The organism is Legionella drancourtii LLAP12 (assembly GCF_000162755.2).
GTDB classification, from domain to species: domain Bacteria; phylum Pseudomonadota; class Gammaproteobacteria; order Legionellales; family Legionellaceae; genus Legionella; species Legionella drancourtii.
The window spans coordinates 176,698-231,697 of sequence record NZ_JH413843.1 but is presented as its reverse complement, the minus strand read 5'-3'; the positions used below and the strand labels follow the sequence as shown (position 1 = coordinate 231,697).

The following is a 55,000-nucleotide window of genomic DNA, read 5'->3' as shown; positions in this document are numbered from 1 at the left end:
CTTGTACACACCGCCCGTCACACCATGGGAGTGGGCTGCACCAGAAGTAGATAGTCTAACCGCAAGGGGGACGTTTACCACGGTGTGGTTCATGACTGGGGTGAAGTCGTAACAAGGTAGCCGTAGGGGAACCTGCGGCTGGATCACCTCCTTAATATAGGTGCTCAAGCGACTCAAAGCGCCCACACAGTTTGTTTTCAGTAAAGAAATGAAGAACCTTAAAGCTAAGATTCTTGAAAAGCTGCGAGTGCGAAGCACGAGCAAGCATCAAAGTGAATCGAAGCATTTTTGCGAGGATTTTTGTTTATAATCGAGACGCAGGCGCAAACGAACGAAGGAGCATACGTCAGTATGTGACTGAGAGAGCGTGCATGCAACGAAGAGTAAAACGAAAAGCCGAAGTAAAAATTGGGGTCGTAGCTCAGCTGGGAGAGCACCTGCCTTGCACGCAGGGGGTCAGGAGTTCGATCCTCCTCGGCTCCACCAATATATGGGTCTTCATTGGATTTATTCAGATTAAAGTGTTTTTGAAGTTAAAGAATGTTTTAATCTGAGCTAATCAGACGTTCATTAAAAAAATGGTAAATAAAGAGGTAACACAAGCAACTTAGTATTGAAGTAAACATGTAATCTGAGGAGACTGAGATTATATGGTCAAGAAGAGAAGCGCAAACGGTGGATGCCTTGGCAGTAAGAGGCGATGAAGGACGTGGAATCCTGCGAAAAGCTTTGGTGAGCTGGAAACGAGCGATTAACCAAAGATGTCCGAATGGGGGAACCCGGCTGTACGTGAGTGCAGTCATCTATAGCTGAATACATAGGTTATAGAAGCGAACTCGGGGAACTGAAACATCTAAGTACCCGAAGGAAAAGAAATCAATTGAGATTCTCCTAGTAGCGGCGAGCGAACGGGGAAGAGCCTGGTGTGATTTATAGTGCAATGAAGTAGAACAGTTTGGGAAGGCTGACGAGAGAGGGTGAAAGTCCCGTATACGTCAATTGCATTAAGAACTAAGCACGCGAACAAGTAGGCCGGAACACGAGAAATTCTGGTTGAATATGGGTGGACCATCATCCAAGGCTAAATACTCCTTACTGACCGATAGTGAACTAGTACCGTGAGGGAAAGGCGAAAAGAACCCCGGAGAGGGGAGTGAAATAGAACCTGAAACCGTTTGCGTACAAGCAGTGGGAGCTTGTACTATTTATAGTATAGAGTGACTGCGTACCTTTTGTATAATGGGTCAGCGAGTTACTTTCAGTGGCGAGGTTAACTGAATAAGGAAGCCGTAGAGAAATCGAGTCTGAATAGGGCGCGAGTCGCTGTGAGTAGACCCGAAACCGGGCGATCTAGCCATGTGCAGGATGAAGGTTGGGTAACACCAACTGGAGGTCCGAACCGGGTAATGTTGAAAAATTATCGGATGACGTGTGGCTAGGAGTGAAAGGCTAATCAAGCCCGGAGATAGCTGGTTCTCCCCGAAAGCTATTTAGGTAGCGCCTCGTGAATGATTGCTGGGGGTAGAGCACTGTTTCGGCTAGGGGGCTGTCATGGCTTACCAAACCGATGCAAACTCCGAATACCGGTTAATTGAATCACGGGAGACACACGGCGGGTGCTAACGTCCGTCGTGAAGAGGGAAACAACCCAGACCGCCAGCTAAGGTCCCAAAGTACTAGTTAAGTGGGAAACGATGTGGGAAGGCATAGACAGCCAGGAGGTTGGCTTAGAAGCAGCCACCCTTTAAAGAAAGCGTAATAGCTCACTGGTCGAGTCGGCCTGCGCGGAAGATGTAACGGGGCTAAAACTAGTCACCGAAGCTGCGGATGTGCACTAAGTGCACGTGGTAGGGGAGCGTTCTGTAAGCTGATGAAGGTGGATTGAGAAGTCTGCTGGAGGTATCAGAAGTGCGAATGCTGACATGAGTAACGATAATGTGGGTGAAAAGCCCACACGCCGGAAGTCCCAGGTTTCCTGCACGACGTTAATCGGAGCAGGGTGAGTCGGCCCCTAAGGCGAGGCTGAAGAGCGTAGTCGATGGGAACCAGGTTAATATTCCTGGACTTTTTATAAGTGGTGACGTGGGGACGGAGAAGGCTAGATGAGCCAGGCGTTGGTTGTCCTGGTATGTGCATGTAGGGGTGTAGACTTGGCAAATCCGGTTTACTATTAACTCTGAGGTGCGACATGGTGCTGACACTTCGGTGTACAGCGAAGTCATTAATGCCCGGCTCCCAGGAAAAGCTGCTAGCCATAACTTATAGAGAACCGTACCGCAAACCGACACAGGTGGACAGGTAGAGAATACTAAGGCGCTTGAGAGAACTCGGGTGAAGGAACTAGGCAAAATGGTACCGTAACTTCGGGAGAAGGTACGCCCTTGCTGGTTAGTTTACTTGCTAAACGAAGCTGGTGAGGGCCGCAGAGACCAGGTGGCTGCGACTGTTTATTAAAAACACAGCACTCTGCAAATTCGTAAGAAGACGTATAGGGTGTGACGCCTGCCCGGTGCCGGAAGGTTAATTGATGGGGTTATCTTCGGAGAAGCTCTTGATCGAAGCCCCGGTAAACGGCGGCCGTAACTATAACGGTCCTAAGGTAGCGAAATTCCTTGTCGGGTAAGTTCCGACCTGCACGAATGGCGTAACGATGGCCACACTGTCTCCACCCGAGACTCAGTGAAATTGAAATCGCTGTGAAGATGCAGTGTACCCGCGGCTAGACGGAAAGACCCCGTGAACCTTTACTATAGTTTTGCACTGGACTTTGATAATAACTGTGTAGGATAGGTGGGAGGCTATGAAGTGATGACGCTAGTTGTCATGGAGCCGACCTTGAAATACCACCCTGTTGTTGTTGAGGTTCTAACTTGGTCCAGTAATCCTGGATGAGGACAGTGTATGATGGGTAGTTTGACTGGGGCGGTCTCCTCCCAAAGAGTAACGGAGGAGCACAAAGGTACCCTCGGTACGGTCGGACATCGTACCAAGAGTGTAAAGGCATAAGGGTGCTTGACTGCGAGAGTGACGGCTCGAGCAGGTACGAAAGTAGGTCTTAGTGATCCGGTGGTTCTGTATGGAAGGGCCATCGCTCAACGGATAAAAGGTACTCCGGGGATAACAGGCTGATACCGCCCAAGAGTTCATATCGACGGCGGTGTTTGGCACCTCGATGTCGGCTCATCACATCCTGGGGCTGAAGCAGGTCCCAAGGGTATGGCTGTTCGCCATTTAAAGTGGTACGCGAGCTGGGTTTAGAACGTCGTGAGACAGTTCGGTCCCTATCTGCCGTGGGCGTAGGAAAATTGAGAGGAGCTGCTCCTAGTACGAGAGGACCGGAGTGGACGAACCTCTGGTGTACCGGTTGTCACGCCAGTGGCATAGCCGGGTAGCTAAGTTCGGACGGGATAACCGCTGAAAGCATCTAAGCGGGAAGCCTCCCTCAAGATGAGTTTTCCCATGAAGCCCGTTGAAGACTACGACGTTGATAGGCAAGGTGTGGAAGCGCAGTAATGTGTGAAGCTAACTTGTACTAATTGGCTGATTGTCTTGACCATATAATCTGAGTTGCTTTGGATTAGATACGAATCAATACAAAATTTGTGTACTCTTTATTTACCGGCTGTGTGGTTTGGGGATTTTTTCCCATTAACTCATCACAGCAACCAGTTTTCCTGGCGACAATAGCGGTTGGAACTGGAACCACCTGAATCCATCTCGAACTCAGAAGTGAAACGAACATGCGCCAATGATAGTGTGAGGTTTCCTCATGTGAAAGTAGGTCATCGCCAGGGTTTTATTTAAAAAGAAAAGCGGCTAACGGCCGCTTTTTTTGTTCCTGAAATCTCTTCTATGCACCGTTTGAATACCTCTAAGCTTGGCTGTAATGCCCTGAACAACCTAATCTAACAAATTGATGCATTGATATTTAACGCCAGCTAAGATAGGAGCCTTTCCGTTCTGTTTGCTATTAATTTGATAAGATATATCCCCTCAAAGCCATTAAACAACGAATTGAATAAGTTGTTTATTCCTTATCAAAACACACTAGCAACTTTAATCGTTGTCCGTTGAGGTGATACTTGAGATTTCATTATGCCAATGTTAGTGTTAATGTTAGCGCTCATATTTTCAGAGAACTAAAAATTTTTTATTAAAAATTAGCAATATTAATTGATGTGTGTGATGATATTTTCACACAAAAGAGTGGTTGTTTTTTAGCCTACCTAGCTATTTTATATTGATTTTTAATGATTTTTCGTTTAATTTATTAGTATTATTTAGGATTGGTTGTAATATCTATGTTAGTCCAAAAAATTGTGGATTTTTATACAGAGCTCGGTAAGGAACACGTGCTTATCAATTGTGATACAGGACTGCTTAAATCTATTATCGAGCGTTTTTCGGGCAAGAAAACTACGGATGTGCTTGGCAAAGATGATTTGCAGTTTTTATGCAAATGTTATAATACACGTTGGCAAAAGGTTAAAAGAAACATCGAAGATTATACGCTTAGTGCTTCGAGTGTTAATCAAAAATGGGTTAACCTGGCCAAAGTGATTGCGGCTGAATTAGATATTTCATATTTATCAATACTTTTCTATGATGTAACCAATACCCATGATCCTGCTGATGGTTCATTACTCACAGAAACAACAAAATTGACCAATTTTTATCTTAATGATGCGAATCAGTTATGTAGAAAGCGTGTCTTATATGACCGTATGAAGGAACAGGGATACATGTTATGTTCAACCGACCTTACCGGTACGACATTAAAAATTGTCACTATTGCTGAATTACATCATTTAAAACGCTGTAAACAGGAAAGCGGAAAGTTTACCATTGTCTATCCATCAAAAACAGAAGACAACGAGGACTTTGTTAGTTTTTGGGATTTTTTAACTAAAAAGTCATTTCCGCAGTTAAGATCTCGTGGTCGCATGCCTATCGAATTATTGCCGCATTTAATTGATATGATTGAAGATTATTTCCGGTTAAAAGCTATGGATGCTAGTTTTCATCTGTTTAAAGATGTTTTCCAACGCTTTGTTGCACGCTTGTACCAGCATCCTTTATCAAATGTAAACTACTTGTATGGGCAACCAGTACGCTATAAAGAGCAAGCTCAATATTTACTGGATGTTTTTATTGTCATTTTTCAAGCCAATACTTTTACTATTGATGAGGAAATAAAGGCATTAGGCACTTGTTTATTCAAATATGCGCCAATTTTAAAAGCCAATAGCCATGAGTTACGCGAGCTGTATACCAACTTGATCACTCCTGATGATAATATTGAGGTGAGGAGACGTATCGCTTATGAGCGCTGTTGTAGTATATATATATCTTTGTTTGCCACCGAGTTTAAAATGTGGACTCATGGTCAATCGATAAGCTGTTGGGATATTGTTAATATGATCCCTAGCGAGTTGGGCGATATTTATAAGTTGTTGCATGCTTTGTTTAATAAGGCGGAGCCTGATTTTATTGCGACTTATGATGAGATCATTAATGAATATGTTGTTCCAAAGTCCAATAGTAATGGCTTTTTCTCACAGTGTATGACCCTAATAACGCGAAATAAAGCAACGGCTAAATGGCTAGACTTAGTGGAACATAAGCATTTGGCACAATTGGGCAGTTATTGGTTTGAGCCGCCTATAATTTTATATGCGCTTTTAGCATATAGTACAACCGTAAATGAAAATCAAGAGCTTATAGATGATTTTTTAGACGAATTAATACACACCTATTCTCAAGATAAACCCGCTTTTGCAAAAGCACTAAGAGTAAATATTTTGTTTTCAAAGTTTCTTTCTTCTTTGGAAGAATATACGCGCAGACATTTAATCATATGGTTAACTCTTACTGAGCCAGATACGGAGGCAGAAGCGGCAAAAATACGTTTTATCGAGCATTGTACCTCATACATCCTACGACGAATAACCCCCTTGGGGTATAAGCCACCATCAGAGACTGTTGCTCGCTATATGGGGGGCGTAGATAAGGATAGTGTTACCGACGTATACAATAAACTTAACCTGAGTCATCTGGAATCAAGTGTACAAGAACGCATCCAGAATTATTTCTCTGATTTACATCATCTAATTTTAACAGCAGAACAGAAATGGCAGCTTGAGGATGAGGTGCGAGTTACTGTCGATCCGATTGGTGCGTATACCTAAATCTAGAAAAAAGTTATGCTTCAGAGTTTTGTTATATGCATTCTAGGGTCGATTATGAGTTTTGCATATATTGAGCACAGAGCTTTATAAAATTTTCATATCTTTTGGGCGAAATGATCCCCTCATCTACCGCGTTTATTATGGCGCAATTAGGCGTGTCTTTGTGAGTACAATTTCTAAATTTACATTGTGATAAATAGTGCCGAAATTCAGTGTAACCACGGGCAATCTCTGCTGCACTAATATGTCCTAAACTGAATTCTCTGACGCCAGGCGAATCAATTAATGCACCCCCACTGGGCAAATGGTAATATTTCGAATTACTGGTAGTATGTTTACCCAACTCTGAAATTTCGGAAAGTGCGCCCGTAGCGATGTCGTGCTCATGCGGCAAGATGCCTGAAATCAATGAAGATTTACCTACGCCAGATTGACCTACAAAAACACTAACCTGATGATTTAATAATTCTTTTAGTTTCTCAATGCCCTCAGGAGAATCTTTGTTTACTAAAATGATGGGATAATTTAGATTTTGATAATCAGTCGTTAATTGCTTTTTCAGTGACACACAAGGTAAATCGGTTTTATTTAATAAGATTACTGCATGTAAATGCAGTATTTCAGCCATTACTAAATAACTATCAAGAAGTGGCCAGGATATTTCTGGTTTAGGTGCAATAACGATAATCAGTTGTGTGATGTTTGCTGCCACAGGCTTGCTCAGTCCCGTATGCGTTGGTTTGGCCAAAATGCTGGTACGTGGATAAAGGCTTACGACGACTCCTTGATTAGTACCTTCGTTTTGCCAGATAACCCGATCGCCAGCAACCAGGGTTTCTAGGTTGGGTCTTATTGAACAACGAATAAGTTTTCCTTGTTTGTCTTCAAGTGCAACATGGCGGCTAAACCGCGTGATAATCAAGCCATCGGCGAGATCTTCGTGATGCTCTTTATTTTGTTGATAGGTTTGCTGAATTTTTTCAATACGGGCAGATTGTTGCTTATTAATACGTCTTTTACTCATGATGGCGATCTATAATATAATTGATTGAGTCCAAATGGACAAAACTCTAATCCTACAGTATGAAGGTAAATTACATTTAATGAAAGTCTACTTAGTTGGTGGGGCGGTTCGTGATCAATTACTGAATCTTCCTGTAAAGGAACGCGATTGGGTCGTTGTTGGGGCAAGCCCAGAACAATTATTAAAACAAAAATTTCGTCAAGTCGGGCGTGATTTTCCAGTATTTTTACATCCACAGACTAATGAAGAATATGCGTTGGCAAGAACTGAACGCAAATCAGCTCCGGGTTATTATGGTTTTGCTTGTGATTTTAATCGTTCAGTCACCTTAGAAGAAGATCTTGCCCGGCGTGATTTGACGATTAACGCCATGGCTATGGATGAGCAAGGCGTGCTTATTGATCCTTATCAAGGGCAACGCGATTTAGCAAATAGGGTATTGCGTCATATTTCACCTGCTTTTGCAGAGGATCCTGTGCGCGTATTACGTCTTGCACGCTTTGCTGCACGTTTTCATTATTTAGGGTTTACAGTAGCCGAAGAAACACGCTCATTAATGTATTCGATGGTCACGCAAGGTGAGTTGGCGCATTTGGTTGCCGAGCGCGTCTGGCAAGAATGGCAGCGTAGTTTAGAAGAAAAAAATCCAGAACAATTTATTATCACCTTACGTTCTTGCGATGCCTTACGTGTTATTTTACCTGAATTACAGGCATTATTTGGTGTCCCTAATCCTTACCGTTATCATCATGAAATAGATAGTGGTGTGCATACTTTACTGGTATTACAAAGCGCGGCTGCATTAACGACGGATCCTATCATTCGTTTTGCTGCATTAACTCATGACTTAGGTAAAGCAACATCCCCCATGTCCAATTGGCCGAGTCATTATGGACATGAAGCGCGTGGTGTTCCCATAATTGAATCATTATGCTTGCGTTTGCGTATTCCAAATGAATATCGTACATTGGCGACGGTGGTTTCGCGCTTTCATTTAATGATTCATCGTTTATTAGAATTACGGGCCGATACCATCGTAAGGCTTTTAGAGCAGGCGTATGCATTTCGACGACCGCAGCTTTTTTATAATATGCTGATTGCCTGTCAGGCCGACGCAGAAGGTTGTGGCCGTGAAATTGATTACCAACAAAGTGCTTTGTGGCACCATCTTTTAGCAGAGTGTGCTAAAGTAAATGTACAAACAATAATCACACAAGGTTATACTGGCGGGGCGATTAAACATGCGTTACATCAACATCGAGTCGCTTGTGTGGAACTGATATTAAACTCCTGGAAGACGAATGAAAAATAATCATAATTTAATTTGGATCGATTTGGAAATGACAGGCCTTGATCCTGAAGAAAACCGAATTATTGAAATTGCAACGGTAGTGACAGATCCGCATTTAAATATTATTGGTGAAGGTCCTGTGTTTGCGATAGCGCAAGCTAAAGAACATTTAGATGCTATGGATGCATGGAATACCAAACAACATGGGCAATCTGGATTAGTAAAACGGGTTTTAGACAGCAAAGTGAGTGAGGCAGATGCTGAGCAACAAACAATTAATTTTTTAAAGTACTATGTGGATAAAGGCAAATCACCGATGTGTGGTAATAGTGTGTGCCAGGATCGACGTTTTTTGTATAAATACATGCCTGAATTAGCGGCTTTTTTTCATTATCGTAATTTAGATGTAAGTACACTTAAAGAGCTAGCTATTCGCTGGAAGCCGACATTGTTAAATGGCTTTACCAAATCATCAAAACACTTGGCTTTAGAGGATATTAAAGACTCGATTGCAGAATTGGTTTATTATCGTCAACATTTTATAAATTTGCCGGAAGTAGGATAATGATAGAAAGAGAACGATTGGAATTACCTAATGGTGCCGACAAATTATTACTGCATTCATGCTGCGCACCTTGTTCTGGTGAGGTCATGGAAGCTCTGATCAGTTCGGAAATTAACTTTGCTATATTTTTTTATAATCCGAATATACATCCGGTGCAAGAATATGAAATCCGCAAACAGGAAAATATTAAGTTTGCGGAAAAGCATCATATACCGTTTATTGATGCCGACTATGACAAAGATAACTGGTTTGAGCGTGCTAAAGGCTTAGAATGGGAGCCTGAGCGTGGTAAGCGTTGTTCCATGTGTTTTGACATGCGCTTTGAGCGCACGGCCTTATATGCCTATGAACATGGATTTCCTGTGATTAGCAGTTCTTTGGGAATTTCGCGTTGGAAAGACATGAATCAAATTAACGACAGTGGTTTACGTGCTGCCAGCCATTATCCAGCGATTGAATATTGGACTTATAACTGGCGGAAAAATGGTGGTTCTGAACGGATGTATGAAATTGCTAAGCGTGAGCAATTTTATAAACAAGAATATTGTGGCTGTGTTTATTCTTTACGTGATACAAATGCTTGGCGAAAACAAAAAGAACGGAATCGAATTAAAATTGGTATTAATTACTATGCCGATGGTTCTCAAAGTGAAGAGGGCGTATGACTAATCATTCTCATGAAGGCGCACATAATCATCATGGACATAACCATGGTGAGCCCACGTACGATCGGGCTTTTTTAATTGCTATTGTTGCTAATGGGCTGTTCGTTATTTTGCAGATTATTTTTGCTTATGTATCGAACTCAACTAGCTTGTTGGCCGATGCTTTTCATAATCTCGGTGATGTCTTGGGATTAGTTTTGGCATGGATTGCAATGGGCTTAATGAAACGTGCGCCAACGATGAAAGCAACCTACGGCTTGAAGAAAACGTCCATTTTGTCTGCCTTAGCTAATGGGATTTTGCTGGTCTTTACCTGTGGCATTATTGCTACAGAAGCCATGTATAAATTATTCTCGCCAACGGAAATTCAAGCGGTATCCGTCATGGTTGTGGCGGGTATTGGTATTGTTGTTAACTCAACTACAGCGCTTTTATTTATGCGGGGTTCTAATGATTTAAATATCAAAGGAGCTTATCTGCATTTATTTTATGATGCCTTGGTTTCTGTTGGGGTGGTGATCTCTGCAGCTTTATTGTATTGGACTGGTTGGTTGTGGATTGATCCCGTAGTTGGTTTATTGATTGCTATTATCATACTTAAAGGCACTTGGTCTTTATTTATTAATAGTTTTAGGTTAATTATTGATGGGGTGCCTGATAGTATTTCCTGGTCTGCTGTGAGCGAGTTTTTGTTAGCCAAACCAGGCGTCGAGAGTTTCCATGATTTACATATTTGGGCATTGAGTACGCAAGAAAATGCAATGTCAGTCCATTTATATATGCCTGAAACACCGTTAACCGATCAATTACGTATGGAATGGGTTGGGCAGTTGCGTCATGAATTTAGTATTCAACACGTGACCATTCAGGTAGAAAAAACAGAAAAAGATTGTAATGATGCGTGTCATGGCCTTGGATTTTTATAGTCTGTACATCAAGTTTTCAATACTTTGTTGCGGTATCCTTACGAGTTACCTTGCTTTGAAGCAGTAGTAACCACTGTCTTGAATTTTTAATTCAAGACAGTGGTTACTAGGTTATGCTTTCATTCAACGTCTTATCATGATTCTTTTTTTGTTGCAAAATCCAGTCCGCGTTTATAGCTTGCACTGGCCAGTACGGGGTCACCTAGTTTTTCATGGAGCTTGCCTAGCGTTAGATAGGCCAGTGGTGATGGTTCCAGTTCATTGGATTGCTCAAGATAATGCTTTGCTTTTCCCCATAATTGTTGTTTGATGCATAATTGACCTAAGCATAAATAAAGTGCGGCAGAATGTGAGTGCTTCTTGAGTAGGCTTTCTGCAAAAACCAATTGTTTTTCATCACTGGGTAAACGGCCATAAAGCGCGATTAATTGTGGATGAAAATCCTTACGCAGGCTGCGGCGGAGTAAATCTTTTGCAGTAGTGTTGTCATTATTTTTCAATAAAAAGCGCGCGTATTCGGCAACAATATTGGGATCAGTTGCTAAGGATTTCGGCAGTGAATGGAACAGTGTGGTGACGGCTCCAGATTGATTTTGCTTTACAAGATCAGTCAGCGCTTGCAAATAGGCATTGTGTTGTAGCGATTCAAATTCCGCATGATCCATCACATTATATTTTTTTAAATCAGGTAGCAGTGCAATTAGTTGCGGCCAGTCTCTTACTTCTTGATAGAGTTGCATCAATAATTTTAATACATAGGGATGACGTGGAGCAATGTCATGCAAGTGCCTTAATGTCGCTAAAGCCTGCTCCCATTGATGATTGGCTAATTGCAATTGCGCTTGCGTTAATTCAACGGCAATTTTGGCTTCGGGCATGGATTGTTGTGCTTCACGCAAAAAGTCATCACGTAATTGGCTATCGCCCATTTTTTGTGCGGCGCGTGCGGCAGTTAAATAATTCAGCAAGGGGGTATCGGTATTGGGGAGTGCCTGCACCAAATGATTTTTTGCTTTATTCCAGTACCCTTCACTGTATTCGATCAACCCCTTGCGCGTAATGACTTGTGCTTTTTGTGCCAAGCGCTTTGAATGCCAACGACTGATGGCTCGGGGGGTATGCGAAATTTTATGACATAAGCGCAGAAAAAGATACAACAGCAAAAATATTAGAATTAAGCCCAGGATCATGACCCAAAGAGTGGTTTCCACCGTCCAATGATTCATTGCAATCAAGACATAGCCCGGATCTTTATTGAGCTGCACGCCCAGAATTATAGCCCCCAGTAAGACAACAAAAGCAAAGAGAAGACGTATCATGGGGTATTTCCTCCTTGTTCCGTTGTGCTTGGCTGGTTGGCATCGGGTTCTTTGGTGTTAATTAATTGATTTAGTAGCGGCAGCGCTGCACCAATTTCTGGTTTTACTTGTGTTAATTGAACTTGTTGTAATTTTGTCAATGTTTTTATGAGCGCTCCAGTATTTGGTGCCCCTACATTGAAGTTCTTTTTAAGGGTAGTTAGGGCTTGAGTCAGTACCAGCTGATAGACTTGCGGATTGCGATTGAGAACCGCCCATTGTGCTTCTTGTAGGTTCAGATGAATATTTTCTTTCAGTATGGCTTCGAATGCGGGTGAGAGAAGTGGTTTTATGTCTTCATCATTGCGACGGATTACCACCAGTTTGCTGAGTAAATTCATGCTGTCTTGTAAACGTAAGCGCCAAACAGAAAGGTTGCCTTGTGTCGCTTCAGGGCTTATTATTTCTGCTTTGCTTTCGCCAAGAATAGTAAGATTATTAAGACTGTTTTGTGCCGCATCTAATTGGCTTAATAAACCTGCAATGTCAATTTTGGGTAGTGCTTGTAATTGGGCAATGTCTTTGACTATTGCTTGTCTGATGTCAAAAATTTTCGGATCGTTTACTTGCTGTAACAATTGATCTGCCTGTTGGAGCATCGCTATCGTTGCGCCAAAACTTTTACTCCAGTGGGCATTTATTTGGGCTAATTCAAGATAATAGCGTGCTTTTAGAAGTTGCCAATTTTGAGTTTGGTAGAGTCGTTGATTCATCGCATTTTGTAACTGTTTATTTAACGCATCAAATTTTGCCTCTAATGCAAGGCGTGTTTCTTCTATAGTATTTGTTTTGGCGGCAATTTTCTTATCAATCTGGTTTTGGCTATTTTCTTGTTTTTGGTCTAATTTTTCTAATTGTGTTGTTAATTGATGGTCTTTATCAGTTAATTGATTTTGTAATTGCTGATTAAGCGATAGGGTATATATTGATGTTGCTAAGGCGCCAAGCGCAATAATCGCAGCACCTACCGCCATAAATGATTTAGGCTTCGCGGCGGAGTTCACTTTCACTTCTGGTTTTATTTCCGCAGTTTTTTTCGTTTCTTCATTGCTATTGGCCATAAATTAATCCTTGATAACATAGTCAAACAACGCATTCATCATTCCATCGGGATGACTACGAATAATAGTGCTCATCCCCAAAGATGAGGCAATTTGAGCCAGGCGTTCACTGATAACCAGGCAGGTTTTCTGGCGCAGCCAATGATGAGCATCTTTTTCAAATAGTTTAAAAAGATGGTGCATGGACTGCTCACTAGTTAACAGTATAATATCCACTAAATCATCGCGCCATATTGATTTTACAAATTGATGGTTTATTTTGGGCATCACGCGCTGGTATACGTTTAGAGCGAGCAAATTAACTCCTTTATTCAAGAGTGTCTCTTCAATAAGTGCTCTGCCTCCTGCTCCTTTAAATATAAGGATGTTTTGCTTTTGCGGTTGCAGCAAGCTGGAGAGTGTCAATAAATGTTCACTATCTGCTATTTCTGGCATGGCATGAATCGGGATATTAAATTTCTTGAGTGCAGCAGCACACCCTTGGCCTATGGCAATCACCCTAATTGTTGCCGGCCAGCGAAAGCCTGCTTGTTGGAGTTGTGTAAAGCACTGTTCTACTGCATTGGCACTAACAAAAATGGCTTGATCTACTTTTTTTAAATCAGGCAAAGTACTGAGCCAATCAGGCGTTGCCTCGATAGCTAAGGTTGGTAACTCAAGGACAACACCATCTGCTGCGCGGATAGCATTACTTAAGAGCTCGGCTTGTCCTTGGGGGCGCGTATTTAAAACACGTAGCCCGTGCAGTGAGCGACTCATTTAGGTATTGCTGCAAGAAGGGTGGCGGCTCCCTGTGTCAGCAGCGATTGCGCGCAGTTATATGCTAAAACCGTCGCCTTGTCCAGAGCCCCGGTTTGTTGGTTTTGAATGATTTTCGAGCCATCCTGATTTAGTATTTTTGCTTGCAAAAACAATTGATTAGATGTGGTTGGCGCACAAAAAACAGCTAAGGGGACATGACAATTTCCACCTAATAGAGCATTGACTTGACGTTCAGTATGCACGCAAACAGCCGAAAGTGGATCGTTTAAGCCGGCGAGTAGTTCGTGTATTTCTTGATCCTCAGTTCGGCATTCGATTGCTAAGGCTCCTTGGGCGCAGGCAGGTAACATGATTTGTTCCGATAATTGTTCGCTGATTGCGTGATTAAATCCCATGCGCTCAAGACCGGCGGCGGCGAGGATAATGGCTTGGTATTCACCTGACTCAAGTTTAGCAAGACGCGTATTAATATTGCCACGTAATGGTTTAATGCATAAATCTGGTCGGTAGGCGAGTAATTGGGATTGGCGTCTAAGGCTTCCTGTCCCTACAATCGCTTGTTGCGGAAGATCCACGAGCTTGGCATAGTGCTTGCTGACCAATACATCAAAAGGGTTATCGCGTTTGCAAATTGCCGCCAAGCCTAATCCGGCCGGAAATTCAGCGGGCATATCTTTGGCTGAATGCACGGCAATGTCTGCTCGGTTGTCCAGTAAGGCTTCTTCTAATTCTTTTACAAATAAACCTTTGCCACCAACGGCAAGCAGTTTATCTTTAAGGAATTTATCACCAGATGTTGTCATGGGTAAGAGTTCAACTTGAAGCATTGGCCATTGTTTGAGCAGCAGACCACGAACATGATTAGCTTGCCACAAAGCAAGGGGGCTTTGGCGGGTGGCAATATGGATTATTCTTGAGTTCATAGGGTTACAGGCATTTATTTAATGATGCCTTATCATAGCATTTTATTTAAAGAATGTGTGCTCGCAAAGTTAACCCGGGTGTCCCCGGGTTATATTATTTTATTTGGCTGCGCGCAGTGCGATTGCCATAAAAATATAAGTCCAACCACTGACGATCATGTCAATCGCAATAAACATTCCAATCACCCATAGCCCGCTCATTGGCCATTGTATGAGAATTAATATACCCAGGATTAGTGAGGTGATTCCTGCGAACAATATCCAGCCCCAACCTTTGCTGTCTCTTAAAGAGATGGCCATGGAAATTCGGGTAACTCCAATGATAATTAACGTCCATGCTAGTAAGGCGGTAATTATGGTTGATGCAAGCAGAGGATCATACAAGACAATGCTTGCTGCAATTAGGTACAGAATCGCAATCAGGATTTGCCAAACCGCCCCTTTCCATTTTTTATATTTAAATGCATCGGCAAAGTGCGATAGTCCAGAAATCATTAATAAGACGGCAAAAAAATACATACTGACAATGGTCAGCGCAATTTCCATGCCAAAACCGATACAACCCAAGAGCAACAGCACGATCCCTAAACCTAAAAGCCATCCCCAATGACGCTGTAAGTTTTCTGTACCAGAAATATCGATAACACTATTTGTATTCGCCATATCAGTTCCTTTTAATGGTTGTAACTTTAATATAGCCTATTTTTGCCCATTGGCACGTAAACCATTAGAATAAACATTATTTTATGCAAATTTTTTTGGATTATTTGTAATTTTAAAAATATGCTGCTTAATTGGCGGAATTTTCTTAAATTAAATCACAAGTTAGCTCTTGCAGGCTGGAAAAAAAGTTCACTTATCGGTATGATTTTTAAATGGTGTTAAAAAGGTGTGCGGATATGAAATGGTTCGTTGTCGTGTTATTGTCGTGTTGTTCGCTTGTCCTTTATGCAAGTGACGATGCTGAGCGTCAAGAAACGCAATTAAGAATTCAACATGTAGGTCAAGTCTCGCTCCAAAGCCAGCCGGACTCTGAAATTAAAATGCCTGCTCCGAAGGCAAAAAAAGAACCGGGGCAGGCAACCTATGAGCAGTATTGTTCAGTGTGCCATAAAGATGGTTTAGCGGGGGCGCCTAAATTTAGAAATGAACAAGACTGGAAACCGCGTTTAGGCGGTAGAACGTTAGAAGATTTGGTTGCTTCGTCAATAAAAGGTTTAAATGCTATGCCCGCAAAAGGAACTTGCCTTAAATGCAGTGATGACGATTTAAAGGCTGCAATATCTTATATGTTGCCTAAATCATGACAAAATTAATGTATAAACGCATACAAACATTTAATGCAACCATTACTTTATTGGTATTATTTGCCTCTTTTTATTTTCAGTACATCATTGGCTTAACCCCTTGTCCTTTATGTATTATGCAGCGTGTTTGTGTCTTTTTATTATTGGCGGTCATGGGCTTTCGTTTCAGTACCTTAAAACGGGCACATTGTATTAGCTTCTGGCAAATAATCTTTGCGGGCGCAGGCTTGTTTTTTGCCGCGCGTCAATTATGGTTGCAATCTTTGCCTGCATCACAAGTACCTGCCTGCATGCCAGGCCTTGATGTTTTAATCCGTTATTTTCCCTGGAAAACGGTAGCGCAAACTTTATTGTGGGGAACTGGTGATTGTGCTGAGGTCACTTGGCGTCTTTGGGGGATTTCCATGCCAGGTTGGTGCGCGATGTACTTTATCTTTATGATCATTATGGGCTGCTTCTTGTTCTGGTGTACGCGACCATCACGCAATTTTGGCAATTATTAATTAACTTCGATACTCATCCGCAGTAGCGTGGCGAAACCGGGAATTTGCTGATGCTGTGCCCGGATGCCAATCTGCTGGAGCATGAACTTTTTAGCTTGAACGGGCGTTAATGAACTTCTCTTGGCGGCAATTAAATCGATACTGTGGTATTGAGACTATCATGTGTACCTGATGTTCCTGTAGCGCTTTCTCGCATGTCTTGCCCATAAAAGGCTTGGGGCGAGTATGTTGGCACTTTATTTTTTGAAAAATGAAGCATCTGATTTTTAAAGGCCGCGATACGTTCTTTAGATTCGGCTGTTTGTTCTATGTTTAGCGTTTGTATTAATTCCAGTAATAACTCGCGTGGTTGATGACAGATGATTAACATATCACACCCAGCAGCCAGTGCTTTTTCAGCTCTGGTGGTTAAATTACCAATGTCCGCTCCTTTCATACTTAAACAATCACTTAAAACTAGGCCTTTAAAGCCTAATTGAGTACGTAAAATATCCTGCAACCATATTTTGGAAAAGCCGGCGGGGTTTTCCTTATCGATGGCCGCGTAAGTTACATGTGCGGGCATTAGTGCGGTTAATAAGCCCTTGTTTATGAGCTCAACGAATGGTTTTAAATCGTTTGCTGCTAATTCGGTCATTGATGCTTGAGAAACTGGCATCGCAATATGGGAGTCAGAAACAACAGAGCCATGTCCTGGAAAATGCTTGCCCACCGCGGGCATGCCGGCGGTATTCATACCTTTAATAAATGCCCCTGCTAAATCGATAATTGCATCGGCATCTTTATGAAAAGCGCGGTTTAAACCGGCAATAACCTGGCTTTTGTCATGCACATCAAGAACCGGAGCAATGCTCAAATCAACACCACAGGCCAGTAATTCTTTGGCCATGATTTCACCATATTCTTGAGTATAGGCGATGCCGATTTCGTGATTTTTATCATAGGCACGACCATACGCCCGCGCGGCAGGCAGGGCGCTAAATCCTTGGCGTTGGAAGCGTTGTACATTTCCACCCTCATGATCAACGGCGATAAATAGCTCAGGGTTGATTTCGTCAATGTCACAGATGAGCTTGGCTAATTGTTCTGGATTCGTGAAATTACGCGTGAATAGAATGACTGCGCCTACATTAGGCTGTTTTAAAATCGTGTGCTCTAGTGCAGAAAGCTCTGTCCCTTCAATATCAACCATGAATTGCGATGACATAATTGTTATCCTCATTTAACTTAGCGCTTTATTTTATCATAGGTTGATCAATGTTTAACATTCCTAAATACTGGTAATCTGAGTTTGAGTTAGCTATTATCCCTTTTTTCGAATTATTGTTAATATTAATGAAAACCTTTTCCTGCGAAGTGCTGTACAGGCACTCAGCCACTAATGCACGCGTGACGCGTGTTACTACTGCACATGGTGAATTTATAACGCCTGTATTTATGCCAGTTGGCACCCGTGCAGGCGTTAATAATATGACCCCTAATGAACTGCATGCCGCACACAGCCAAATTATTCTAGGTGGTAATACCTATCATATGTTATGCGCTCCAGGCATGGAGGTTATTGAACAGGCGGGAGGGATGCATCCGTTTATGGGTTGGCACGGCCCGATGTTAACGGACAGTGGTGGTTTTCAGGTTTTTAGTTTATCTAAGAATAAAGAAATTTGTACTATCGATGAGGAGGGGGCGCATTTTAAGCTGCCTGGTAGTCAAGGATTAATCCATATGACTCCAGAAATGTCCTTGGAAACACAAAAGATTATTGGCGCGGATATTATTATGGCCTTTGATCAATGTACCCCAGACAGTTGCACTAAAGATGAGGTAGGGCAAATCATGACCCGTACGCATCGTTGGTTAAAGCAATCACTGCAGTATCATCAACAGCACCCCAGCTCTCGTTATGGCTATCAGCAAGCGTTGTTTGGTATTATTCAAGGGGGTATTTTTAAAGATTTACGCCGTGAAAGTGCTGATTTTGTTTCCTCGATGCAGACAGATGGTATTGCTATAGGCGGTGAAACAGTCGGTTTTGATATGAAAACCACCGTAGAAGTGATTCGTTGGGTGCGTGATTATTTGCCGGAAAATAAACCACGCTACACCATGGGGGTTGGGATGTCACCGCAAGATCTTTTGGACGTTGTTGCTGAAGGAATAGATATGTTCGACTGTGTTGCACCAACACGCAACGCACGACATGGGGCTTTGTATTGTGGCGAAGTGGTGCAAGAAGGTAATTGGTTGCGTTTTGCCAGCGAACATGAAAATGAGCGTATTCAAATTAAAAAATCATGTTTTGCTGATGATCCGTCACCAATTATGGCGCATTGCACCTGTTATACTTGCTGTAATTATTCACGCTCTTATTTACATCAGTTGTTTAAACAAAAGGCTAATCTTTTTACCGCGCTAGCCAGTATTCATAACATCCATGTGATGCATGATGTCTGTGATAAAATGCGCGAGTTAGTAATTAATTCACAGGAGATATAATGGTCGTTATTAGCACATCTAAAGGTGATATTCATATCCAGTTAGATACAGAAAATACTCCAGTTACCGCTGAAAATTTTCTAAATTATGTTCGCGAAGGCTTTTACGATAACACAATTTTCCATCGTGTTATTGCCGGCTTTATGATTCAAGGCGGTGGGCTTAATTCGGATATGGAACAAAAGCCAACGCAAAGCCCAATTCAAAATGAAGCCAAAAGTGGTAAGCAAAATAAGCGTGGTACTATCGCTATGGCAAGAACAATGGATCCGCACTCAGCAACGGCACAATTTTTCATTAACGTCGCGGATAATGGGTTTTTAAACTACAGTGGCGATAATATGCAAGGTTTTGGTTATTGTGTGTTTGGTGAAGTAGTTGAAGGTATGGACGTAGTTGATGCGATTGCTAAAGTGAAAACTGGACAAAGTCATGGCCATGCAGATGTACCGGCTGAAGAAGTGAGCATTCTTGCAGTTAAAGAAGTTTAAAGTAAATTTGCTTCCCGCCATTCGGGTATGATCTCCCTGGGGCGGGGAAAGGGATTCTTACGGGGACAACGTCTGCCCCTCATTCACCAAAAGGCCTTTTTGGTTTTGTGTATGAGCGAATAATGAATGCTTGGAATTTTTTAACGAATATGAATTCTTTTTTAGCTCGGTTAAACAGGAGGACATATTTTCTTTGTGCTCATTTAAATATTTAACCAAGGCAAAAGGTATTTCTAATTCTTCTTCCCTATGTGGATACATATCAACGCTGAAATAATGATCCAAGGGTTTACCTTCATATTTAGGATATGGCTGGCTTGGTGGTTTAATCTCACAAGTGCACGTGCATGCTTCCTCTGACGATGGTGAAAGTGTGTAGGATCCCAGATCATAACCCAGTGCTTTTAAATTCATATGTTGATTGAAATCAAACGTTTTTACTTTAATTATGGTTTCTGCAAAACTTGATGCAGGATAGATTATCCCTTTTTCACCATACCAAGGATCAATTATCCACGCGTTTTCTCCCCAAGATTTATAATCAGCAAGTGCCCCCTCTCGATTTACGATAACATAACAGTGATTAAAATCTAATGCTTCAACAAATTCAATCCGGTTGATCTCTTCGCTATGTTCCCAGAGATATTTGACTGTAAGCGCTGCTTTAAAATCGCAAGTTCCCCCACCTAACTCTTTGGCGGTCATTGCGAGTAATAAAACCCATATTTGTCTATGCTCTAACTGAAATACATCTAATGTGATTTTTTGATCAGTAAGTTCTAGAGGACAAAGTCGTAAAGAGGATGGGCCAATTTTTTTGTAACGGTAGAGCCAAATTTTCTCTGTGTATATAAAAATACCTTGATTAGGTTTATATGTAGCATTCTGCTCTTGGTCCTCTTTAGTTGCTCTATTGGAAGGAATAAAATAAGTTTCATTGGTTCTGAGGCTAGTAGCTGTTCTGGTCCAAAAATTGGTTCTTTGCTGGTCTGCCAATTTGTTAGAAGAGCCTAAAGGGCAAAGGCTCGCCACATATTCTAGCGCTCTTTTTAAATTCGGTGGAGGTAATTTTTCCTGAGTTATTTTTTCTTTCATTTCTTGCTATTAAATAATTAAAGAAAAGTGCCAAGCAATAGCAATAATAGCTAATATCGCACAGACTTAAAGCTGATTATGATATCAAAAAAACTTGCTTTACGCGATTTGATAGCCTGTCATTGAATCAGTTTCATCGTATAGTGTCTTTTAGTAAAGCGACACATATTCTACTCTCCTTGCATAACCGCATCTGTTGTTAGTTATGCAAGAGCAAGAGTTTAATGACTATTTTAGCGGTGACATTCGTTGAGAAGCGTACTCTAAATGAGCTACGACTTTATGTTGCTCATAAAGAAGTTTCTCATTGCACTTCAATCCATACCAAGTACTGCCTGCAAGCTTGCCTAATTCATCAAGTAAAAATGAAGATAAGGAATGTCGATGGTAGGTTGTAGAAGGATTCTTTAGCAAATTATTGACTAACCCTTCTGCATCTGTTCCTCTTCTTGTAATTTGCGCGACTAAATCGGTGGCCCGTCTTTGCCCCGTTGAGCCATGGCGTAACCAGCTAAAAAAACCATTCGGACCACGATGATCCGCTTCGCTGCTATACCATGCTTGATATTTTTCTACTGCCTGTATAACAGCAGATATCATTAATTCATTCATTCTACGAGCCGCAACTTGTTTTTTAAAATTCTCTGCCATTACTCTGTTGTACTCTGTGTGCAATAGAGCTAAATCAGATTGTTGTGTCATTTGTTCTTCTACAGGCAATTTATCCATGCAGCCCATATTTATTGTGTATCTACCGCCTACAGTTCGATCGCTTCCTGCATTGAGAAGAACAGCATTTACCTTGTTAGCTAATAATTCCTGTCCGTACTGCAAGAAATCCTCATGAATAATTGGCTTAATGTATTGATTGCTAAGGGCGGATAATTGTTTCTGTAGTTGGTCTTTTTGGGGGGCTTTAGCCCAAACAATCCAATCGACGTGTAATTGCTGTCTTTGTGCGGCTTGAGCAAAAGCTTTATACATCAATTCCCTGGCTTTAATTTGCGAGACTGGATCAAGAGTTTTGATGTAAAGGCCGACACCAAACGCAGGCATCACCAATCGTTCATGACCATGTTGTTTCGCAGCAGACACAATAAAATCAGCTAATTTGTCACATTCTTTTTGATATTCTGCGGTATTAAATACACCATTAGGATTAAACTTTGCTGAATCATGAGGAGAGGTCCCCATAAGATTAATGGCGCAGGTAGTAATAATAGGAATTTCCGTTGGTGTAGCAAATTGGCTATCCAAATAGAAATCAACAGGGCCGTAAACTAAGCGCTGACGAGTTAAATGGCGATAGGCATTTGCTCTATCTTTATCTGGTGCCAGAAGAGATAAATAACGGTAGGCATTTGCTTGATCCTTATCAGATGCGCGATGAGTGATACGAGCTCCCTTCGGAGGTATATAGCCTATGCGGGTGGCTAATAATTCATCTCCAGGCGTAATGGCCAAAAAATCATCTGTAAAATGAACCTGTTGTCTTGCTAAATTTTTTTTAATCCTTTGAGCTCTAGTTTGTTGTGCAGCATTTAACGGTTTATTTTCTATGTAGCTAACAAGAAAGCTCATTTGCTCTTGATAATATTGTGTGTAATTCAGTGGTCCAGGCATAATAATGTTCTCAATTATTTTCTAGTTAAATAAAATTTAGCAATGATTTAATTGCTAAAAGAATGGTTTTTACTTTGATATGAAGGTGTTATCAGCGAGCACATAGGGATGTGCTCGCATTATAACTTGCTGTTGTTTATTTGTACATAATGGTTGGTTTAAATAACCACTCAATGTCTCTTTAGAGGAGCTGTGGAACAAGTAATAAAAAGTGATTTTGTTGCAAAGAATCAGGCTAGCCAATAATCGTTCGCCCAATCAAATACTGCAATAATACGTTGAACAAGAGCATAGATTGGTGAATAAAGTCACTAAACCTGTGAAAGGACTTAAGACCTTTCGCTGTGCGCCAAGGAAGGCTGAAAGCCGAGGCGCATAGCCCGCGCTAGACTGCGATTTACGCAGACAGCCCGCAGGGATGCGGAGTAAATCTTTATGCCGTCGTTAAGTCATTGGTGCAGGCATACGCTTTGCTCGTTCAGAGCAAACGTGCCGGAAACAGGACGCTCACGGCCTTTAACCTGTCGCGTTGGCGAGTGAATTCCGGGGACTGGGATGCCCCGGAATTTTTAACGAGGTAGCGATACGCTTGCACTTTGCAGACTCAGCGTGGTATATTAATGATCATGTCGGTAAAATTGTAAAAACATTGAATTAAGAACTTTCTTATTGTTACATTAGGTCTCCTTGAGATGGCGTGGAGAGATTACCTTTTTCTAATTAATGTGCTTCCTTTTATCGGATCTGCCGCGTTATCGTGCTTAATTCTTGTCTTGGGTTGACTATCTTCTTTGTTGCAAATCATTCTCGAATGACCGGACAGCGAACCGTTTTAGACAAAAAATAATTTATTTGGAGAATCATATTATGATAGATAGAAAGACCTATAACCAACTTAGTAGTACTTTTGATGAATGGGAGCACAAGCGTTTAACGCAACCAAATAACAAGCCTCAATTGATTCTTGATTATGATGAAGTATTGAGCGACTTAGAACAAATATTCACTAACGAAGAGAATTCGAGAAGTGTAGAACAAAGTAATCATCTTATGATTCTTGACGATGATGAGGTATTAAGCGGCTTTGAAAAACTACTACCTGACGAAGAGAATTTGAGCGATGTAAAGCCCAATAGTAATCCTCCGGGGGCTAATTTATATAATTGGAAGCTCAATTCTGGTGAAGTTAAAGTAAGACAAGCCGAAAAAATTTATTCAGAAACATGGGAAAATTTTAATGTTGCAATGCAAAATACGGAGTCTCAAAAGGGGAATTTATATTTTTTTGATCTGAAGTCTAATAGAGTGCGAGTAACGAGTGCTGAAAAATGTTATCCAAATTTTAGGCGCATTAATAGGCATTTAAACGAGTGGAAATGGTTGGATAGTGAGTCAATCCCTGCAACTTCCACATCGCAAATAACTGCTGAAACGGCTCTTGATAGTGACCAAAATAAGAAAAATACTGTGACAAGATCCTCTTCGCGGCTCTTTGATCAAAAGCCTACGCGAACACACTTAAGAGATAACCAGAACGTGAAAGAATCGGGTTCAGATTTTTCACTTTCTATGTAACAAGCGTGGCCGGGCAACAAATTGCCTGGCCTGCATTAGATTATGGATGACTTAGGGAGCAATTAAGGAGTAGCTGGGACAATGATGATGTCTTTATCTATTATAATGATTTTTCCTTTTGGCCCCATTTAAATTTTTATGGGGTGGATTTTGTGGATCCTTTTTTTGTTCTTGTGCATGATCTTTAAATAAACGCTGTTTGCATTTCTTTACTTGTTTCTCTTTTGGTGGGCACAGGGAAGACAACTGTTCTAAGGTAATTAGATTTTGAGCTGAAAGTTCTTTAAAGATATGTCTTTGATGATGAGCTGCCAAGAATGAGAGAACATTTTTTCCCTCATCTTTTTTTCGTTTATTGATGATAAAATAGCTTAGCAGGCTTGTTTGTTTTTTGGGAGAAGAAGATAAGTGCTCTGAGGTAACCAGCTTTTGGCGTAAAAGCGCTTCGATAATTTCCCATTGCTGATGTCGTGCTAAAAGCCAGAGCACATTTTTTCCTTGGCTGGGGCCATAAGAAAGGGTAGAAGAGAGTTGAGCTGACGTAATCAATTTTTGCTGCAATAACTCGTTGATGAGACCCCATTGATGGTTACACGCTAAAGCCCAAAGCACATTCACATTTTGTTCTGGCCCTTGTAGGGGGACGCAAGATAGTTGCTCTGAGGTAATTAGTTTTTGACGTAAAAGTTTTTCAATTATTCGCCATTGGCGATGATAAGCTAAAAAGCTCAATACATTTATGCCTTGCTCATCACCTTCGTGAAGCATGGATGAAATGTGTTGCTGAATAATCAGTTTTTGCTGTACTAGCTCTTCTATTATTTCCCATCTACACTTATACGCTAAAATCCATAGCGCATTGCCTCCTTTGTTTGGACCTTGTTGTGGTGCAAATGATAGTTGTTCTGAAGTAATTAGTTTTTGGCGAACCAATTCTTTGCATATATTCCATTGACGATGATGGGTTAAACACCACAATAGAGTAAGTCCTTTCTCTTGTCCATATTGGGGGATAATTGATAAGTGTTCTGAGATGATGAGTTTTTGCTTTAAAAGTTCTGTAAAAATATCCCATTGGCACTGAAACACTAAAAGCAACAGAATATTTTTTCCTTGTAATTCCCCTTGTTGTGGCACGGGAAGTAATTGTTCTGAGGTAATCAACCTTTGTTCTAAAAGTTTTCTGAACAACCCCCATTGGCCATAACGCACTAAAATCCACAGTATGTTTATACCTTTATCTTCAGCTTGTTCCGCTAAAGAAGAGAACTGCTCTACAGTAATTACAAGGTGATTTAAAAGATAATCCAGTATTTGCCATTGTTGTTTGGCAGCCAAAAACCACAATATATTTTTTCCTTGATTTTCTCCTTGTTGCGGTTTGGAAGATAGGTCTTCTGATCGAAGCAAATTTTTGTTTATCAGCGCTGTGATTATTTCCCATTGATTATGATTTGCAAAAAGCCATATTATATTAATTCCTTGATATTCTCCTTCTTGAAGTAAGAAGGAAAGCTGTGTTGCTGTAATTAAATTTTGTTGTATAAGTTCTTTGATTATTCCCCATTGGTTACAACAAGCCAAAAGCCATAGCACGTCCATTTTTTTATGCTTTTCTTGTTGGGATGTTGCATCTAATTGCTCGGAAGTAATGAGCTTAAGATGTAAAAGTTTGTTTATAAAGTGCCATTGTTTCATATTAGCCAAAAGCCGTAACGTATTCACTCCTTGATAAGCTCCTTCCACTGGGGCAATCGTTAACTGTTTGGTAGTAATTGATTTGTTTTTGATTAATAGATCAACGGAGTCCCACTTTTTATAATGTACTAAATACCACAGTAGCGTCGTAGCCTCACCTGCATCCTCATTATCATACATTTCATCAAGTACCTCGTTTATAAAGGTCGGATCTTGGAAGTGGCGGGTGTTTTTTAATTCAAATAAATAATTTAATATTTCATCAGGATAGGCAGAGATTAATTGATGCAATCTATTGGAATCAGAATAGAATTGCTCCTTTAAAAGAGGAGTCAAGTCATTGTTCTCTATAAAAAATATAAGACCTAATAACATATGTTCTAAAATAATATCGGAAAACGCATCACTTAATGGATTTAACAGATGCAAAAATTGTTCTCTAGCATTAGGATATTCCACTAACAACTGTTCCATTACATAACAGTAATTAATCATCGCTTCAGGCGATAAATGGTTCCTATTAATTTGTTGTATGGTTTCCAGCGTGACTAATTCGGGATTACCTTGGTTTTCACACCACAGTAGTTCATTGTAATAACTGATAGAGACATTATCATTGATCGGCAGGCTACGTTTTCTCTCCTGATTTAGGTAGCGTTCGCTAAAATTTTTTATTACTTTGGGGCTAAGTGTTGAATTTAGCATCGTTAGATCATGGAGCATGAAATCCCCATCGTCTTGTGCGCTGCCTAAATCATAAATGCTGAGTTCGAATAATGCCGCATATTTTTGATTCCATTGTTCCTGGTAAAAAAAAAGGCGACTTAATTTTTCTGATTCAGAAGAGCTGATATAAGGATTATTATGCAGATCCTTAAGAAGAGCATTATAGAGTGTATGCCAATTCTCTTTGAGCTTATCAAGGAGATTATTAAGCACAATTTTCGGAGTAAAACGCTCATTGAGCATCTTTTTAAACTCTTCTAAGTCAGTTGAATTAATATTTTTTAATGCATAATGAATGAAATTATCTTCTTTTAGTTTCAGTCCATAATCTTTAGCTACATAATTGTAATAGGCATTTACATAGTGAATCTCGTTTCCTTTTGTATTGCCATATTGCTGTCGAATTTCTGTTAATGCTATTTGTTGAATAAGGGTGACTTTGATTTTATATAAGATTTCATTGAGGCCTGTATGGGCTTTTAAATCATCCTTGGCATCGATTACATTGGTTAATACACCACCAACACAAACGACAATTCCTTTTTGCAAATTAGAGAGCACATTTTTTTTCCCATCAACAGAAATTTCATTATTTTCTATCAGTAAGAGCAATTCTTCTAGCGCTTTTTTCCCTTGGTTAAAAAGCACTGCTTCGCCAATATCAAAATGTCTTCTTGCCGCAAATAAATTTTCTTTAAATATTGAGATTGCTGAGAGATTATTTCTTTGAGGAAAAATTTCCTGGATATTATGATTACTACACCATTCGTCTATCTTAGTTAATAAGATTTCAAATTGAGTTTTAAATAATGAAAAAGAAGAAGATTGCCTAAATTCGACTAATTGCTTATTGGTATCCTGTTCAGAAACAGCAACAAAGTATACAGGCGCTTCATTATAAACCGTAGAAAAGTCATTCAGATCTTGCGGTAATGAAAGATTGATGAAATGCTGATTAAAGAGGTTGCTATTCATGGTCTGCCATAAAGTGGTTTAATTAATGATTAATTGTACTCTTATGGCTCTGTTTGCGCAATAAAAAGCATAAGGCTTTATGTAGAGGGAATCCTTCTCTTTAATCAAGGATCTTTCAAGGACGGTGTGGGACGGTTTCCATCAAATATTAATTATTTTGTATCATTTTAAACAGAGGCTGGTTCTTGAGCCTTCCTTGTCTTTGTACTGAGGCGTGGCTCGACGTTTAGTAACTTAAATTTGACGGAGGTACTTTTTCCAGTTAAAGTTCGTTTTTTCAACTATTTGATTGAAATTAAATAGTAATTAATCGTTCACTTGGAGTAGCGCTATGTCCTTAAATAGACAAAATCTAGACCTAGGTGCTGAGAGAGAGATACTCCAGAACAATGTCGAAATTTTAAATAAATTAAAATTACTTGCTCAGCAAGAACAAAAAGATGAACGAATCAATAAACAACTTTTGGAATTGATTAATCATGCGGGGGAATTAAGGCATTCTGTAGCCTTAAATCAACAGTTAGAATTAACCTATTCGATGTTAATTGGTACATTATCTCCTCAAGAGTATATGGAGAAAGCCAGAGAAATACAGGGTGAAACCTCTCGCGGGTGGAAAATCTTTGGTGGCCTGATGATGGCTTTGGGAGCACTGCTAGCAGTTACGGGAGTTGCCTTCTTAGCCGTATCTGTTGTAGCGCTTGATCCGGTGATTGCGCTGGGAGGCATGGCAAGTCTTGAGTTTGGTTTTGAATGCCTTATAGGCGGAGCTGGTTTCTTTTCTTTTAGTCCCGGTAAAAAAGCTGCTTATAAACAAATGGAAGAATTTTATAACGTTAAGAAAAAGGCATTGAGTAACGGTGAAGGAAATTATACTGCTATTGAAAATAATTCCTCTGATGCAATGGCTCGTGCGCTGTCTATATCAATGTAATAGAATTTTCATTAACAGAATAAGTTTTCGAAGGGCTTACTTTTTGTTGCCTCTAGCGTTTCTTGGTGTTTTCTGAATAGTCAAAAACGGGTATTTCAATGTGAAAGAAAATTGCCAATAAACGCGCGCTAAAAATACTAATTAACGTAATGATAATATTTATATTTTGCGAGATCTGGAAGTAATCTAAGGTAATAAACAGCAAGGCTCCGGCCAGGGCAATAACCGCGTAAAGTTCTTTGCGCAGTACTAAGGGAATATCATTACATAAAATGTCACGCAACATGCCGCCACAAATACCGGTAATCATACCGCTAATAACTGCAATGCTGGGGGGTAAGCCATAATTTAGCGCTTTTAATGTGCCAATGATGACAAAGGTCGATAGTCCTAGTGCATCAAGGATTAAAAAGATTTTCATAATTCTTATTAATGAATGAGCAATAAATATGGTTAGAAAAGCACACAAGGAAGTATATAATAAGTATTCAGGATGAATCACCCAGGTCAGAGGATATGTGTTAAACAGGGCATCCCTTACGGTGCCACCACCAAGTGCGGCAATACAGGCAATAAGCATGACACCAAAAAAATCCATTTTTTTACGGCCAGCGGCCAAGGCACCTGTAACTGCTTCTACACAAATACCCATGATGAAAAGATAATGGAGTAACATATGGCTCACTGCCTTTAAAAAGGTCAATAATAGCACTATTAGGTCAAGCGGCGGAAGAGCGGGTTCAGTTAAAATTGATTTTTTATTTGGAGAATATGAATGGAGATGGATACAGGGGCCAATACGCGGGAAAATATCGTTGGTTTAGAGCAACAATTAAAGAAATTATGTCAAGAAATAGAAGCAAAATTACACCTTGCTGAGGGAGACGATTTTGCGCATCTGATTAACGAAGTAGAGCAAGCCATCAATGCAATAAATCCAGTAGTTGCTTTAGCATCTGTGTTAATGAACGCCTACTAAGGTGTACGACTTAAATTAAGCTAGTTCTTGAATCTATAAACCGGATTGGGTCGGCCGCCTAATCCGGGCTAATTTTTATCTTCCCGCGTGGGCTATTACCGCCACATGAGTTTATACCGATTTACTGTATTGAATCGTAAATATCGGGGCCGCATCTTCTAAGACTGTACTACGGTAACTATTTTTCCCTCTACGATAGCGTTGCGCTAAAATTTTAATGTTCATTAAGACAATCGTAGCCAGGATGATGATGATAATGCTGGGGGAGCTCGGCATTTGTGTTTTGCGAGCTAAATAGTCAGATAAGAGTGGGGGGAGACCCGCAGCAAGGCTTGCTGCAATAGAATAAACAATCGAGAGGGCTGTACAGCGTATTTGTAATGGGAATAATTCAGTAAGCAGTACGGTTGCAACGCTGTAATAGCATGCACAAGGGAGCGAGATCAGTAATTGCATTAAAATATAATATCCTGCACTGCCATAATTGATTCCATGCATAAAGGGGTATGCTAAGACGAGTAAACCGCTACTGGCAAAAGTTAGCATTTTTAAGCGGTCTTGCTTGTCTGATATCCAGCCAAAAATAGGGATAAGCAAAGTTACAAAGGCTAAGGAAAGGGTATTCGAGGTCATAATCAAGGAGCGTGATAGATTCGCGTATTGAATTGCGTGTAAGGGAATATATAAATAAAAAAGAACCCCGTGGTTACCGATAAAAAACTAGAGAAAAAAGCATAATGGAACATAAACGGATATTTTTTAACATAACTTAATGCTTGTTTGTAAATATCCCGCGTTGATGGTTTGGCTCTATTGGCATAATAGACGATATAAGCCAGGCTTTCTGGCATTTTTGCGCGAATATAAAAGCCGATAATGGTTGTGAATAAGGCGAATAAAAAGGGCAGGCGCCATAGATAGTCGATATCAGAATAGGTTGTTGCGTAATGACGCATCCCTTCGACAATGAGGCAGGCAAGTAAATAACCTGCTTTTACGCCCACAGAAGACCAACATCCCCTAAATCCACGTTGCTTGTCATCACCACTTTCAACAAGCAAGGACGCTGAGTTCAAAAATTCAGAGCCTAAAGCCATACTTTGAATAATGCGCAGCGTTAACAATAGACCGGCTGCAAATAGGCCTATATGTTGGTATCCGGGAATGACACCAATTAACGCAGTTGAGATGCCCATAATGAGAATAGATACCATCAGTACATTTTTGCGGCCATATAAGTCTGAACATAATCCCAGAATGAAGGCGCCTATAGGTTTTGCTAAATAAGCAATAAAAATTAGAGATAAGACAACAGTAAGGCTTCCCTTATTCTCGCCAATGAGGTGATGAGACATTTCAGTTGCCATGAAATAGCAAATTGACATGTCATAAGCTTCCACGACATTTCCCATGAGGCCGCCTAGTATCGTTTTATTTTGATGTTTCATATTCAACCTGCATGGGTAAATGATGGAGGGAAAAATGGTCACAGGTGTTTAATAGGGGATTTAACCTCGTCGAACAATATTGTCCTATTTTATAAAAATCATCGTGTTGTGTGGCAAAAAGTTCGCGAGTATGTATACAGGATCTACGGCTTGCTATTGAATAAATAATATACTCTTCATCTATTTTTGCCGCGAGGTTTAAACCAATAGGATAAGTATGTTTTATTTGTTTAAGGTAATACAGTTCATCATAACGGGTGTGGCAATATAAATTTTGCCAATAATCTTGGTGACCTAATTGGAACCACTGGGGGGTATAGGTTTTATCATAACGCCACAGCGAACTGCTGAATAAGTTAAATTCCATTGCCGGTGTTGATGAAAGGGTAAGCAATTGATTGTTCTTATTTATGCGCGTAAAGGCTATATGATCAATTTCATGTATTCCTAAAATATCGCGAAATACCGATGAAACCTTACTTCGAAAAGCAAAGAGCACTTCGAGGAGGTCAGGGTGGAGCACTACTTCATTACGACTATTTTCCATAAAACCATTCTTATTTTATGTTCCATGTGGATGGCTAAAATGCTTCACTGAAGCTAAAGCCAGATCTATAATTTTTTTCGATTGCTCATCATTGGCATTGATTAAACTGACGTCATGAATCAATTCCATTAAAAAATCAGGTACTTCTTGTTCCTGCAGCGGGCTATTATATAGACTTGCGGCCTTGGTGAAAATATAGTGGAGTAAAGATTTACTAATCGCTATTTTATCTTGTGAAATTCCTTGATCATTATGAGAGTCGCCAAATAATAACCAACCCGGCGAAACATGAAGTTTCGTGGCAATTTCTACTAATTTAAGTGGCTCGGGTATGGCTTCGCCACGCAGGTATTTTCGACAAATTTGCAGTGAATAACCGGTGATTTCAGAGAGTTTGTGGATACATACTCCAGAGGTGGAGCGTTGCGAATTGAACCCCGCAGCAATCATGGCGTCACGTAAGCGGAAAGCGAACTGTTTTGTTAAATCAACTTTTTCCATGAAAATGCAAAAAACCAGAAGATTGAGGACTTTCTCGCAGTGTAACAAAGCCCGCGCTAACCTGCAAATTTTAGTATTTTTGGAAACTTATTGTTTCGTTTGGAAATCAAGTGTTGACATTGGAAACTAAGTCAGTATACTTATTCTGAAATTTAGGGAAAAGAATTTCACAAGTCCAAAGAAATAACATGGAAATATGTGATACACGATGGAACAAGTATCACCAACAGTTCAACAAACGGAAAAGTGGTCTAACCATAGCGGTTAACCTCGCATTACTATGGCCTGAATGCTCTTATCATTCAGGCCTTTCTTTACACCGGAGCAAGAATGTATTGCTCATTATCAAAGTGAGCAGTTAGTTTTCATAATTCAATAAAGTATGGAAAAACAGTGGTGCAAAATAGAAAATTACTTGGATTTATCAAGAATATTATTTAAATTATTTGCTTTATAATACCTCCTTATTATATACTTCATCCCAATCTAGACCTAGTTCGATTTATAGGCACGTAGCTCAGTGGTAGAGCACCACCTTGACATGGTGGTGGTCGGTGGTTCAATCCCACTCGTGCCTACCATATAATTAAAGTTTAAATAGCCATATATAATGGCTTAAGCATCTCCAATCGAAGGAAGAGATGTAGGGGAAAGGGTCGATTTAAATAATCATTCCTTTCATTCGTCCTAGCGAAAATCTTTTCCCTAACGATTGTCTATTACGGTTTAAGCCCTGCGATGCAGGGTTTTTTTTTGAAAAGAAGTGCTTGAAAGACGGACGGATAAAATCATGCCAAACATTAAATTACCTGATGGAAGTGTAAAACATTTTGAAGCTCCTTTGACAGTCTATGATGTCGCACACAATATAAGTCCCGGCTTAGCTAAAGCAGCCTTAGCTGGTCGTGTTGATGGTCGTTTGGTTGATACTTCTTATCTTATGGAGCATGATTGCTCTTTGGTCATTATTACCGAAAAACAAGAAGAAAGTCTGGAAGTGATTCGTCATTCCACTGCGCATTTATTAGCGCAGGCAGTTAAAAGCCTGTTTCCTAGCGCGCAAGTAACCATAGGCCCGGTGATTGAAGATGGTTTTTATTATGATTTTTCTTTCCAAAGACCCTTTACCCCTGAAGATTTAGAACAAATCGAAGCAAAAATGATGGAATTGGCGAAAGCAAATTATCCCATTACTCGCCGAGAATTACCGCGTGATGAAGCGATTAATTATTTCAAAGATATTGGCGAAGAATATAAAGCGAAAATTATTGCTGATATTCCGGCCACAGAAGTCCTTTCTCTTTATAAGCAAGGCGACTTTGAAGATCTTTGTCGTGGTCCCCACGTACCTGCAACTGGCTTTTTGAAAGCATTTAAATTGACTAAATTGGCGGGTGCTTATTGGCGCGGCGATTCTAATAATGAAATGTTACAACGTATTTATGGTACTGCCTGGGCAGATAAAAAATCGTTGGCCGATTATTTATTCCGTATTGAAGAAGCTGAAAAACGCGACCACCGGAAATTAGGTAAGACCTTAGAGTTATTTCACTTTCAAGATATTGCTCCGGGAATGGTCTTTTGGCATCCTAAAGGTTGGACTATTTATCAAGAACTTGAGCGTTACATGCGCGCTCGTCTAGCAGATTTTGGCTACCAAGAAATTAAGACACCACAATTGGTGGATAAAGTTTTGTGGGAAAAATCAGGGCACTGGGCTAACTTTAGAGATGAAATGTTCGTTACGGAAACGGATAATCGTCACTACGCTGTAAAACCAATGAATTGCCCTTGCCATATTCAAGTTTATAATCAAGGCTTAAAAAGTTATAGAGATTTACCGTTAAGATTTTCTGAATTTGGTAATTGTCATCGCTGCGAGCCATCGGGTTCATTGCATGGTCTAATGCGTGTCCGTAATATGGTTCAAGATGATGCTCATATTTTTTGTACTGAAGATCAAATTCAATCTGAAGTAGATATGATGTTGCAATTGGTACAATCAGTCTATACTGATTTTGGTTTTAATGAAATTAAATACCGTTTGGCCCTCCGTCCAGAAAAACGGGTTGGTGGTGATGATGTTTGGGACAAAGCCGAAGCGGCTTTAAAACAAGCGATGAAAGATAGAACTATTGAATGGGTTGATGCGCCAGGCGAAGGGGCTTTTTATGGGCCGAAAATCGAATGTTCCTTGTCCGATTGTCTGGGGCGAATTTGGCAATGTGGAACAATTCAAGTCGATTTCTCAATGCCAGGCCGTTTAGACGCCAGTTATATTGCCGAAGACGGCAGTAAACAAATCCCGGTAATGTTGCATCGTGCAATTTTAGGATCTTTTGAACGTTTTATGGGGATCTTGATTGAGCACTACGCGGGCAAACTGCCATTATGGCTATCGCCCGTACAGGCTGCAGTGTTGACGATTAGTGAAAAACAAAATGATTATGCACAACAAGTAACACAAATTTTGCAAAAAAGAGGGCTTAGAGCTAACTTTGACTTGAGAAATGAGAAAATTGGCTTTAAAATCCGCGAACATACTTTACAAAAAGTTCCTTATCTATTAGTGATAGGGGATAAAGAAGTTGAATCAGGCCAAGTCGCTGTGCGTTCACGTGAAGGCACGGACTTGGGTGTGATGACAATAGATACAGTTTGTGATACCTTAACGCAAGAAATTGCCCAGAAGGGATCAATATCCAATTAACAAGCAGGGGGGATTAAACCATTAGTGCACCGACTAAGCGTGAAAGTGATCGCGCAAGAATTAATGAACAGATCAATGTACCTGAGGTACGCTTAATTGATGTCGATGGTAACCAGGCAGGAATTGTATCAACCCGCGAAGCCCTGCGTACGGCGGAAGAAGGCGGCTTGGATTTGGTAGAAATATCGCCAACAGCCAAACCTCCTGTATGCCGTATTATGGATTATGGTAAGTTTCTCTTTGAGCTGAGCAAAAAACAAGCTGAAGCTAGAAAAAAGCAAAAGCAAATTCAGGTCAAGGAATTAAAATTCCGTCCTACGACGGAAGATGGAGATTATCAGGTAAAGCTACGCAACCTGATCCGTTTCCTAAATCATGGTGATAAGGTCAAAATTACGCTGCGTTTTCGTGGTCGTGAAATGGCTCATCAAGACCTCGGTATGAAGATTCTTGAGCGTATACAGCAGGATACTGCTGATGTTGCTGTTGTCGAACAACATGCAAAACGCGAAGGAAGACAATTGCTGATGGTATTATCGCCCAAAAAAACTAAGTAGCTGAAACAAATGCGGAGTATCTTGTTATGCCTAAGTTAAAGTCACATCGCGGAGCGTGTAAACGTTTCCGTAAGACTGCAAGTGGTGCGGTTAAACGCCGTGGTGCTTACAGAAATCATATCCTCACCAAAAAGTCTACGAAGCAAAAACGTCATTTACGCGTTGGCGCTAGTACTTTGAAGCCATGCGATGCGCGTTTGGCAGAGCGTATGTTGCACGGTAGTTAAGGGGAGAATGAAAAATGCCAAGAGTTAAACGTGGTGTGACCGCGAAAGCACGTCACAAGAAGATAATGAAGCTTGCGAAAGGTTATTACGGTGCCCGTAGTCGTACTTATCGCGTAGCCAAACAAGCTGTTATTAAAGCGGGTCAATACGCATACCGTGATAGACGTCAGAAAAAACGTCAATTCCGTGCATTATGGATTACTCGTATTAACGCACAAGCTCGTGAATGTGGTTTATCCTACAGCCGTTTGATTGATGGTTTGAAAAAAGCATCAATTGAATTAGATAGAAAAATATTGGCTGATATGGCTGTTCACGACAAAGTAGCTTTTGCTGCAGTAGCTGAACAGGCGAAGGCTGCATTAGCAAACTAATTGTTTTGGGAACTAGATTGGGCTTTATTGCCTAATTCAGAGTACTAAAGCAATGACAATGAACTATTCTAAGGAGGCTAAGGCCTCCTTTTTACTTGTGGGTCTAATTATGCAGGATATCATCACCATACAAGAACAGGCTTCAGAAGCGATTAACGCAGCACAAGATGTTGCTGGCTTAGAATTAATTCGCGTCGATTTTTTAGGTAAAAAAGGCCGGCTAACCGAAATTTTAAAAGGGCTGGCTCATTTATCTGCTGAAGAGAAACCCAAAATAGGGCAATTGGTTAACCAGGTCAAACGTGAAATCAGTACGTTGATTGAAACCAAAATGCATGAATTAAAAGAGAAACAACTCTTAGAGAAACTTTCTTCTGAGCGCATTGATGTAACCTTGCCTGGCCGTGCTAACGAAAGTGGTTCCTTACATCCTGTCACGCAAGTAAAACATCGTATTAACGAATTTTTCAGTCGTTTAGGCTTCGACATTGTTGATGGTCCTGAAATAGAAACTGAGTTTTATAATTTTGAAGCATTGAATATTCCAGGGCATCATCCCGCGCGAGCAATGCATGATACTTTTTATTTTGGCGATGGCCATCTTTTACGGACCCATACGTCACCAGTACAAATCCGCACTATGGAAGAGCGTAAGCCACCGTTTCGTTTAATTGCGCCGGGTCGGGTTTATCGTTGTGATTCCGATCTGACGCATACGCCCATGTTTCATCAGGTAGAGGGTTTATTGATTGACAAGCATGCAACCTTGGCTGGTTTAAAGGGGCTATTACATGATTTTTTTGCTTATTTCTTTGGCCGTGAATTAGCTTTACGCTTCAGGCCTTCTTATTTTCCCTTTACTGAACCTTCCGCTGAAGTGGACATTGAATGCACCCAATGCAGTGGCAAAGGCTGTCGTTCCTGTAAATTTACTGGGTGGCTTGAAGTATTGGGTTGTGGCATGGTACATCCTAACGTGCTAAAGGCGGTCAATATTTCTCCCGATGAGTATCAAGGTTGGGCGTTCGGGATGGGGATGGATAGGTTAGCCATGTTGTATTACGGAATCGATGACTTGCGTATGATGTTTGAAAATGATCTTGCTTTTTTAAGTCAATTTTAGAGTTTTTGGTTAATTTATTTTCATTGCTATCATCTTCGTGCACACGCAAACACTGGGTGATGGCTATCGTGTATATATAAGAAGTTTAATCAGGTGGTAAGGACTATAGATGAAATTAAGTAAATTATGGTTACGTGAATGGGTGAATTTCTCATTAACTGAACACGAATTAGCCGAGCAATTGACTATGGCGGGCCTGGAAGTAGATGCAGTAAGTCCAGTAGCCGGCGAGTTTACTCACGTAATCGTTGCTGAAGTTCTTAGCACTAAGCCTCATCCTGATGCGGATAAATTAACGTTATGCGAAGTAAATATAAATAGTGATCAACCGTTACAAATTGTTTGTGGTGCCGCAAATGTTCGAGCTGGATTGAAAGTTGCATTGGCCATGATTGGCGCTGTTTTACCCGGTGGTTTTAAAATTAAGGAATCTAAGCTGCGCGGGCAGTTGTCACAAGGCATGCTTTGTTCGGTTACTGAGTTAGGAATGGCAGAACAATCTGATGGCATCATGGAGTTAGAGGCTGATGCGCCTGTGGGCATGGATTTGCGTGACTATTTAACGCTTGATGACCATGTAATAGACGTTGATTTAACACCTAACCGTGCTGATTGTTTCAGTGTTTTAGGTATTGCACGTGAAATCGCTGTATTAAATAAACTGCCCTTGCAGGAACCAGTGGTTACTCCGGTGATAGCAAGGATTGACGATGTATTGCCTATACAGTTACAAAACCCTGAAGCCTGCGCACATTATTGTGGACGTATTATTCGTAATATCAATACTCAGGCAAGCACGCCTTTGTGGATGAGTGAGCGTTTACGCCGTTCTGGAATAAGAACCTTACATCCAGTAGTCGACATTATGAATTACGTTATGCTGGAACTGGGTCAACCGATGCATGCTTTTGATTTGGCGACGATAAAAGGTGGTATTCAGGTGCGCTTTAGCAATGAGCAGGAGCAACTCGAGTTGCTTGATGGTCAAGATTTAACTTTAAATGAAAACGTATTAGTCATTGCGGATCAAGAAAAACCCTTAGCAATGGCGGGTGTGATGGGCGGTGAGGCGAGTGCGGTACAAGCTCATACTATAGACGTATTTTTAGAAAGTGCCTTTTTTAATCCCATTATTATTGCCGGCGTGGCGCGCAAATTCGGTTTATTTAGTGACTCCTCACAACGTTATGAACGTGGAGTGGACCCTTATTTACAAATAAAAGCACTTGAACGGGCAACGTCCCTTATTTTAGCGATTGTTGGTGGTGATGCCGGACCCGTAATTGAAGCCAAAGATATGCATTATTTACCGGCAACGATTAAATTTGTTTTTGATAGCGATAAAGTTAAGAAATTAACTGGCTTGAGTATTTCGCCAAAAGAAATGAAAGAGTTATTAACAGGTATTGGTATTACCATTGTCAGTGAGCGCGCTAATTTATTTGATGTTAGCGTTCCTTCTCATCGATTTGATATTCAACAAGACGTGGATTTAGTTGAAGAAGTTATTCGTCTTTATGGTTATGATAATTTAAAAGCAGAGCCAATGACTGCTCCTGTACAAGCAGGAAGTGTCTGTGCGAATGAAGAAATTGCCACTCGTTTAGCACACTGGTTTAGCAGTAAGGGTTATCATGAAACAATCAGCTATAGTTTCGTTGATCCGCAATTACAAGAAGAGATTTATCCGCAGCATGAATTTATGCAATTACTCAATCCTATTTCCTCAGAGTTATCGCAGATGCGAGCGGGTATGTGGCCAGGATTAATTGCTTCGATGATTTATAACGTCCATCGCCAACAAAATTTCATTAAGTTTTTTGAAGTTGGTGTGGTTTTTGATGTGAAGCAGCAGCAATTAACCGAACGCCCTTGCATTGCCGGATTACTGACTGGCGAGCAAGGAAGTGTTAATTGGAGTGAACCCTGCCACTTTTTTGACTTTTTTGATTTAAAGGGTGATTTACAATCTTTATTCGGCACTTTAAAATTAAATCATGTCGAGTTTATTGCGGCGACTCACGAAGCCTTGCATCCTGGTCAGTCAGCACAAATACAGATTAATGGTGTCTTTGCTGGATGGATAGGGACTTTACACCCACGTTTGGCTGATGCGTTGGATTTACAACATGATGTCTTATTGTTTGAATTAAATTTAGCAGCGCTGGCTGGTTATGGTGCTCCACGTTATAAGACAATTTCAAAGTATCCGCAGATTCGTCGGGATTTATCATTCTTGGTCGATAAGAATATCAGTGTGAAGCAGATTGAATCGGCAGTTCGCGATACGGTGACCGAAAATTGGTTAAAGGCGTTTGACGTATTTGATGTTTATACGGGGCAAGGTATTTCTGAAAGTAAGAAAAGTTTAGCAATTGCTATGACTTTACAAGACGATAGTCGCACTTTAGTTGATACTGAGATCAATTCTTTAATCAGTGCTATAATCAAAACGTTGGAAAATGAATTTTCAATCATGTTGAGGGAATAATCGTGAATGCACTGAGCAAAGCAATAATGGCAGAAACCCTGTGTGATGAATTAAAATTGTCTAAACCTGCCTCTAAGGAGATGGTCGAGAATTTTTTTGAAGTACTTCGACATGCCCTAGAGCACGGACATCATGTAAAATTATCAGGTTTTGGTAATTTTACGTTAAGGGATAAGCCACAAAGACCTGGTCGAAATCCAAAAACTGGTGAAGAAATTCCAGTTGTAGCCAGAAGAGTCGTGACGTTTAAATCTGGCTTGAAATTAAAAACTAAAATTGAAGAGATAGGAAGTTAGTTTGTTGGCTTATTATGCAAAACACATACTCATATGTACGAACCAGAAAGCCGCAGGCAAGCAATGCTGCGCTAATTCTGGCGGTGAAGAGTTTTTTACTTACATGAAATCTCGCTTAGTCGAGCTGGGCATCCATGGTCCAGGAAATGTTCGTGTCAGTAAATCAGGTTGTCTTGGTCGTTGTGGTTCAGGACCTTGTATCGTAATTTATCCTGAAGGTGTATGGTATTCTTATGCATCTTTTGCCGATATTGATGAAATTATAGATTCTCATTTAATTTCTGGTGTAGTTGCTCACGAATTGCTAATTGATTCTGAGCAAGTATAATCCAATCGTTATTATTTTGGCCTTGGCCTGATGCAAGAGTTGTGCGATACTTAGCCGGTTGGGTCAAGGCCCAACCTACGCTCAAGATACACATTTAAATACATGAAATTTGTTCTATTTCCATGAATTTAATTATTTGTTTGTAAATTTTTACCCTTTTTACTTGTAGGATGTTTCTGTTTTGGTTAAAATCGCCCGTCCATGATAGAAGATTACTAATTTAGGCAGTTCGGAGTTCATTTAATGAAGACATTTAGTGCCAAAAGCCATGAAGTCAAACGTGACTGGTTCGTGGTTGATGCCAGCGATAAAGTTTTAGGTCGCTTAGCTACTGAGATTGCCCGTCGTTTACGCGGCAAGCATAAAGCTGAGTTTACCCCCCATGTTGATACTGGCGACTACATCATCGTCACAAACGCAGAGAAAGTTACTGTGACTGGTCGTAAGTTTAAAGACAAGATGTATTACCGTCATACTGGTCACCCAGGTGGTATAAAATCAGATAGTTTTGAAAAATTACAGGCTAGAAATCCTGCTAAAATTATCGAGCTTGCTGTAAAAGGCATGTTACCAAAAAATCCTTTGGGTAGAGAGATGTATCGCAAGCTGAAAGTATATGTTGGCAGCGAGCATCCGCATACTGCACAGCAACCCAAGCAACTAGATATTGAGGAATAAGTATTATGGCTGAAATGAAGCAATATTATGGCACAGGCCGTAGAAAAAGTTCAACAGCTCGTGTGTTTTTGCGCCCAGGTAAAGGGGAGATCAAAGTTAATGGTCGCTCTTTACAAGAATATTTTTGCCGTGAAACCTCTTGCATGGTTGTAATGCAACCTTTAGAAACAGTTGAATTAGTTAATAAGTTTGATATTTATGTTACTGTTATTGGCGGCGGAATTTCTGGTCAAGCAGGTGCTGTTCGTTTAGGTATCGCTAGAGCCTTAGTTGCTTATGATGAGCAAGGATTAGCAGAAGATGCTGAGCCAAACCCTGATTCATTCCGTAGAAAACTTCGTGCCCGTGGTTTGTTAACACGTGATTCGCGTCGTGTGGAACGAAAGAAAGTGGGGCTACACAAAGCACGTCGTGCTACTCAGTACTCCAAGCGTTAATCGTCATTGGATACGAAGAAACCCCGCTTATGCGGGGTTTTTTTATGGCGTCCTGCTAAGACCTATTATCTTTATTCCGTGTAGGTTGGGTCGTTTGATGTAACAACAGGCCTCATCAGCAACGTCAAATCTGCAATGAACCACAAATGACTCTACCTATATTATAAAGCGAGTTCATCATGAGTGATATTATTGATCATGAACAAAAGAACAATGAGTATGTAGATGAAGACCGACGACGTTTTTTGTTAGCGACTACTTGTGTTTTAGGTGGGGTCGGAGCCTTATGTGCATTAACGCCACTGGTATCGTCCTGGTTGCCCAGCGCTAAGGCCCAAGCTGACGGTGCGCCGGTGCAGGTGGATTTAAGTAAAATGGAACCTGGTGAGCAAGCGGTTGTTGCGTGGCGTGGTAAACCCGTGTGGATCATCCGTCGCACGAGTGCAATGTTACAAAAATTGTCGCAGAATTCGCCACAATTGCGCGATCCGCAATCGCTAACGGCACAGCAACCGGCATATGCGCAAAATGAATATCGCTCAATTAATCCAGAGTATTTAGTTTTGATTGGGATTTGTACCCATCTTGGCTGCTCCCCTAAATATAAGCCTTCTCTAGGTGATTTGGGACCTGATTGGCCCGGAGGATTTTTCTGTCCTTGCCATGGTTCTACCTTTGATCTTTCCGGTCGCGTTTTTAAAGGCGTGCCTGCACCGATTAATATGGAAGTACCTCCATATTATTTTATTGATAAACATACAATTGTTATTGGTGAGGATAAAAACCACGTTCAATAGGTTGTTGCCATGTTGCTTGCTCTTTTATTTGTTGCAGAGATGATTTATGAGGCTTAAGAATGAATCGATTATTTCATTGGCTTGATGCACGTTTCCCCTTAGTGAGTATTTGGAAACGATATTTCAGTGCCTATTACGTACCTAAAAACTTAAATTTCTTTTATTTCTTTGGCTCGCTCGCATTGCTCGTGTTAATCAATCAGTTTATTACTGGTTTATGGCTCACTATGTTTTACACTCCAAGTGCAGAACAGGCTTTTTCTTCTGTGGAATACATTATGCGTGATGTAAATTATGGTTGGTTATTGCGTTATATGCATTCCACGGGGGCTTCCGCCTTTTTTATCGTCATTTACTTGCATTTGTTTCGTGGTCTGCTTTATGGTTCTTATCAACAGCCACGGGAGTTGGTTTGGCTATTGGGCATGTTGTTATACGTTTTATTATTGGCTGCTGCCTTTTTAGGGTATTTGTTGCCTTGGGGACAAATGTCGTATTGGGGAGCAGAAGTTATCACCTCTTTGGTTGGTGGGATTCCTTATATTGGTGAACACTTAATGGTTTGGCTAAGAGGTGATTATTCGGTTGCGAATGCGACCTTACAGCGATTTTTTGCTTTGCATGTTATTGCGGTACCTTTCTTAATCATCATGCTTGTTTTCTTGCATGTGGTTGCTTTACATAAGGTAGGCTCAAATAATCCTGAAGGCATTGATATTAAGAATACTTTGAATGAGCTGGGAAACCCTATCGATGGCATTCCTTTTCATCCTTATTATCTGGTTAAGGATTTGGTTGGGACGCTTGTTTTTTTAATTTTATTTTTTGCCGTAGTCTTTTTTGCTCCAGAGATGGGGGGCTATTTTCTGGAACAAAATAATTTTGCACCCGCCAATCTTATGGTTACCCCGGATCATATTGCACCAATGTGGTATATGTCGCCGTTTTACGCCATTCTGCGGGCTATTCCAGATAAGTTGTTAGGCATTATCTGTATGGGGGCTGCCATAGTAGTTCTTTTCTTTTTGCCTTGGTTAGATCGCAGCCCTGTGCGGTCTATGCGTTATAAAGGCTGTGTTTCTCGCTTGATGTTATTTGTAGGGGTGAGTGCTTTTATCGTTTTAGGTTATTTAGGAACGTTATCCGTTACTCCTGGGCGATTGCTTGTGGCACGAATGAGCCTTGTTTGTTATTTTGCTTACTTTATGTTGATGCCCTTTTATACGCGTTGGGAAACAGTACGTGCGTTGCCAACAAGGATAGGGGGCTAATAATTATGTATAAAAAATGGCTTTACTTGCTCAACATCTTTGTCCTTCTGGGAAGTCCCTTCCTTTGGGCGCAGGCACCAGTTATTGACGTGCGCAATCAAGCAAGCCTACAACGTGGTGCTAAGCTGTATATGAATTACTGTTCAGGTTGCCATTCATTAAAATATTTACGCTATAATCAAATGGCGGAGGGGTTGGGGCTAATTAGCTTTGATGGGCATGTTGATGAAGGCTTATTAAAAGATAATCTTATTTTTACGCAAGCATCAATTAATGATCCTATTCGGGTTGCCTTACCGCCAGAAGATGCACTGCAATGGTTTGGTGTTGTACCCCCGGATTTGTCGTTAATTGCCCGTGAAAAAGGTGCTGATTGGCTCTATACTTACCTGAAAAGTTTCTATAATGATAAATCCAGACCGTTTGGTACTAATAATTTGCTTAAGCCGGGTGTTGCTATGCCGAATGTTTTAGAGCCGTTCATTGGTGAAATGGCTTTAGAACAAAATAGCAAAGGTTGTTCTAAAGCCTTATCTTTAGTAAAAGAAGGTGAATTGCCACAAGCGCAAATCAATAGTTTTTTGCAGGATTTAGTTACTTTTCTTGTCTATGTTGGTGAGCCGATACAACGCATTCGTTACCGAATAGGCTTGATTGTTATCGCTTTTTTAAGTGTTTTTTTGTTGGTGGCTATTGGCTTAAAGAAAGTCTATTGGCGAAAAATACCATAGATTTAGGTAGTAAAGTAACCCAAAAGGTTAAAAATGTGGTAAAGTGTAACGTTTGTACTGTAAGGTCCCTTACTGTTTTTCATGAAATAAATAGGAGTTGCTCATGGCAATTGTTGCAAAGCGCACTATAATGTCTTTATTTTCTGATATTGATGATGTGTATAGTCATCAAGTACGGATTGTATTGGCTGAAAAAGGAGTTAATGTTGAAATTCTTCCCGCCAAACAAAATGAACCAAGTGCTGATCTTTTAGCTTTAAATCCTTATGGAACCGTACCTACACTGATTGATAGAGAACTTGTCCTGTATGAACCACGTATTATTATGGAATATTTAGACGAGCGTTTCCCTCATCCCCCCTTATTGCCTGTTTATCCTGTTGCACGTGCGGAAACCCGTAAAATGATGCACCGTATAGAGCACGATTGGTATTACTTAATGAATCAAATTTTAAGAGATACAAACACCGAACAAGCAAGAGCAAATTTGTTTGAAAGCTTAACCAGTCTTGACCCTGTTTTTGCAGATAAACAGTATTTCTTAAGTGATGAGTTTTCCTTATTGGATTGTGCATTAGCTCCTTTATTGTGGCGCTTGCCCCGATTAGGCATCGAAATTGCACCAGAATTTAAAGGCTTAATTGCATACATGCAGCGCTTGTTTAAACGAGACGCGTTTCTAGCAAGCTTGACTGATGCTGAGCGCCAATTAAGAGCGGCATAAAGATATGACTATGACATCAAACAAACCTTATTTAATTCGCGCCTTCTATGATTGGATTGTAGATAATGAATTAACGCCTTATATTTTAGTTCATGCTGAGTATTTAGGTGTGCAGGTTCCTCAAGAGCATGTTGTTGAGGCACGGATTGTGTTAAATATTTCGCCATCGGCAACGCGTGGTCTTCTATTGGAAAATGATCGCATCGTTTTTACTGCACGTTTTTCAGGAAAAACGGAGCAAATTTTTGTCCCTCCGGCTGCGGTTTTGGAAATTTATGCTAAGGAAAACGGTAGAGGTATTGCTTTTGAACTTGAAGATGAGCCATCACCACCGCCACCGACTACGATGGGTGATGCTGAAGTTGCTGCAATTAAAAGTAAGCCGTCGTTAAAATTAGTTAAGTAATGTAGATTATCAAGTTAAGCTGGCAGATTCATTTTTCCTTTGGGGCATAGGCGTCAAGCTAAGAAAAAATCTTCTGCCTACTTCCCGCGGCTTGTCTGCGGGAGCCAAGGATCTGGTCTAAAGAGTAGATCTCGGGATTTCGCAGACAAGCTGTGAAACGTAGGAGTAAGACTTAGCTTGATGCCTATTATGCCTCTTGGAGAGAAGAGTTTTTCCGACTTAATTGGAGAGGGGAGATAACCATAATCGCCCCTTATCTTATGGATTCGATCTTGGAGCAAATAGGTGACTAAACCAGACGCTGCCCTTTATCGTTGTGAACAAATAAGAGCCTGTGAACAACAAGCCACATCGTTATATCAATTAGATGAACATGAATTAATGTCTCGAGCCGGTGCAGAGGCGTTTTTTTATATTAAAAAACTGTATCCACAAGTGAAACACCTCGCTGTATTTTGTGGCTCAGGAAATAATGCTGGCGATGGTTATGTGGTTGCGCGCCTAGCGCATGAGCATGGGTTATTGGTCACGATTTATCAAGGCAAAGCATTAGCCGATTTACCTCCGGCAGCGCAATATGCCGCCTTAATGGCAACAGGGGCTGGCATTGAGTGTCAATTTGTGGATGAGCCTTTAGATAGTGATGTTGAATTAATCGTTGATGCCCTTTTAGGTATCGGCTTAAAAGGGCCTGTTCACGGGGTAATTGCTGCGGCAATTAATCAGATCAATACCAGTGATTTACCCGTTGTTTCTTTGGATATTCCCTCCGGACTCAATGCAGATACCGGCCGCGTCGAAAATTTTTGTGTTAAAGCAGATACCACCTTGACCTTTATTGCCTTAAAGTCAGGGATGTATACTGGTGATGGTCCTGATTATTGCGGTGAAATATATGCTTGTTCCCTACAACTTGAGATGTGCGTTGCCAAACAGACACCGGTGGCTAGTCTTTTAAATTCTGCCACGGTTTCTTTGCCATTGCCTCCACGTAAAAAGAATTCGCATAAAGGGGATTATGGACATGTTTTAGTCATCGGTGGCGGTCCTGGCATGCCTGGAGCGATTGCTTTAGCTGCAAAAGCGGCAATGCGTACCGGGGCTGGTGCCGTAACAATCGCCACCTGGCCTGAACATGCAAAAGGGCCTTTGCCCTTAATGCCTGAAGCGATGATTTGGGGGGTGAACACAGCAAAAGATTTGCAGCCATTATTAGCTCGTGCCACGGTTTGTGTCATTGGGCCTGGACTGGGCGACAGTGATTGGGCCGTCAATCTATATTTAGCCGCAATTACCTCACAATTGCCAATGGTTATTGATGCTTCTGCATTAAGATTGCTAGCAGAACATCCGCAAGTGGATGACAATTGGATATTAACACCACACCCAGGTGAAGCGGCTGCGTTACTTTCTTGTTCTACCGAGCAGATTCAGAAGGATCGTTATCAGGCGGCCGCAAAAATTCAAAAACAATATGGTGGCATCGTAGTGCTTAAAGGCACTGGTTCAATCGTTCAAACTACGGAAAAAAATGCTTTTGTATGCACAAAAGGTAATCCTGCTATGGCAAGTGCTGGCATGGGCGATGTATTAAGCGGTATCATTGCCGGTCTTTGTGCCCAAGGCTTATCTTTATCCGAAGCAACCCAGTGCGCGGTGTATGCGCATGCCGCTGCTGGAGATCAAATGGCGCAGGCCATGGGAGGTGCTGGATTATTAGCCAGTGATTTGTTTGATGTTTTACCTTATGTACTGAATAACCGTGAATGAATTGAATAACGCTATAACTTTTGATTTACCGAATGAACAAGCCAGCGAGGCGTTTGCGACTTGTCTGGCTTCATGTCTTACCCCGCCATTAATTATCACCTTTTGTGGTGATCTTGGGGCAGGAAAAACGACCATTATTCGTGCCATGCTCAGGCATTTAGGCATTCGCTCTGCAATTAAAAGCCCTACCTTTTCATTGGTGGAAAGTTATGTCTGTCAGAATATGCCGGTGCACCATTTTGACTTATATCGCATCCAGCATGAAGACGAATTGGAATATTTGGGCTTTCGAGATTATTTTACTAATGAAAGCATCTGTTGTATTGAGTGGGCTGAAAAAGCAGGAAAGGCATTGCCTAAAGTAGATATTCGTTTTAAGTTAAATATGAAAGGGGCTGGACGCGAAATGCAAATTACAACATTTAGCGACACTGGCAAAAGAATTTTAGATCGCCTTGCAGGTGAATTATGATCCTACGCTCATGCTGTTTGTTGATGGTGATGTGCTTCGGCTCATTGGCGGCCTTTGGTACCCAACTTAAGGCGGTTGAAGTAAAACAGCAAAAAAAGCAAACATCGCTTTTTTTTACCCTTGATGGACCATTTACCCATAAATTGTTTATTTTGTCACAGCCAATGCGTGTTGTAGTCGATTTTAGTGGCACTCAACTGGCGGTTAATTTACGTCAACCAGGGTTAACCAATGCGCTTATTCAACACGTACGTACTGGGCATGCTGAGGCTAAAAATTTACGCTTAGTTTTAGATCTTAGTCAACATGTACAGATACGCTCGGCTCCTTGGCAGCCCCCAGGTAGTGCTTTTGGAGTACGTGTTGACCTATTATACAGCCAGGAACCGGTAGTCTTAACTTCCGTCAATCCTGTCGTTAAAGCAACAGCGATACACACAGTGGCGACTTCCTCGCCCTCGTTACCGATAAAAAACCAGTCGGCACCAAAGGTACAACCTATTTTGGCACAGCAACCTCCGGTCAAAGTAAGTAATACCCCTCCATTTAAGGCCTTACGTAATGTGATTGTTGTCTTGGATGCTGGTCATGGCGGCAAGGATTCAGGTGCTCGTGGTCCGCATAATAGTAAAGAAAAAGATGTGGTTTTAGCGATTACGTTGAAATTGAAACGTTTAATTGATCAGCAGCCAGGTATGCATGCTGTATTGACACGTTCGGGTGATTATTATGTTGGCTTACGTGAGCGCATGGAGATTGCCCGCAAATATAATGGTGATGTATTTGTTGCGATTCATGCCGATGCTTTTCATAATCCTCATTCCAATGGTGCTTCTGTATTTGCTCTGTCACAACGTGGTGCTACGAGCGAAGCGGCGCGTTGGCTTGCTGAAAAAGAAAACTATTCAGAGTTAGGTGGGGTGAATTTAGGTGAATTAGATGATCGGAATGGGGTGGTGCGTTCGGTATTAATCGATTTATCGCAAACGGCAACCATCAACTCAGGCTTACAGATGGGTGGACGTGTATTGAGCCAATTAGGTAGTTTTACCACCTTACACAATGCTCGTGTGGAGCAAGCGCGTTTTATGGTGTTAAAATCACCTGATATTCCTTCCATTTTGGTCGAAACAGGATTTATTTCTAATCCGCGTGAAGAGCGCAACTTGACTAGCTCCGCTTATCAATTTCGTTTAAGTCAGGCAATATTTCAAGGAATTAAAGGTTATTTTTGGGAAAATCCACCGCATGGTTCACGTATTGAAGCTATGGTCGTGAATAAATTTCATTTAGTGCATGCCGGTGATACGTTGCCCGCAATTGCTGCCCGTTATCATGTTTCCGTGAATGCTTTGCAAGCAGCAAATCATTTGCGTGGTATAACTCGACTGCGGCCTGGTCAAAAATTAGTGATTCCAGCGACATGGGTATAAGAATTCATCAATTACCTGCATTGATTGCTAATCAAATCGCCGCGGGTGAGGTGATTGAGCGCCCTGCATCGGTGGTGAAAGAGTTATTGGAAAACTCTTTGGATGCTGGAGCCGATGCGATTACCGTTGAAATTGGTTATGGCGGCTTAAATCAAATTAAAATCAGTGATAACGGGGTAGGCATCGTTGCTGATGATTTACCTTTAGCTATTGCTGCGCATGCCACCAGTAAAATCAACACGCTCAATGATTTATATGCTATTGACAGTATGGGTTTTCGTGGTGAAGCATTAGCCAGTATCGCTTCCGTTGCTAAAGTGAGCATCAGTTCCAAGCCGGCAGAACAAGACACGGCCATGATGTTACGGGTTCATGGTATGGAAACAACCCTTTCCCCTTGTGCACGCACGCAGGGAACCACTATTGATGTGGTCGATTTATTTTTTAATGCACCAGTACGCAAACGTTTTTTAAAAAGTGAAAAACTGGAGTTCCAAGCGATTGAGACCGTGGTGAAACGCTTTGCTTTAGCTGCGCCAGGAATTGCTTTAACGTTAAAACATAATGGCAAGCAGGTTTTATCTTTGCCGGCGGCAAGCAATGAACAGGCGCAACTAACCCGTATCACACGCATACTGGGGAGTGCTTTTGTAAAAGAGGCTATATATTTGGATGTAGAGCGTGGCGTGATGCGCCTTTATGGCTGGACCAGCGGAGCCAATTTTCAACGCAGTCAAAATGATCGGCAGTGGGTTTACATCAATCAACGTATGGTCAAAGACAAGCTTATTAATCATGCCATCAAGCAAGCCTATGGCGATTTATTGCACCCAGGGCGCTTCCCCTCATGTCTGCTCTATTTGACCATTGATCGCGCGGAAGTTGATGTTAACGTACATCCCACCAAGCATGAGGTGCGTTTTCAACAGCCACGATTGGTTCATGATTTTTTCACGTCGCAATTAACGGCTGCCTTGCGCGCTGAGCCGCAAGCTAATACCGAAGAACCATATGCACTTGTTGCGCATGAGCAAACGAAAGCAATTTGCGAGCCCTATCCACAATTATTTGCCCTGACACCGCGAAGTGCACCAGTGGATGTTGAGGTACCTTGGGTTAGCTTAAATAGCCAATATCTTTTAGCGTTTATCCAGCAACAACCGTATATTGTTGATGTCTTTGCCTTGCAAAAATATCTTTTGCAGGAGCAATTAACTCAGCAGAACTTGCCTTTAGCCAGCCGACCCTTGTTGGTACCCATTCGTTATACCATTACCCCTCATTTACGACAGAAAATTACGGAACTAAGCTACAATTTAAGCCAATTAGGTATTTTGCTTGAATTATCAGGTGAGAATGAGGTATTGATTCGCACGATTCCTTTAAGTATTCCGTATTTGGATCTGCGTTTGTTTTTGGATGCAGTGGCTACCTTAGAGGGGTTGCACCTGAATGCCTTGTTGGCGTTAGTGAGTGAGGCCCAAGTTTTTGATCCCAGACTATTGAGTCCAGAAGAAAAAATGGAATTGAATCAGTTGTTGATTAAGTCGCATGGACAGGAACAGGAAAAACCAGGCTTATTTAAAGCATTAACGGTTGAAAATTGTCGGAAGTTATTACATGTCTAAATTGATTTTTTGTTTAATGGGACCTACCGCGTCAGGGAAAACTGCTTTAGCGTGTGAGTTAATAAAACAATACCCTTTTGAGATTATTAGTGTTGATTCCGCAATGATTTATCGCGAGATGAATATTGGCACCGCGAAACCAACCCTTGAGGAGCTGCGCGTTGCACCACATCATTTAATTGATATTAAAGATCCCACTGAAGCTTATTCAGCGGCGCAATTTTGTGCGGATGTCGCGTCTTTAGTCGTGACGATTAACAATAAGGGTAATATCCCCTTATTAGTTGGTGGAACCATGATGTATTTTAATGCTTTACAACAGGGTTTATCCACCTTGCCGGAAGCCAATCCTGCAATCCGCCTGCAATTGGAAGATGAAGCAGTCGTGCACGGCTGGGACGTGCTGCATCAAAAATTGATGCAGGTTGATCCCAAAGCTGCAACGCGTATTCATGCTCATGATACGCAAAGAATTCAACGGGCATTGGAAGTTTATTATCTAACTGGAACTTCTTTATCTGTGTTTCTGGAGCAACAAAAAAAGGACCCTGATTATCAATTTGTAAATTTTGCTTTGTTTCCCACTCAGCGCACTTGGTTGCATGAACGGATTGCCTTGCGTTTTGAGCAAATGTTAGCTCAAGGGTTTATTGAAGAAGTAGAGCAATTACAAGAAAAATGGAATTTAACCATGAACTTACCTTCGATGCGCTGTGTGGGATATCGACAGGCACTTGAGTATTTGCATGGAGATTATGACTATGCGCTGATGCGTGATAAAGGCATCGCAGCCACCCGTCAACTCGCAAAACGACAATTGACTTGGCTTAGGCATTGGGATGATGTGTTGTACTATGATCCACAAAATACAGCTTTTCGTGATGGGATTATGGCGAAAACCAGGGAAATATTAGATAATCGCTAAATCATTTATTGAATGAAATCCTGTTACCTGTTGAGGGAAAGGGATTTTTATAATTGAGGAACATAATGTTAAAAGAAAAATTAGAACCTGCAAGCGCGAAAAAAAATTACGTTGTGCATCGCGATCAATTGCCCTTAAGTTGTCCAACTGATGACATGATCTTATGGAACGCGCATCCTAAAGTTTATTTGCCTATAGAAAAAACTGGCGTGGAAGTATGTCCTTATTGTGGTTCGAGATTTGTATTGCAGAATGATTAATTCTATTTGTATTGTAAGATTATCTGCGCTTGGTGATGTTTTGATGGTGGTTCCTCTCATTAGAACTTTGCAAGCTAGTTTACCGCAAGCCAAACTAACCTGGATTATTTCCAGGCCCGCGTTTGATTTAGTGGAAGGGATGGATGGTGTTGAGTTTATTGTCATTGATAAACCACATCATCTGGCAGATTATTGGCGTTTTAAGAAGCAAATGAATGGACGCACGTTTGATGTATTACTCGCGCCGCAAGCCAGTTTACGCACCAACTTCCTTTATCCTTTAATTAAAGCTAAACGTAAAATTGGTTATGATGATCGGCGCGCCAATGATGGTCACCGTTGGTTTGTGAATGAACGGGTTACTCCTGGTTTTGAACATACTTTGGATGGTTTTTTAAAATTTGCTGCAGCGCTGGGAATCCATGATAAAGTAATCCGGTGGGATTTACCGATTGCCGCTGTTGATTATGAATGGGCCGAGCAGCAGTTGCCCCAACAAGGCCCCATCCTCGTGATTAATCCGGCTGCCAGTAAGCCGGAACGTAGTTGGCCGGTGGAGCGTTATATTGATGTTTTGCGTCAAGCCCAGAAGCAATGGCAGGTACAGGTAGTAATAACCGGTGGCCCAGGTGATTTTGATAAGCAATTAGCCGAGCAAATCGCCCAAGTGATTCCTGCCATCAACTTAGCCGGAAAAACCAAGCCCAAGCAATTGTTAGCATTGATCAGCAAGGCAAACGTAGTGCTTTGCCCTGATACCGGTCCTTCACATATGGCGACGGCGGTAAACACCCCCGTAATTGCCTTGCATGCGGTAACCAATCCTCTGATTTCTGGTCCTTATCTTTTTCCTCATTTAGTGGTGAATCGTTACCCTGAAGCGGCAGCAATGATATTAGGCAGTGAGTCGATTGAAGATGTTTGGGGACAACATGTTCACGGCGATGAAAGCATGAAGTTAATTACCGTTGCTGAAGTAATGGCTAAATTAGCTATGGTTTTTTCTTAATTAGCATGTCTTTTTAGTTGGTAATACTTCAACATCAACACTCATGACTTCTCAACTACATCCAGGCTTAAGTAAGTATCTTGTTGATATGGCCACATTTTACAGCTAATTTTTATAATTTAAGCGGGTAAATATGGTATCATTTTTTTTTACATCAATTTGTTGTAAGCAATGAAAATAAAAAGTTTTGCTTGTGGTTTGTTCCTTAGTATTCAGGCTGTTGCTGCGCCACATTTTTCTCCGGCTGAACCATTCCCCGCTGCTCGTTATGCGATTAATGGACCGGCTTTGTGCGCAACCGCCAAAGAAACCTTGGCTTATTTAAACAAAGGCAATCACTATGATCCGCGGGTTATTCATGATGGCAAAGTGATTAAAGTGCCTCTTGCACGCGTCAAAGCAACTTTGCTTTTTATTTGCCAGCATCAACATAATCTTCAGGATCCCGCTTTTATTAAAAAACACTTTGATTTTGTGCGCTGGTATCCAGATGTGGAGCAGACGAAAGCACTGCGCTTAACAAAACCGCTCCTTGCTAACTTACCCAAAGATAAAATTTTAATGACCAAGTATTATGTTCATCGTGCCAAAGTAGCAAGCAAACCCTCTGCAGTCTATCCTTTTGCACTTTATGCTCTGCCAAAGGATGAAGAATCGCTTAGCCTGGAAGTAGCCGATACCAAACCTGGACTTACTCGCTTCCGATATGGAAAACAAGCTATCTTAAAAGGCGCATTGGCAAATAAAAATGTTCCAGTCCTGGCTTATCTGCGGCGAGAAGACTTGGAAGCGGCTTTAATGCAAGGTACGGTTTTGGCTGATTTTGGTGGTCAGGTAAAAAACTTTAATGTTCACCGTTGTAATAACATTCCGTATGATAAAGCGCAAAATCCGTATAAACAAGAGCGCTATTGGTATTTTAAAGCCGTAAATGGCATTAAAGGTTATGGCAAAGATGCAGAGCATAAAATCACCGTTAATAGCGAAGTTACGTTCGCCGCGAATCTGGAACAGTTTGGTCTGGGAAAATTGCTTATGGTGCAATATCCTGACCAAACAGGAACAATGGTGACGCGCGCGGGTATTTTTGCTGATACTGGAGGTGCATTCCAAAACAACCTGTATCAAGTCGATTTTTTAACGGGCAGTTATGCGGGGAGAGATGCTTTTTATCAGGCAAACCGTCATTTACCTGATTATGTGGCTGCCTATTTCATGGTGCTAAAAAAATAAGATGAAAATTTTTATAGTCAGCTTCTTCTTGCTAAATTCTGTGGGTCATGCCTTTTCTTGTCATGATGCGCAGAAAATTCATAAAACTCCGATTCAGTTTAATGAAGAGCGTATTGCTTTAACACGGCAATATCAATTAACCCATTATGGGATTAACGCTAAATCAATCGAAATTGAGCCGAAAATGATTGTTTTGCACTGGACATGCATACCCACCTTCAAAGCGACTTTTCGTGTATTTAATTCGCCTGCTTTTCCACAAAACTCACCACGCATCAGCGAATTGCCAGGCAACTTAAATGTATCAAGCCATTTTGTTGTGGAGCGTGATGGCCGTATTCATCAGCTCATGCCTGATAATTGGATGGCAAGACACGTCATTGGTCTAAATCATTATGCGATTGGTATTGAAAATATAGGTGGCATTGATGGGAAGGATGACTTAACCGATGCTCAAGTAAAAGCCAATGCATTTTTAGTGTGTTATTTAAAAAAGAAATACCCAGAAATTAACTATGTTATCGGTCATAATGATTATTTAAATTTCAAAAAGACGGCTCTGTGGCTTGAACTCGATCCTACTTATCAAACGGATAAGACCGATCCCGGGCCATTTTTTCTTGGTAAGGTCATGAAATTAGTCCGCCACGTCTAAATTTCGTATTACCTCTTTTCTAGCGCGAGTATGGTTTCCTCATATAAGGTATGCACCAATTAGCTATTAATGCTTTAACGAAAAATCATGTAAAAAAGGAATAAAGGCCAAGCGGTATAAAGCTACATCAGAAACTGATGTAGTTGTGAAATTCTTAAGGTCTTCCAACCTTAAGAATTTTATGAGATTGTCTTCGACAAATGGACTTAACTATGCTGCAGGAGCGGCTTGCTTAATACTTTCCTCTATTTCCTTAATTTTTAAAGAACTATCCGTAGAAAAGAACGTAAATTTTCCTTTATTCATCGTCATGTTAATTCCAGCGGCGATTGCATAACCTACTCCTCCCGTGAGTACTATGGCAAGAATATTGACCAGTATTTTTGTCCAGTCTCTATGGTTATCTAGTACTTCTCGGGCGGTGTTTATTTCTCGTGTACAGGTTAGTTTGAAATCCTCAAAAGATTTTGGATTAGGTTCATTGGCAAAATAGCTATTTCCTGCTTTTTTTAAAGCAGCATAAAGTGTTGCTGCTGCTTGATATGCTGCATCAAGCTCTGGCTTGTCTTTAAACTCAGACATTTTTTGTTTTAATAATTTAATTTTATCGTTGAATTTTCGTTCATTGTGTCTGGGAATTTTTCCATGACCACTTAATACTGAAGCATCAGGAATTTTTCCATGACCACTTAATACTGAAGCATCAGGAATTTTCCATGACCACTTAATACTGAAGCATCAGGAGCACTAAACCCTTTCGGTTCCAACTCGCTCATAAAATGAAATTCTTTCTTGATGGGATAA

At 40.9% G+C, this 55,000-nt stretch carries 52 protein-coding genes, 2 tRNA genes and 3 rRNA genes (1 of these 57 cut by a window edge); 41 read left to right on the top strand and 16 right to left on the bottom strand.

Annotated features, from left to right (window positions below; all coding sequences use genetic code 11):
• The 5 genes from LDG_RS14400 to LDG_RS14380 form a co-directional block, all read left to right on the top strand.
• A 16S ribosomal RNA gene (locus tag LDG_RS14400) occupies positions 1 to 154 on the top strand (it extends 1,390 nt beyond the left edge of the window).
• 256 nt (positions 155 to 410) lie between these two features.
• Positions 411 to 486, top strand: a tRNA-Ala gene (locus LDG_RS14395).
• Positions 487 to 652: 166 nt separating this feature from the next.
• A 23S ribosomal RNA gene (locus tag LDG_RS14390) occupies positions 653 to 3,557 on the top strand.
• A 116-nt stretch (positions 3,558 to 3,673) separates the two neighbouring features.
• Positions 3,674 to 3,794 (top strand): 5S ribosomal RNA (gene rrf, locus LDG_RS14385).
• Together the 16S, 23S and 5S rRNA genes with 1 tRNA gene alongside form the textbook arrangement of a ribosomal RNA operon.
• A 507-nt stretch (positions 3,795 to 4,301) precedes the next feature.
• A complete protein-coding gene (locus LDG_RS14380; protein WP_006872151.1) occupies positions 4,302 to 6,188 on the top strand; it encodes a hypothetical protein in 1,887 nt (628 codons plus the stop codon).
• A 52-nt stretch (positions 6,189 to 6,240) separates the two neighbouring features.
• Here LDG_RS14380 and rsgA read toward each other — a convergent pair whose 3' ends face one another.
• Positions 6,241 to 7,212 (bottom strand): small ribosomal subunit biogenesis GTPase RsgA, encoded by a 972-nt coding sequence (gene rsgA / locus LDG_RS14375; RefSeq protein WP_006872150.1) that lies wholly within the window; start codon positions 7,210 to 7,212, stop codon positions 6,241 to 6,243.
• Between the two features lie 79 nt (positions 7,213 to 7,291).
• Between rsgA and LDG_RS14370 the strand changes: the two genes are divergently transcribed.
• From LDG_RS14370 to LDG_RS14355, 4 genes are read left to right on the top strand one after another with little or no spacing between them, the layout of a single operon-like run.
• A complete protein-coding gene (locus LDG_RS14370) occupies positions 7,292 to 8,524 on the top strand; it encodes a multifunctional CCA addition/repair protein (RefSeq protein ID WP_006872149.1) in 1,233 nt (410 codons plus the stop codon).
• Positions 8,514 to 9,068, top strand: coding sequence for an oligoribonuclease (gene orn / locus LDG_RS14365; protein ID WP_006872148.1), 555 nt, complete (start codon positions 8,514 to 8,516; stop codon positions 9,066 to 9,068). The genes LDG_RS14370 and orn overlap by 11 nt, the downstream gene beginning before the upstream one ends.
• Positions 9,068 to 9,733, top strand: coding sequence for an epoxyqueuosine reductase QueH (locus tag LDG_RS14360; RefSeq protein ID WP_040536031.1), 666 nt, complete (start codon positions 9,068 to 9,070; stop codon positions 9,731 to 9,733). The genes orn and LDG_RS14360 overlap by 1 nt, the downstream gene beginning before the upstream one ends.
• On the top strand, positions 9,730 to 10,659 hold the full coding sequence (locus LDG_RS14355; protein WP_006872145.1) for a cation diffusion facilitator family transporter: 930 nt from the start codon (positions 9,730 to 9,732) through the stop codon (positions 10,657 to 10,659). Before LDG_RS14360 ends, LDG_RS14355 begins: the two co-directional genes overlap by 4 nt.
• A 134-nt stretch (positions 10,660 to 10,793) precedes the next feature.
• Here LDG_RS14355 and LDG_RS14350 read toward each other — a convergent pair whose 3' ends face one another.
• From LDG_RS14350 to LDG_RS14330, 5 genes are all read right to left on the bottom strand, one after another.
• Positions 10,794 to 11,978 (bottom strand): heme biosynthesis HemY N-terminal domain-containing protein, encoded by a 1,185-nt coding sequence (locus tag LDG_RS14350; protein WP_006872144.1) that lies wholly within the window; start codon positions 11,976 to 11,978, stop codon positions 10,794 to 10,796.
• Positions 11,975 to 13,078, bottom strand: coding sequence for a uroporphyrinogen-III C-methyltransferase (locus LDG_RS14345; RefSeq protein WP_006872143.1), 1,104 nt, complete (start codon positions 13,076 to 13,078; stop codon positions 11,975 to 11,977). The genes LDG_RS14350 and LDG_RS14345 overlap by 4 nt, the downstream gene beginning before the upstream one ends.
• Positions 13,079 to 13,081: 3 nt before the next feature.
• Positions 13,082 to 13,837 (bottom strand): uroporphyrinogen-III synthase, encoded by a 756-nt coding sequence (locus tag LDG_RS14340; protein ID WP_006872142.1) that lies wholly within the window; start codon positions 13,835 to 13,837, stop codon positions 13,082 to 13,084.
• Positions 13,834 to 14,763: a hydroxymethylbilane synthase gene (gene hemC, locus LDG_RS14335; RefSeq protein WP_006872141.1), complete on the bottom strand. Its 930-nt coding sequence runs from the start codon at positions 14,761 to 14,763 to the stop codon at positions 13,834 to 13,836. Before hemC ends, LDG_RS14340 begins: the two co-directional genes overlap by 4 nt.
• A gap of 99 nt (positions 14,764 to 14,862) precedes the next feature.
• Positions 14,863 to 15,426, bottom strand: coding sequence for an HdeD family acid-resistance protein (locus LDG_RS14330; protein ID WP_006872140.1), 564 nt, complete (start codon positions 15,424 to 15,426; stop codon positions 14,863 to 14,865).
• A gap of 236 nt (positions 15,427 to 15,662) precedes the next feature.
• Between LDG_RS14330 and LDG_RS14325 the strand changes: the two genes are divergently transcribed.
• Together LDG_RS14325 and LDG_RS14320 are read left to right on the top strand one after the other, a co-directional pair.
• Complete coding sequence (locus tag LDG_RS14325) at positions 15,663 to 16,070, top strand: c-type cytochrome (protein WP_006872139.1); 408 nt, start codon at positions 15,663 to 15,665, stop codon at positions 16,068 to 16,070.
• Positions 16,067 to 16,573 carry a disulfide bond formation protein B gene (locus tag LDG_RS14320; RefSeq protein ID WP_040536028.1) on the top strand — a complete coding sequence of 169 codons (507 nt, stop codon included), beginning with the start codon at positions 16,067 to 16,069 and terminating at the stop codon, positions 16,571 to 16,573. Before LDG_RS14325 ends, LDG_RS14320 begins: the two co-directional genes overlap by 4 nt.
• 130 nt (positions 16,574 to 16,703) lie before the next feature.
• Here LDG_RS14320 and nagZ read toward each other — a convergent pair whose 3' ends face one another.
• Complete coding sequence (nagZ, locus tag LDG_RS14315) at positions 16,704 to 17,780, bottom strand: beta-N-acetylhexosaminidase (RefSeq protein WP_006872137.1); 1,077 nt, start codon at positions 17,778 to 17,780, stop codon at positions 16,704 to 16,706.
• A gap of 128 nt (positions 17,781 to 17,908) precedes the next feature.
• Here nagZ and tgt point away from each other — a divergent pair, with 128 nt between their 5' ends.
• Together tgt and LDG_RS14305 are read left to right on the top strand one after the other, a co-directional pair.
• Positions 17,909 to 19,069, top strand: coding sequence for a tRNA guanosine(34) transglycosylase Tgt (tgt, locus tag LDG_RS14310; protein WP_040536025.1), 1,161 nt, complete (start codon positions 17,909 to 17,911; stop codon positions 19,067 to 19,069).
• Positions 19,069 to 19,560: a peptidylprolyl isomerase gene (locus tag LDG_RS14305; RefSeq protein WP_006872135.1), complete on the top strand. Its 492-nt coding sequence runs from the start codon at positions 19,069 to 19,071 to the stop codon at positions 19,558 to 19,560. The genes tgt and LDG_RS14305 overlap by 1 nt, the downstream gene beginning before the upstream one ends.
• A gap of 57 nt (positions 19,561 to 19,617) precedes the next feature.
• Here the strand turns inward: LDG_RS14305 and LDG_RS14300 are convergent, their stop codons facing one another.
• Positions 19,618 to 20,655 carry a hypothetical protein gene (locus LDG_RS14300; RefSeq protein ID WP_006872134.1) on the bottom strand — a complete coding sequence of 346 codons (1,038 nt, stop codon included), beginning with the start codon at positions 20,653 to 20,655 and terminating at the stop codon, positions 19,618 to 19,620.
• 228 nt (positions 20,656 to 20,883) lie between these two features.
• Positions 20,884 to 22,278, bottom strand: a complete 1,395-nt coding sequence (locus tag LDG_RS14295; RefSeq protein ID WP_006872133.1) for a hypothetical protein — start codon at positions 22,276 to 22,278, stop codon at positions 20,884 to 20,886.
• An 867-nt stretch (positions 22,279 to 23,145) separates the two neighbouring features.
• On the opposite strand from LDG_RS14295, the gene LDG_RS14290 reads away from it, so the two are divergent.
• Positions 23,146 to 23,853, top strand: a complete 708-nt coding sequence (locus LDG_RS14290) for a hypothetical protein (protein ID WP_006872132.1) — start codon at positions 23,146 to 23,148, stop codon at positions 23,851 to 23,853.
• Between the two features lie 93 nt (positions 23,854 to 23,946).
• Here the strand turns inward: LDG_RS14290 and LDG_RS14285 are convergent, their stop codons facing one another.
• Positions 23,947 to 27,252: a ferredoxin reductase domain-containing protein gene (locus LDG_RS14285; protein WP_006872131.1), complete on the bottom strand. Its 3,306-nt coding sequence runs from the start codon at positions 27,250 to 27,252 to the stop codon at positions 23,947 to 23,949.
• A 331-nt stretch (positions 27,253 to 27,583) separates the two neighbouring features.
• On the opposite strand from LDG_RS14285, the gene LDG_RS14280 reads away from it, so the two are divergent.
• Positions 27,584 to 28,186 (top strand): hypothetical protein, encoded by a 603-nt coding sequence (locus LDG_RS14280; protein WP_006872130.1) that lies wholly within the window; start codon positions 27,584 to 27,586, stop codon positions 28,184 to 28,186.
• Between the two features lie 52 nt (positions 28,187 to 28,238).
• On the opposite strand, the gene LDG_RS14275 is transcribed toward LDG_RS14280, so the two are convergent.
• Complete coding sequence (locus LDG_RS14275) at positions 28,239 to 28,862, bottom strand: trimeric intracellular cation channel family protein (RefSeq protein ID WP_006872129.1); 624 nt, start codon at positions 28,860 to 28,862, stop codon at positions 28,239 to 28,241.
• A 99-nt stretch (positions 28,863 to 28,961) separates the two neighbouring features.
• Between LDG_RS14275 and LDG_RS14270 the strand changes: the two genes are divergently transcribed.
• Positions 28,962 to 29,165: a hypothetical protein gene (locus tag LDG_RS14270; RefSeq protein ID WP_006872128.1), complete on the top strand. Its 204-nt coding sequence runs from the start codon at positions 28,962 to 28,964 to the stop codon at positions 29,163 to 29,165.
• A gap of 111 nt (positions 29,166 to 29,276) precedes the next feature.
• On the opposite strand, the gene LDG_RS18665 is transcribed toward LDG_RS14270, so the two are convergent.
• Genes LDG_RS18665 through LDG_RS14255 form a run of 4 tightly spaced genes read right to left on the bottom strand, consistent with a single transcriptional unit; the run spans position 29,277 to position 31,661 of the window.
• Positions 29,277 to 29,804 carry an MFS transporter gene (locus tag LDG_RS18665; RefSeq protein ID WP_324602966.1) on the bottom strand — a complete coding sequence of 176 codons (528 nt, stop codon included), beginning with the start codon at positions 29,802 to 29,804 and terminating at the stop codon, positions 29,277 to 29,279.
• Positions 29,801 to 30,613, bottom strand: a complete 813-nt coding sequence (locus tag LDG_RS14265; RefSeq protein ID WP_050805579.1) for an MFS transporter — start codon at positions 30,611 to 30,613, stop codon at positions 29,801 to 29,803. The genes LDG_RS18665 and LDG_RS14265 overlap by 4 nt, the downstream gene beginning before the upstream one ends.
• The gene (locus LDG_RS14260) at positions 30,597 to 31,160 is read right to left on the bottom strand and encodes a hypothetical protein (RefSeq protein ID WP_006872125.1); all 564 of its coding nucleotides are present in this window, start codon (positions 31,158 to 31,160) and stop codon (positions 30,597 to 30,599) included. The genes LDG_RS14265 and LDG_RS14260 overlap by 17 nt, the downstream gene beginning before the upstream one ends.
• Before the next feature lie 15 nt (positions 31,161 to 31,175).
• Complete coding sequence (locus tag LDG_RS14255; protein WP_040536022.1) at positions 31,176 to 31,661, bottom strand: helix-turn-helix domain-containing protein; 486 nt, start codon at positions 31,659 to 31,661, stop codon at positions 31,176 to 31,178.
• A 506-nt stretch (positions 31,662 to 32,167) separates the two neighbouring features.
• On the opposite strand from LDG_RS14255, the gene LDG_RS14250 reads away from it, so the two are divergent.
• The 25 genes from LDG_RS14250 (at position 32,168) to LDG_RS14130 (ending at position 54,196) form a co-directional block, all read left to right on the top strand.
• Positions 32,168 to 32,242, top strand: a tRNA-Val gene (locus LDG_RS14250).
• Positions 32,243 to 32,451: 209 nt separating this feature from the next.
• Complete coding sequence (thrS, locus tag LDG_RS14245; RefSeq protein WP_006872123.1) at positions 32,452 to 34,371, top strand: threonine--tRNA ligase; 1,920 nt, start codon at positions 32,452 to 32,454, stop codon at positions 34,369 to 34,371.
• A 20-nt stretch (positions 34,372 to 34,391) separates the two neighbouring features.
• Positions 34,392 to 34,928 carry a translation initiation factor IF-3 gene (gene infC / locus LDG_RS14240; RefSeq protein ID WP_006872122.1) on the top strand — a complete coding sequence of 179 codons (537 nt, stop codon included), beginning with the start codon at positions 34,392 to 34,394 and terminating at the stop codon, positions 34,926 to 34,928.
• A gap of 26 nt (positions 34,929 to 34,954) precedes the next feature.
• Positions 34,955 to 35,155, top strand: coding sequence for a 50S ribosomal protein L35 (gene rpmI, locus LDG_RS14235; RefSeq protein ID WP_006872121.1), 201 nt, complete (start codon positions 34,955 to 34,957; stop codon positions 35,153 to 35,155).
• A 14-nt stretch (positions 35,156 to 35,169) separates the two neighbouring features.
• Positions 35,170 to 35,529 (top strand): 50S ribosomal protein L20, encoded by a 360-nt coding sequence (rplT, locus tag LDG_RS14230; RefSeq protein WP_006872120.1) that lies wholly within the window; start codon positions 35,170 to 35,172, stop codon positions 35,527 to 35,529.
• A 109-nt stretch (positions 35,530 to 35,638) separates the two neighbouring features.
• Positions 35,639 to 36,652 carry a phenylalanine--tRNA ligase subunit alpha gene (gene pheS, locus LDG_RS14225; RefSeq protein WP_006872119.1) on the top strand — a complete coding sequence of 338 codons (1,014 nt, stop codon included), beginning with the start codon at positions 35,639 to 35,641 and terminating at the stop codon, positions 36,650 to 36,652.
• Between the two features lie 109 nt (positions 36,653 to 36,761).
• Entirely contained in the window at positions 36,762 to 39,143 is a 2,382-nt protein-coding gene (pheT, locus tag LDG_RS14220; protein ID WP_006872118.1) for a phenylalanine--tRNA ligase subunit beta, read from the top strand.
• A gap of 2 nt (positions 39,144 to 39,145) precedes the next feature.
• Positions 39,146 to 39,439: an integration host factor subunit alpha gene (locus tag LDG_RS14215; RefSeq protein ID WP_006872117.1), complete on the top strand. Its 294-nt coding sequence runs from the start codon at positions 39,146 to 39,148 to the stop codon at positions 39,437 to 39,439.
• 1 nt (position 39,440) lies between these two features.
• Positions 39,441 to 39,767 (top strand): (2Fe-2S) ferredoxin domain-containing protein, encoded by a 327-nt coding sequence (locus LDG_RS14210; protein ID WP_006872116.1) that lies wholly within the window; start codon positions 39,441 to 39,443, stop codon positions 39,765 to 39,767.
• A gap of 243 nt (positions 39,768 to 40,010) precedes the next feature.
• The gene (gene rplM / locus LDG_RS14205) at positions 40,011 to 40,445 is read left to right on the top strand and encodes a 50S ribosomal protein L13 (RefSeq protein WP_006872115.1); all 435 of its coding nucleotides are present in this window, start codon (positions 40,011 to 40,013) and stop codon (positions 40,443 to 40,445) included.
• A gap of 5 nt (positions 40,446 to 40,450) precedes the next feature.
• Positions 40,451 to 40,882, top strand: coding sequence for a 30S ribosomal protein S9 (rpsI, locus tag LDG_RS14200; protein ID WP_006872114.1), 432 nt, complete (start codon positions 40,451 to 40,453; stop codon positions 40,880 to 40,882).
• A 179-nt stretch (positions 40,883 to 41,061) separates the two neighbouring features.
• Entirely contained in the window at positions 41,062 to 41,679 is a 618-nt protein-coding gene (gene petA, locus LDG_RS14195) for a ubiquinol-cytochrome c reductase iron-sulfur subunit (protein ID WP_006872113.1), read from the top strand.
• Positions 41,680 to 41,738: 59 nt separating this feature from the next.
• Positions 41,739 to 42,950 carry a cytochrome b gene (locus LDG_RS14190; RefSeq protein ID WP_006872112.1) on the top strand — a complete coding sequence of 404 codons (1,212 nt, stop codon included), beginning with the start codon at positions 41,739 to 41,741 and terminating at the stop codon, positions 42,948 to 42,950.
• Positions 42,951 to 42,955: 5 nt separating this feature from the next.
• Complete coding sequence (locus LDG_RS14185; protein ID WP_006872111.1) at positions 42,956 to 43,681, top strand: cytochrome c1; 726 nt, start codon at positions 42,956 to 42,958, stop codon at positions 43,679 to 43,681.
• 103 nt (positions 43,682 to 43,784) lie between these two features.
• Positions 43,785 to 44,405: a glutathione S-transferase N-terminal domain-containing protein gene (locus tag LDG_RS14180; protein ID WP_006872110.1), complete on the top strand. Its 621-nt coding sequence runs from the start codon at positions 43,785 to 43,787 to the stop codon at positions 44,403 to 44,405.
• A gap of 4 nt (positions 44,406 to 44,409) precedes the next feature.
• Positions 44,410 to 44,811: a ClpXP protease specificity-enhancing factor gene (locus LDG_RS14175; protein WP_040536014.1), complete on the top strand. Its 402-nt coding sequence runs from the start codon at positions 44,410 to 44,412 to the stop codon at positions 44,809 to 44,811.
• 285 nt (positions 44,812 to 45,096) lie between these two features.
• Complete coding sequence (locus tag LDG_RS14170) at positions 45,097 to 46,581, top strand: NAD(P)H-hydrate dehydratase (protein ID WP_006872108.1); 1,485 nt, start codon at positions 45,097 to 45,099, stop codon at positions 46,579 to 46,581.
• Positions 46,568 to 47,053: a tRNA (adenosine(37)-N6)-threonylcarbamoyltransferase complex ATPase subunit type 1 TsaE gene (gene tsaE / locus LDG_RS14165; RefSeq protein ID WP_040536011.1), complete on the top strand. Its 486-nt coding sequence runs from the start codon at positions 46,568 to 46,570 to the stop codon at positions 47,051 to 47,053. Before LDG_RS14170 ends, tsaE begins: the two co-directional genes overlap by 14 nt.
• The gene (locus LDG_RS14160) at positions 47,050 to 48,486 is read left to right on the top strand and encodes an N-acetylmuramoyl-L-alanine amidase (RefSeq protein ID WP_040536009.1); all 1,437 of its coding nucleotides are present in this window, start codon (positions 47,050 to 47,052) and stop codon (positions 48,484 to 48,486) included. The genes tsaE and LDG_RS14160 overlap by 4 nt, the downstream gene beginning before the upstream one ends.
• Entirely contained in the window at positions 48,477 to 50,114 is a 1,638-nt protein-coding gene (gene mutL, locus LDG_RS14155; protein WP_006872105.1) for a DNA mismatch repair endonuclease MutL, read from the top strand. Before LDG_RS14160 ends, mutL begins: the two co-directional genes overlap by 10 nt.
• Positions 50,107 to 51,039: a tRNA (adenosine(37)-N6)-dimethylallyltransferase MiaA gene (miaA, locus tag LDG_RS14150; protein WP_006872104.1), complete on the top strand. Its 933-nt coding sequence runs from the start codon at positions 50,107 to 50,109 to the stop codon at positions 51,037 to 51,039. Before mutL ends, miaA begins: the two co-directional genes overlap by 8 nt.
• Positions 51,040 to 51,104: 65 nt before the next feature.
• Positions 51,105 to 51,299, top strand: coding sequence for a zinc-finger domain-containing protein (locus LDG_RS14145; protein ID WP_006872103.1), 195 nt, complete (start codon positions 51,105 to 51,107; stop codon positions 51,297 to 51,299).
• Positions 51,292 to 52,308, top strand: coding sequence for a glycosyltransferase family 9 protein (locus tag LDG_RS14140; RefSeq protein ID WP_006872102.1), 1,017 nt, complete (start codon positions 51,292 to 51,294; stop codon positions 52,306 to 52,308). The genes LDG_RS14145 and LDG_RS14140 overlap by 8 nt, the downstream gene beginning before the upstream one ends.
• Positions 52,309 to 52,479: 171 nt before the next feature.
• A complete protein-coding gene (locus tag LDG_RS14135; RefSeq protein ID WP_040536007.1) occupies positions 52,480 to 53,541 on the top strand; it encodes a hypothetical protein in 1,062 nt (353 codons plus the stop codon).
• A 1-nt stretch (position 53,542) separates the two neighbouring features.
• On the top strand, positions 53,543 to 54,196 hold the full coding sequence (locus tag LDG_RS14130) for an N-acetylmuramoyl-L-alanine amidase (protein WP_006872099.1): 654 nt from the start codon (positions 53,543 to 53,545) through the stop codon (positions 54,194 to 54,196).
• Positions 54,197 to 54,406: 210 nt separating this feature from the next.
• On the opposite strand, the gene LDG_RS14125 is transcribed toward LDG_RS14130, so the two are convergent.
• Positions 54,407 to 54,778, bottom strand: a complete 372-nt coding sequence (locus LDG_RS14125) for a hypothetical protein (RefSeq protein WP_006872098.1) — start codon at positions 54,776 to 54,778, stop codon at positions 54,407 to 54,409.
• Positions 54,779 to 55,000: the final 222 nt, after the last annotated feature.

Coding starts and splice junctions, on each gene's coding strand:
- LDG_RS14380 (WP_006872151.1), top strand. CDS start 4,302: ATGTTAGTCCAAAAAATTGTGGATTTTTATACAGAGCTCGGTAAGGAA.
- rsgA (WP_006872150.1), bottom strand. CDS start 7,212: ATGAGTAAAAGACGTATTAATAAGCAACAATCTGCCCGTATTGAAAAA.
- LDG_RS14370 (WP_006872149.1), top strand. CDS start 7,292: ATGAAAGTCTACTTAGTTGGTGGGGCGGTTCGTGATCAATTACTGAAT.
- orn (WP_006872148.1), top strand. CDS start 8,514: ATGAAAAATAATCATAATTTAATTTGGATCGATTTGGAAATGACAGGC.
- LDG_RS14360 (WP_040536031.1), top strand. CDS start 9,068: ATGATAGAAAGAGAACGATTGGAATTACCTAATGGTGCCGACAAATTA.
- LDG_RS14355 (WP_006872145.1), top strand. CDS start 9,730: ATGACTAATCATTCTCATGAAGGCGCACATAATCATCATGGACATAAC.
- LDG_RS14350 (WP_006872144.1), bottom strand. CDS start 11,978: ATGATACGTCTTCTCTTTGCTTTTGTTGTCTTACTGGGGGCTATAATT.
- LDG_RS14345 (WP_006872143.1), bottom strand. CDS start 13,078: ATGGCCAATAGCAATGAAGAAACGAAAAAAACTGCGGAAATAAAACCA.
- LDG_RS14340 (WP_006872142.1), bottom strand. CDS start 13,837: ATGAGTCGCTCACTGCACGGGCTACGTGTTTTAAATACGCGCCCCCAA.
- hemC (WP_006872141.1), bottom strand. CDS start 14,763: ATGAACTCAAGAATAATCCATATTGCCACCCGCCAAAGCCCCCTTGCT.
- LDG_RS14330 (WP_006872140.1), bottom strand. CDS start 15,426: ATGGCGAATACAAATAGTGTTATCGATATTTCTGGTACAGAAAACTTA.
- LDG_RS14325 (WP_006872139.1), top strand. CDS start 15,663: ATGAAATGGTTCGTTGTCGTGTTATTGTCGTGTTGTTCGCTTGTCCTT.
- LDG_RS14320 (WP_040536028.1), top strand. CDS start 16,067: ATGACAAAATTAATGTATAAACGCATACAAACATTTAATGCAACCATT.
- nagZ (WP_006872137.1), bottom strand. CDS start 17,780: ATGTCATCGCAATTCATGGTTGATATTGAAGGGACAGAGCTTTCTGCA.
- tgt (WP_040536025.1), top strand. CDS start 17,909: ATGAAAACCTTTTCCTGCGAAGTGCTGTACAGGCACTCAGCCACTAAT.
- LDG_RS14305 (WP_006872135.1), top strand. CDS start 19,069: ATGGTCGTTATTAGCACATCTAAAGGTGATATTCATATCCAGTTAGAT.
- LDG_RS14300 (WP_006872134.1), bottom strand. CDS start 20,655: ATGAAAGAAAAAATAACTCAGGAAAAATTACCTCCACCGAATTTAAAA.
- LDG_RS14295 (WP_006872133.1), bottom strand. CDS start 22,278: ATGCCTGGACCACTGAATTACACACAATATTATCAAGAGCAAATGAGC.
- LDG_RS14290 (WP_006872132.1), top strand. CDS start 23,146: ATGATAGATAGAAAGACCTATAACCAACTTAGTAGTACTTTTGATGAA.
- LDG_RS14285 (WP_006872131.1), bottom strand. CDS start 27,252: ATGAATAGCAACCTCTTTAATCAGCATTTCATCAATCTTTCATTACCG.
- LDG_RS14280 (WP_006872130.1), top strand. CDS start 27,584: ATGTCCTTAAATAGACAAAATCTAGACCTAGGTGCTGAGAGAGAGATA.
- LDG_RS14275 (WP_006872129.1), bottom strand. CDS start 28,862: ATGTTACTCCATTATCTTTTCATCATGGGTATTTGTGTAGAAGCAGTT.
- LDG_RS14270 (WP_006872128.1), top strand. CDS start 28,962: ATGGAGATGGATACAGGGGCCAATACGCGGGAAAATATCGTTGGTTTA.
- LDG_RS14265 (WP_050805579.1), bottom strand. CDS start 30,613: ATGAAACATCAAAATAAAACGATACTAGGCGGCCTCATGGGAAATGTC.
- LDG_RS14260 (WP_006872125.1), bottom strand. CDS start 31,160: ATGGAAAATAGTCGTAATGAAGTAGTGCTCCACCCTGACCTCCTCGAA.
- LDG_RS14255 (WP_040536022.1), bottom strand. CDS start 31,661: ATGGAAAAAGTTGATTTAACAAAACAGTTCGCTTTCCGCTTACGTGAC.
- thrS (WP_006872123.1), top strand. CDS start 32,452: ATGCCAAACATTAAATTACCTGATGGAAGTGTAAAACATTTTGAAGCT.
- rpmI (WP_006872121.1), top strand. CDS start 34,955: ATGCCTAAGTTAAAGTCACATCGCGGAGCGTGTAAACGTTTCCGTAAG.
- rplT (WP_006872120.1), top strand. CDS start 35,170: ATGCCAAGAGTTAAACGTGGTGTGACCGCGAAAGCACGTCACAAGAAG.
- pheS (WP_006872119.1), top strand. CDS start 35,639: ATGCAGGATATCATCACCATACAAGAACAGGCTTCAGAAGCGATTAAC.
- pheT (WP_006872118.1), top strand. CDS start 36,762: ATGAAATTAAGTAAATTATGGTTACGTGAATGGGTGAATTTCTCATTA.
- rplM (WP_006872115.1), top strand. CDS start 40,011: ATGAAGACATTTAGTGCCAAAAGCCATGAAGTCAAACGTGACTGGTTC.
- rpsI (WP_006872114.1), top strand. CDS start 40,451: ATGGCTGAAATGAAGCAATATTATGGCACAGGCCGTAGAAAAAGTTCA.
- petA (WP_006872113.1), top strand. CDS start 41,062: ATGAGTGATATTATTGATCATGAACAAAAGAACAATGAGTATGTAGAT.
- LDG_RS14190 (WP_006872112.1), top strand. CDS start 41,739: ATGAATCGATTATTTCATTGGCTTGATGCACGTTTCCCCTTAGTGAGT.
- LDG_RS14185 (WP_006872111.1), top strand. CDS start 42,956: ATGTATAAAAAATGGCTTTACTTGCTCAACATCTTTGTCCTTCTGGGA.
- LDG_RS14180 (WP_006872110.1), top strand. CDS start 43,785: ATGGCAATTGTTGCAAAGCGCACTATAATGTCTTTATTTTCTGATATT.
- LDG_RS14175 (WP_040536014.1), top strand. CDS start 44,410: ATGACTATGACATCAAACAAACCTTATTTAATTCGCGCCTTCTATGAT.
- LDG_RS14160 (WP_040536009.1), top strand. CDS start 47,050: ATGATCCTACGCTCATGCTGTTTGTTGATGGTGATGTGCTTCGGCTCA.
- mutL (WP_006872105.1), top strand. CDS start 48,477: ATGGGTATAAGAATTCATCAATTACCTGCATTGATTGCTAATCAAATC.
- miaA (WP_006872104.1), top strand. CDS start 50,107: ATGTCTAAATTGATTTTTTGTTTAATGGGACCTACCGCGTCAGGGAAA.
- LDG_RS14145 (WP_006872103.1), top strand. CDS start 51,105: ATGTTAAAAGAAAAATTAGAACCTGCAAGCGCGAAAAAAAATTACGTT.
- LDG_RS14140 (WP_006872102.1), top strand. CDS start 51,292: ATGATTAATTCTATTTGTATTGTAAGATTATCTGCGCTTGGTGATGTT.
- LDG_RS14135 (WP_040536007.1), top strand. CDS start 52,480: ATGAAAATAAAAAGTTTTGCTTGTGGTTTGTTCCTTAGTATTCAGGCT.
- LDG_RS14130 (WP_006872099.1), top strand. CDS start 53,543: ATGAAAATTTTTATAGTCAGCTTCTTCTTGCTAAATTCTGTGGGTCAT.
- LDG_RS14125 (WP_006872098.1), bottom strand. CDS start 54,778: ATGTCTGAGTTTAAAGACAAGCCAGAGCTTGATGCAGCATATCAAGCA.